Source organism: Microbacterium meiriae (genome assembly GCF_040685015.1).
Lineage (GTDB): Bacteria > Actinomycetota > Actinomycetes > Actinomycetales > Microbacteriaceae > Microbacterium > Microbacterium meiriae.
In genome coordinates this window covers 1,361,486-1,419,156 of the sequence record NZ_JBFBHD010000002.1, presented here as the reverse complement: position 1 = coordinate 1,419,156, position 57,671 = coordinate 1,361,486, and the positions used below count along the sequence as shown (strand labels likewise).

At 71.2% G+C, this 57,671-nt stretch carries 47 protein-coding genes (1 of these 47 cut by a window edge); 30 read left to right on the top strand and 17 right to left on the bottom strand.

Translation table 11 applies throughout. The features are described 5' to 3' along the window. Nucleotides 1-19: 19 nt before the first annotated feature. Genes AB0N68_RS15230 through AB0N68_RS15220 form a run of 3 tightly spaced genes read left to right on the top strand, consistent with a single transcriptional unit; the run spans nt 20 to nt 3,512 of the window. Nucleotides 20-532 carry a DUF3817 domain-containing protein gene (locus AB0N68_RS15230; RefSeq protein ID WP_060922041.1) on the top strand — a complete coding sequence of 171 codons (513 nt, stop codon included), beginning with the start codon at nt 20-22 and terminating at the stop codon, nt 530-532. Continuing rightward, nucleotides 529-2,115: a glutamine-hydrolyzing GMP synthase gene (gene guaA / locus AB0N68_RS15225; protein WP_136052711.1), complete on the top strand. Its 1,587-nt coding sequence runs from the start codon at nt 529-531 to the stop codon at nt 2,113-2,115. The genes AB0N68_RS15230 and guaA overlap by 4 nt, the downstream gene beginning before the upstream one ends. 8 nt (nt 2,116-2,123) lie before the next feature. Continuing rightward, nucleotides 2,124-3,512 (top strand): glycosyltransferase, encoded by a 1,389-nt coding sequence (locus AB0N68_RS15220; RefSeq protein WP_280566749.1) that lies wholly within the window; start codon nt 2,124-2,126, stop codon nt 3,510-3,512. 56 nt (nt 3,513-3,568) lie between these two features. Here the strand turns inward: AB0N68_RS15220 and AB0N68_RS15215 are convergent, their stop codons facing one another. Next, on the bottom strand, nt 3,569-5,665 hold the full coding sequence (locus tag AB0N68_RS15215) for a glycoside hydrolase family 10-like protein (protein WP_363333031.1): 2,097 nt from the start codon (nt 5,663-5,665) through the stop codon (nt 3,569-3,571). 183 nt (nt 5,666-5,848) lie between these two features. On the opposite strand from AB0N68_RS15215, the gene AB0N68_RS15210 reads away from it, so the two are divergent. After that, nucleotides 5,849-6,277 (top strand): YciI family protein, encoded by a 429-nt coding sequence (locus AB0N68_RS15210; RefSeq protein ID WP_268777181.1) that lies wholly within the window; start codon nt 5,849-5,851, stop codon nt 6,275-6,277. A gap of 13 nt (nt 6,278-6,290) precedes the next feature. Beyond that, complete coding sequence (locus AB0N68_RS15205; protein WP_280571724.1) at nt 6,291-7,586, top strand: RNA polymerase sigma factor; 1,296 nt, start codon at nt 6,291-6,293, stop codon at nt 7,584-7,586. 97 nt (nt 7,587-7,683) lie between these two features. On the opposite strand, the gene AB0N68_RS15200 is transcribed toward AB0N68_RS15205, so the two are convergent. Continuing rightward, nucleotides 7,684-7,956 carry a GlsB/YeaQ/YmgE family stress response membrane protein gene (locus AB0N68_RS15200; RefSeq protein ID WP_187663444.1) on the bottom strand — a complete coding sequence of 91 codons (273 nt, stop codon included), beginning with the start codon at nt 7,954-7,956 and terminating at the stop codon, nt 7,684-7,686. 159 nt (nt 7,957-8,115) lie between these two features. Continuing rightward, the gene (locus AB0N68_RS15195; protein WP_187663445.1) at nt 8,116-9,036 is read right to left on the bottom strand and encodes a Bax inhibitor-1/YccA family protein; all 921 of its coding nucleotides are present in this window, start codon (nt 9,034-9,036) and stop codon (nt 8,116-8,118) included. A 91-nt stretch (nt 9,037-9,127) separates the two neighbouring features. On the opposite strand from AB0N68_RS15195, the gene AB0N68_RS15190 reads away from it, so the two are divergent. Continuing rightward, nucleotides 9,128-10,114 (top strand): glycerophosphodiester phosphodiesterase family protein, encoded by a 987-nt coding sequence (locus AB0N68_RS15190; protein WP_280568204.1) that lies wholly within the window; start codon nt 9,128-9,130, stop codon nt 10,112-10,114. Between the two features lie 9 nt (nt 10,115-10,123). Here AB0N68_RS15190 and AB0N68_RS15185 read toward each other — a convergent pair whose 3' ends face one another. Further along, nucleotides 10,124-10,522 (bottom strand): YccF domain-containing protein, encoded by a 399-nt coding sequence (locus tag AB0N68_RS15185; protein WP_060922036.1) that lies wholly within the window; start codon nt 10,520-10,522, stop codon nt 10,124-10,126. Nucleotides 10,523-10,611: 89 nt separating this feature from the next. Here AB0N68_RS15185 and AB0N68_RS15180 point away from each other — a divergent pair, with 89 nt between their 5' ends. The 6 genes from AB0N68_RS15180 to ligD all read left to right on the top strand — a co-directional run bounded on the left by AB0N68_RS15180 (nt 10,612) and on the right by ligD (nt 20,726). Then, nucleotides 10,612-11,598 (top strand): ABC transporter ATP-binding protein, encoded by a 987-nt coding sequence (locus AB0N68_RS15180; protein WP_280568200.1) that lies wholly within the window; start codon nt 10,612-10,614, stop codon nt 11,596-11,598. After that, entirely contained in the window at nt 11,595-12,611 is a 1,017-nt protein-coding gene (locus AB0N68_RS15175) for an ABC transporter permease (RefSeq protein ID WP_280568197.1), read from the top strand. Before AB0N68_RS15180 ends, AB0N68_RS15175 begins: the two co-directional genes overlap by 4 nt. A 133-nt stretch (nt 12,612-12,744) precedes the next feature. Further along, complete coding sequence (locus AB0N68_RS15170; protein ID WP_280568194.1) at nt 12,745-15,870, top strand: lamin tail domain-containing protein; 3,126 nt, start codon at nt 12,745-12,747, stop codon at nt 15,868-15,870. Between the two features lie 84 nt (nt 15,871-15,954). Continuing rightward, nucleotides 15,955-18,408 (top strand): ATP-dependent helicase, encoded by a 2,454-nt coding sequence (locus tag AB0N68_RS15165; RefSeq protein ID WP_280568191.1) that lies wholly within the window; start codon nt 15,955-15,957, stop codon nt 18,406-18,408. Between the two features lie 44 nt (nt 18,409-18,452). Next, a complete protein-coding gene (locus AB0N68_RS15160) occupies nt 18,453-19,589 on the top strand; it encodes an SseB family protein (RefSeq protein WP_280568188.1) in 1,137 nt (378 codons plus the stop codon). Nucleotides 19,590-19,655: 66 nt separating this feature from the next. Next, a complete protein-coding gene (gene ligD / locus AB0N68_RS15155; RefSeq protein ID WP_280568186.1) occupies nt 19,656-20,726 on the top strand; it encodes a non-homologous end-joining DNA ligase in 1,071 nt (356 codons plus the stop codon). 6 nt (nt 20,727-20,732) lie between these two features. Here the strand turns inward: ligD and AB0N68_RS15150 are convergent, their stop codons facing one another. Both AB0N68_RS15150 and AB0N68_RS15145 read right to left on the bottom strand, forming a co-directional pair. Further along, complete coding sequence (locus tag AB0N68_RS15150) at nt 20,733-21,776, bottom strand: ATP-dependent DNA ligase (RefSeq protein WP_187663453.1); 1,044 nt, start codon at nt 21,774-21,776, stop codon at nt 20,733-20,735. Nucleotides 21,777-21,819: 43 nt separating this feature from the next. Continuing rightward, nucleotides 21,820-23,271 (bottom strand): phytoene desaturase family protein, encoded by a 1,452-nt coding sequence (locus tag AB0N68_RS15145; protein ID WP_280568182.1) that lies wholly within the window; start codon nt 23,269-23,271, stop codon nt 21,820-21,822. Nucleotides 23,272-23,336: 65 nt separating this feature from the next. Between AB0N68_RS15145 and AB0N68_RS15140 the strand changes: the two genes are divergently transcribed. Together AB0N68_RS15140 and AB0N68_RS15135 are read left to right on the top strand one after the other, a co-directional pair. After that, nucleotides 23,337-23,819 (top strand): hypothetical protein, encoded by a 483-nt coding sequence (locus AB0N68_RS15140; protein WP_280568179.1) that lies wholly within the window; start codon nt 23,337-23,339, stop codon nt 23,817-23,819. Continuing rightward, on the top strand, nt 23,819-24,370 hold the full coding sequence (locus AB0N68_RS15135; protein WP_280568176.1) for a GNAT family N-acetyltransferase: 552 nt from the start codon (nt 23,819-23,821) through the stop codon (nt 24,368-24,370). The genes AB0N68_RS15140 and AB0N68_RS15135 overlap by 1 nt, the downstream gene beginning before the upstream one ends. On the opposite strand, the gene AB0N68_RS15130 is transcribed toward AB0N68_RS15135, so the two are convergent. The 3 genes from AB0N68_RS15130 to AB0N68_RS15120 all read right to left on the bottom strand — a co-directional run bounded on the left by AB0N68_RS15130 (nt 24,367) and on the right by AB0N68_RS15120 (nt 26,744). Continuing rightward, entirely contained in the window at nt 24,367-25,602 is a 1,236-nt protein-coding gene (locus AB0N68_RS15130) for an acyl-CoA dehydrogenase family protein (protein ID WP_187663457.1), read from the bottom strand. The two genes, AB0N68_RS15135 and AB0N68_RS15130, sit on opposite strands and share 4 nt — an antisense overlap. Nucleotides 25,603-25,668: 66 nt before the next feature. Further along, nucleotides 25,669-26,334 (bottom strand): TetR/AcrR family transcriptional regulator, encoded by a 666-nt coding sequence (locus AB0N68_RS15125; protein WP_259954271.1) that lies wholly within the window; start codon nt 26,332-26,334, stop codon nt 25,669-25,671. A 125-nt stretch (nt 26,335-26,459) separates the two neighbouring features. Next, on the bottom strand, nt 26,460-26,744 hold the full coding sequence (locus AB0N68_RS15120; RefSeq protein WP_280568171.1) for a hypothetical protein: 285 nt from the start codon (nt 26,742-26,744) through the stop codon (nt 26,460-26,462). 174 nt (nt 26,745-26,918) lie between these two features. Between AB0N68_RS15120 and sucC the strand changes: the two genes are divergently transcribed. Next, nucleotides 26,919-28,085, top strand: a complete 1,167-nt coding sequence (gene sucC, locus AB0N68_RS15115; protein WP_025103777.1) for an ADP-forming succinate--CoA ligase subunit beta — start codon at nt 26,919-26,921, stop codon at nt 28,083-28,085. Nucleotides 28,086-28,113: 28 nt separating this feature from the next. Beyond that, entirely contained in the window at nt 28,114-29,016 is a 903-nt protein-coding gene (gene sucD, locus AB0N68_RS15110; RefSeq protein WP_025103778.1) for a succinate--CoA ligase subunit alpha, read from the top strand. A gap of 130 nt (nt 29,017-29,146) precedes the next feature. Here sucD and AB0N68_RS15105 read toward each other — a convergent pair whose 3' ends face one another. Continuing rightward, nucleotides 29,147-30,622 carry an NCS2 family permease gene (locus AB0N68_RS15105; RefSeq protein ID WP_187663461.1) on the bottom strand — a complete coding sequence of 492 codons (1,476 nt, stop codon included), beginning with the start codon at nt 30,620-30,622 and terminating at the stop codon, nt 29,147-29,149. Between the two features lie 91 nt (nt 30,623-30,713). Between AB0N68_RS15105 and AB0N68_RS15100 the strand changes: the two genes are divergently transcribed. From AB0N68_RS15100 to AB0N68_RS15065, 8 genes are all read left to right on the top strand, one after another. Beyond that, a complete protein-coding gene (locus AB0N68_RS15100) occupies nt 30,714-32,000 on the top strand; it encodes a cell division protein PerM (protein ID WP_280568165.1) in 1,287 nt (428 codons plus the stop codon). 61 nt (nt 32,001-32,061) lie between these two features. Then, complete coding sequence (gene purN / locus AB0N68_RS15095) at nt 32,062-32,649, top strand: phosphoribosylglycinamide formyltransferase (protein ID WP_136052729.1); 588 nt, start codon at nt 32,062-32,064, stop codon at nt 32,647-32,649. A 30-nt stretch (nt 32,650-32,679) separates the two neighbouring features. After that, nucleotides 32,680-34,287, top strand: a complete 1,608-nt coding sequence (gene purH, locus AB0N68_RS15090) for a bifunctional phosphoribosylaminoimidazolecarboxamide formyltransferase/IMP cyclohydrolase (RefSeq protein ID WP_259954278.1) — start codon at nt 32,680-32,682, stop codon at nt 34,285-34,287. 144 nt (nt 34,288-34,431) lie between these two features. After that, entirely contained in the window at nt 34,432-35,949 is a 1,518-nt protein-coding gene (locus AB0N68_RS15085; protein WP_313366422.1) for a DNA-3-methyladenine glycosylase 2 family protein, read from the top strand. Then, a complete protein-coding gene (locus tag AB0N68_RS15080; protein WP_280568156.1) occupies nt 35,946-36,443 on the top strand; it encodes a methylated-DNA--[protein]-cysteine S-methyltransferase in 498 nt (165 codons plus the stop codon). The genes AB0N68_RS15085 and AB0N68_RS15080 overlap by 4 nt, the downstream gene beginning before the upstream one ends. Before the next feature lie 305 nt (nt 36,444-36,748). Continuing rightward, a complete protein-coding gene (locus AB0N68_RS15075) occupies nt 36,749-38,695 on the top strand; it encodes an ABC transporter ATP-binding protein (RefSeq protein WP_259954281.1) in 1,947 nt (648 codons plus the stop codon). After that, a complete protein-coding gene (locus AB0N68_RS15070) occupies nt 38,692-40,503 on the top strand; it encodes an ABC transporter ATP-binding protein (protein WP_280568150.1) in 1,812 nt (603 codons plus the stop codon). The genes AB0N68_RS15075 and AB0N68_RS15070 overlap by 4 nt, the downstream gene beginning before the upstream one ends. A 91-nt stretch (nt 40,504-40,594) precedes the next feature. Continuing rightward, nucleotides 40,595-41,416 (top strand): hypothetical protein, encoded by an 822-nt coding sequence (locus AB0N68_RS15065; RefSeq protein ID WP_313366423.1) that lies wholly within the window; start codon nt 40,595-40,597, stop codon nt 41,414-41,416. An 85-nt stretch (nt 41,417-41,501) separates the two neighbouring features. On the opposite strand, the gene AB0N68_RS15060 is transcribed toward AB0N68_RS15065, so the two are convergent. Next, nucleotides 41,502-41,960, bottom strand: a complete 459-nt coding sequence (locus AB0N68_RS15060; protein ID WP_101847088.1) for a GNAT family N-acetyltransferase — start codon at nt 41,958-41,960, stop codon at nt 41,502-41,504. 164 nt (nt 41,961-42,124) lie between these two features. On the opposite strand from AB0N68_RS15060, the gene AB0N68_RS15055 reads away from it, so the two are divergent. Then, on the top strand, nt 42,125-44,344 hold the full coding sequence (locus AB0N68_RS15055; RefSeq protein ID WP_280569693.1) for an NADP-dependent isocitrate dehydrogenase: 2,220 nt from the start codon (nt 42,125-42,127) through the stop codon (nt 44,342-44,344). A gap of 167 nt (nt 44,345-44,511) precedes the next feature. Here AB0N68_RS15055 and AB0N68_RS15050 read toward each other — a convergent pair whose 3' ends face one another. Together AB0N68_RS15050 and AB0N68_RS15045 are read right to left on the bottom strand one after the other, a co-directional pair. Next, on the bottom strand, nt 44,512-45,999 hold the full coding sequence (locus AB0N68_RS15050; RefSeq protein ID WP_280569691.1) for a L,D-transpeptidase family protein: 1,488 nt from the start codon (nt 45,997-45,999) through the stop codon (nt 44,512-44,514). 115 nt (nt 46,000-46,114) lie between these two features. After that, a complete protein-coding gene (locus AB0N68_RS15045) occupies nt 46,115-46,519 on the bottom strand; it encodes a RidA family protein (protein WP_187663468.1) in 405 nt (134 codons plus the stop codon). Nucleotides 46,520-46,544: 25 nt separating this feature from the next. On the opposite strand from AB0N68_RS15045, the gene AB0N68_RS15040 reads away from it, so the two are divergent. The 5 genes from AB0N68_RS15040 (at nt 46,545) to nagB (ending at nt 54,061) form a co-directional block, all read left to right on the top strand. Then, nucleotides 46,545-47,762, top strand: coding sequence for a type III PLP-dependent enzyme domain-containing protein (locus tag AB0N68_RS15040; protein WP_280569687.1), 1,218 nt, complete (start codon nt 46,545-46,547; stop codon nt 47,760-47,762). Further along, on the top strand, nt 47,753-51,025 hold the full coding sequence (locus AB0N68_RS15035; protein ID WP_280569684.1) for a family 20 glycosylhydrolase: 3,273 nt from the start codon (nt 47,753-47,755) through the stop codon (nt 51,023-51,025). The genes AB0N68_RS15040 and AB0N68_RS15035 overlap by 10 nt, the downstream gene beginning before the upstream one ends. A gap of 79 nt (nt 51,026-51,104) precedes the next feature. Beyond that, complete coding sequence (locus AB0N68_RS15030) at nt 51,105-52,292, top strand: ROK family transcriptional regulator (protein ID WP_187663471.1); 1,188 nt, start codon at nt 51,105-51,107, stop codon at nt 52,290-52,292. A 31-nt stretch (nt 52,293-52,323) separates the two neighbouring features. Beyond that, on the top strand, nt 52,324-53,289 hold the full coding sequence (locus tag AB0N68_RS15025) for an ROK family protein (protein ID WP_187663472.1): 966 nt from the start codon (nt 52,324-52,326) through the stop codon (nt 53,287-53,289). Then, nucleotides 53,282-54,061: a glucosamine-6-phosphate deaminase gene (nagB, locus tag AB0N68_RS15020; RefSeq protein WP_187663473.1), complete on the top strand. Its 780-nt coding sequence runs from the start codon at nt 53,282-53,284 to the stop codon at nt 54,059-54,061. The genes AB0N68_RS15025 and nagB overlap by 8 nt, the downstream gene beginning before the upstream one ends. A gap of 10 nt (nt 54,062-54,071) precedes the next feature. Here nagB and AB0N68_RS15015 read toward each other — a convergent pair whose 3' ends face one another. The 4 genes in view from AB0N68_RS15015 to AB0N68_RS15000 are tightly spaced (at most 10 nt apart) and all read right to left on the bottom strand, a layout consistent with a single transcriptional unit that may run on beyond the window. Continuing rightward, nucleotides 54,072-54,479 (bottom strand): NUDIX hydrolase, encoded by a 408-nt coding sequence (locus AB0N68_RS15015; RefSeq protein WP_187663474.1) that lies wholly within the window; start codon nt 54,477-54,479, stop codon nt 54,072-54,074. After that, nucleotides 54,472-55,836, bottom strand: coding sequence for an FAD-binding oxidoreductase (locus AB0N68_RS15010; RefSeq protein ID WP_280569678.1), 1,365 nt, complete (start codon nt 55,834-55,836; stop codon nt 54,472-54,474). Before AB0N68_RS15010 ends, AB0N68_RS15015 begins: the two co-directional genes overlap by 8 nt. A gap of 10 nt (nt 55,837-55,846) precedes the next feature. Continuing rightward, nucleotides 55,847-56,218: a YrdB family protein gene (locus AB0N68_RS15005; RefSeq protein WP_187663476.1), complete on the bottom strand. Its 372-nt coding sequence runs from the start codon at nt 56,216-56,218 to the stop codon at nt 55,847-55,849. 9 nt (nt 56,219-56,227) lie between these two features. Further along, a protein-coding gene (locus AB0N68_RS15000) for a sigma-70 family RNA polymerase sigma factor (protein ID WP_280571744.1) crosses the window boundary here: on the bottom strand, nt 56,228-57,671 show its 3' portion. It continues 584 nt past the right edge of the window; the window shows 1,444 of its 2,028 coding nt (coding positions 585-2,028); its start codon lies off the right edge, out of view; the stop codon is at nt 56,228-56,230.

The following is a 57,671-nucleotide window of genomic DNA, read 5'->3' as shown; positions in this document are numbered from 1 at the left end:
CGCCGACTAGACTGGGGGCATGCCCGAACCGAAAGTCGCCAGCTTTCCGGCGATCCGCGGTGCGCTGAAGTTCTACCAGATCGCGTCGATCATCACGGGAGTCATGCTGCTCCTGCTGCTCGCCGAGATGGTGCTGAAGTACACGCCGATCCACCTCGAGCTCTTCGCCGGAGGGTCGGGCGGCCCGCTCTGGTTCGCCGGCGTCATCGCCGGACCGGACTGCCAGTGGTGGTCGCTGTTCGCGCCGTGGACGAACTCCTGCGAGATGACCTCCCTCGGGGACGGCTTCAACATCTCGCTGTTCATCCTCGTCGCCCACGGCTGGTTCTACGTCGTCTACCTCTTCGCGTGCTTCCGCATGTGGAGTCTGATGCGCTGGCGGTTCCCGCGGTTCATCCTGCTCGCGCTCGGCGGCGTCGTGCCGCTGCTGTCGTTCTTCATGGAGGCGGTCGTCGCCCGTGAAGTCAAGACCTATCTCGCCACCAGGGAGGCCGCCGAGGCCTCCGCGATCGCCCCGGAAGGTGTCCGTTGACCGAACAGTCCGAGACCCAGCAGCGCCCCGCGCTCGTCGTCGACTTCGGCGCCCAGTACGCGCAACTCATCGCCCGCCGCGTGCGCGAGGCCGGGGTCTACAGCGAGATCGTGCCGCACACCGCCACCGCGGAGGAGATCGCCGCGAAGAACCCCGTCGCCATCATCCTCTCCGGTGGTCCGTCCTCGGTGTACGAGGAGGGTGCACCGAAGCTCGACCCGTCGGTCTTCGACCTCGGCGTCCCCACGCTCGGCATCTGCTACGGCTTCCAGTACATGGCGCAGACCCTCGGCGGCGAGGTCGCGCACACCGGCCTCCGCGAGTACGGCGCGACCGATGCCGTCATCTCCGGTGACGGGGGCACGCTGCTCAGCGGGCAGCCGACCGAGCAGAACGTGTGGATGAGTCACGGCGACCAGGTCGCGAAGGCCCCGGAGGGCTTCGAGGTGCTCGCGACGACGGAGGCCACGAAGGTCGCCGCCTTCGCGAACGAGGAGCGCGGTTTCTACGGCGTGCAGTGGCACCCCGAGGTCAAGCACTCCGACCACGGTCAGCGTGTGCTCGAGAACTTCCTTCACAAGGGTGCCGGTCTGGCATCCGACTGGAACCCCGACAACGTGATCGCCGAGCAGGTCGAGCGCATCCGCGAGCAGGTCGGCGACGCCCGGGTCATCTCGGCGCTGTCCGGCGGCGTGGACTCCGCCGTGTCGACCGCCCTCGTGCACAAGGCCATCGGCGACCAGCTCACCGCGGTCTTCGTCGACCACGGCCTCCTCCGCAAGGGCGAGCGCGAGCAGGTCGAGAAGGACTACGTCGAGTCCACCGGCGTGCGGCTCATCACGGTCGACGCCGCCGAGACCTTCCTCGGTCACCTCCAGGGCGTGACCGACCCGGAGGAGAAGCGCAAGATCATCGGGCGCGAGTTCATCCGGGCGTTCGAGAAGGTGCAGCTCGACCTCGTCGAGGAGGCGAAGGCCGACGGCGGCGCCCCGGTGAAGTTCCTCGTGCAGGGCACGCTCTACCCGGACGTCGTGGAGTCGGGTGGCGGTGCGGGCACCGCCAACATCAAGTCGCACCACAACGTGGGCGGGCTGCCGGACGACCTCGACTTCGAGCTCATCGAGCCGCTGCGGGCCCTCTTCAAGGACGAGGTCCGCGCGATCGGTCGCGAGCTCGGCATCCCCGAGGCGATCGTCGGCCGCCAGCCGTTTCCGGGGCCCGGCCTCGGCATCCGGATCATCGGTGAGGTCACCGCTGACCGTCTCGAGATTCTGCGTGAGGCCGACGCCATCGCCCGCGAGGAGCTGACCAAGGCCGGCCTTGATCAGGAGATCTGGCAGTGCCCCGTCGTGCTCCTCGCCGATGTGCGCTCGGTGGGCGTGCAGGGGGACGGCCGCACCTACGGGCACCCGATCGTGCTGCGTCCGGTCTCCAGCGAGGACGCGATGACGGCAGACTGGACGCGCCTGCCGTACGACGTGCTGTCGAAGATCTCGAACCGGATCACGAACGGCGTCCGTGACGTCAACCGCGTCGTGCTCGACGTCACGTCGAAGCCGCCGGGGACGATCGAGTGGGAGTAGGGGGCACGATGCCCCCGGTCTCGGCGCCCGCCCTCCCGGACGCCGAGTACCTGGTGCTGTCCAGCCGCCTGATCCCGGGGCTGGACGGCGGGTACACGATCGCCACGCTCGCGCGCGCCCGGCTGTTGGCCGCCGCAGGGGCGGGGGAGGGCGCGGGTCCGCAGTTGCTGACCTTCGACCCGGGGACGGCGGCCGAGCACGCCGAGCACCGTCGCGTGTTCACCGAGCGCGGCGCGCTCACCGCCCGCGATCGCCTGCGGAACCTCTTCGACGAGGCGGTCGCGCCGGAGGGCGGAGCCGCCTCCTGGCTGCGAGACGCGGCCGACGCTGCGGTGGCGGCCGACCCCGACGTGGAGTACCGGGTGCTCGCGGACCCCGAGGGGCGCCCCTTCGCGGCGCTCCCGGTGATCCCGGGCAACCCCGACTGGCACCTGACGGATGAACCGGTGCTGGTGTACGACGGCGCCGGCGTGGTCGTCGGTGCGCTGCACGGTTTCCGCGGACTCTACGGTGCCTGGCTCGGGCACGTCACCGCGGCGGTGGGGGACCGTCCGATCGTCGTGATCTGCGAGTCCCGCCAGCTCGGTGAGCTGATCGCCGATTGGGTCGACCCGCGCGTCCGCATCCTGCACCCCATCCACACCATGCACGTGGAGGCGCCCTACACGCCCGACGCGACCCTCAACACGCTCTGGACTCGCTGGTTCCGGCTGGCCGACCGCTTCGACGCCGTCATCTGGCCGACGGCCACGCAGCGGGACGACGTCGTGGCGCGGTTCGGTGAGGCCGCCAACCATGTCGTGGTGCCGAACCCCATCGCGCCGGTCGAGCGCCGTGACGACCTGCGCGAGGAGGGCCTCGTGGTCGTGCTGGGGCGGCTCGCGGCCGGCAAGCGCATCGACCATTCCATCCGTGCCTTCATCGAGGCGGACGTGCCGGGCTCCCGGATGGAGATCTGGGGCACGGGAGCAGAGCAGGAGCGGCTGGCGGCACTGATCGCCGAGCTCGACGCCGCGGACCGCGTGCGTCTCTGCGGCTACACCGCGGATCCGGCCACCGTGCTCGATAGGGCATCCGTGCTCGTCACCTCCACGGCGTTCGAAGGGCAGCCGCTGGGCATCGTCGAGGCCCTCCTGCACGGCACGCCCGTGGTGTCCTACGACGTGCGGTACGGCATCCGCGATGTTCTCGGTGCGGGCGGCGGGGTCCTCGTCCCCTCGGGCGACGTGAAGGCGCTGGGGGAGGCGCTCCGGGAGCTGCTGACCGACCAGGACCGTCTGGCGGCGCTGCGTGCCGAGGCGCCGGCCGTCGCGGCGGCGTGGAGTCCCGAGCGCTCGATGGAGGCGCTGGCCACGACCATCGCCGCCGTCGTGCAGGCTCCGTCCCGGCGCCGCTGAACGCGACCGTCGCGACCGCCGGGAGGTCGCGAGCGGTCCCCCGGCGGTCGATGGCGTCATCGCGTGCGGCGCCCGTGTGCGGCCACGACCGTGGTGACGGCGCCGGCGGCCAGTAGCAGGCCGCCCAGGACCAGAGCGACGATGGGGGCGTCGCCACCCGTCGCCGCGAGATCACCGCGCTCGCCACGCGTGGCCCCGCCCCCGGGTGCCGTGACGCCGTCCTCACCCGCAGCGCCCGGGTTCGACGGGCTGCCGGGGTCCGTCGGTCCGGTCGGATCCGTCGGAGTCCCCGGGTCGGTCGGGTCCACCGGCTCGTCCACGGCGACAGCCACCGGCGCACTCTCGACGGCGGCGGCATCCAGCGCGGTCACCACCCAGGTCTCCGTCGCAGCGCGCGCGGCGGTGGGGGCATCGTCGGCGGGGAGGGGGAAGCGGAACGACGCCGCGCCGCCTGCCCAGACCGTGTCCACCAGCGCGCCCGGCGTGGCGACGATCTGCGCTGGATCACCGGTTCCGCGATAGATCGCATACTGGCGGGCCTCCTGCGCGTCCCCGGCTTGCCAGCGGAGCTCGCCGTCGATGACCTCGGGGGCCGCCGGGGTGGCCACCTGTCCGTCCGAGAGCCAGGGCTTGGCCGGAACGAGCGTGGGGTGGGCGAAGGCCTCGCCCTCGAGGAGCTCGATCGCGGTGTTCTTGGCCTGGTGCTTGGGCTGCTGATCAGCGGGGAGAGAGCTCAGATCGCTGGCCTTCATGTCGTTGTAGCTGAACAGGACGCTGCCCTCGATGCCGTCGAGCGTCTGGTTGTACCGGATCTGGTTCGGCACCTCCTCCGGGTTCATCCAGGCCTGCTCCCAGCCGCCGTTGTTGACGTGCTTGTAGAGCGCATGCCCCACGTAGACCTGGGTGCGACTGCCCGCTGCGACGTCGCTCCACCACTGCGCGAGCTCCCCGTAGGGGGCGGCGGCCTGATCGAAGCTCCAGTAGATCTGCGGCACGATGTAGTCGATCAGCTCGTTCTGCACCCACCCGCGGGTGTCGGCGAAGACCGCCTGGCTGTACGTCTGCGACGAGCTGGTCGGCGTGTGGGATCCGGCCGGGTCCAGCGCCTCGTGCTCCCAGATCCCGAACGGGCTGATGCCGAGCTGCACGGCGGTGCCGCGGGCCGCGTTGCCGGCAGCGATCGCGTCGTCGACGAGGGTGATGAGACCCGTGATGTTGTCGCGCCGCCACGCCTCGATGCCGTCCACGGTGTCGGGGTAGCCCGCCGTGAGGCCGAACTCCTCGAAGGTCGCGCGGTCCTCGCCCTGCGCGCCGAAGAACACGTTCTGGCCGTCGACGGTGATCCGGTACGGGTAGAAGTAGTCGTCGAAGTGGATGGCGTCGACGTCGTAGTTCTCCGTGATCTCGGCGACGGTGGCCGCGACGTACGCGGGGACCTCGGGCTGGCCCGGGTCCAGGAACAGCTTCTCCTCGAACGACAGCACCCAGTCGGGGTGCTGCACAGCGAAGTTGTCGTCGGCGAGGATGCCGGCGTCGTTGAGCGCCGCGATGTACTGCGGGATCGAGAGCGCCTTCACCTCGTCCGCGGTGAGCCCGAGTGCGGTGAGGATCGCGGGAGACGTCATCTTGGTGTTGGTCACACGGTAGGGGTTCAGCCAGGCGTGGAACTCCATGCCGCGCGCGTGCGTGGCCTCCACCATGCGCTGCAGCGGGTCGTACCCGGGATCGGCGCCCTGGGTGCCGGTGAGGAACTCGGACCACGGGTTGAGCGCCGACGGGTAGTAGGCGTCCAGCAGCGGACGCACCTGGAAGATCACGGCGTTCATGTTCCAGGAGGCGAAGTCGTCGAGCACCGTCGCGTAGCGGGCGTCGAAGTCCGCCGCATCCGTGGGCTTGCCGAAGTTCAGGTTGCCGATCGTGCCGACCCAGGCGCTGGAGAAGCGGCGGTTCTCCGGCGTCAGCGTCGTGGGGATGGCGACCTGCTCTCCGGATCCCGGATAGGTGTACACGGGCTCCGTGCTGTAGCCATAGGCGCCGGAGGTGTCCTTGACGTACCGGGTCAACGGCTCCTCGTCGGGGGCCGCTCCGGCGGTGGTGGGGAGCGCCAGCAGGAGCAGGGCGGCAGCGGCGGTGGCCGCGAGGCGTCTCTTCATCGAGTCTCGTCCGATCTGGAAAACAATTTCCATTGAAAGGGTGTGAACTGAAACTCTATGCCTTCAGTGCGTCCTCGAGAAGTCAACGAAAGAAGTTCCACCCCGATGTCGATCTCCGCTGTTCCCGTTCGACGTCTGTGATGAGAGGGTCGAGGAACGGCCCTTCGGAACAAGGAGAACATCATGAAGTTCATGCTCATCATGCGCGCGACCGACGACGCGGTGGCGGCCTATCAGGAGATGCCCTTCGAGCAGGTCATCGAGGCCATGGGCCGATACAACGAGTCGATGATGAAGGCGGGCGTCCTCGTCGCCGGCGAGGGCCTGACCGACGCGGCGGAGGGCTTCGTCGTCGACTTCAGCGCCGAGAAGCCGCTCCTCACGGACGGCCCCTACGGGGAGACGAAGGAGCTCTTCAACGGCTTCTGGATCATCGAGGTCTCTTCGCGCGAGGAGGCCGCGGAGTGGGCGAGCCGGGCGCCGCTGGGGCCGGGGTCGTTCCTCGAGGTGCGCCGGGTGACCGGCCCCGAGGACTTCCCCGCCGACAACGAGTGGATCGAGAAGGAGGCGGGCTGGCGGGAGGAGCAGGCTCGCCGTACCGAGCAGGCGTGAGGCCGCTCCGCTGATGGACGGCTCCTCTGACCCGGGGACCGCCTCGGCCGCCTCTGCGCAGGAGGCGGCCGAGCGGGCTGTCGCAGCGGTGTGGCGCATCGAGTCCGCGCGCATCGTCGGCACGCTGACGCGGATGGTCGGCGACTTCGGCCTGGCGGAGGATCTGGCGCAGGAGGCCCTGGTCGCCGCGCTGCGGCAATGGCCCGTCGAAGGGGTCCCGCGCAACGCCGCGGCGTGGCTCACGGCCGTGGCGAAGCGGAAGGCGGTGGACGGGTGGCGCCGCCGCGAGCGGCTGGACGATCGTCTCGCTCTGATCGCGCACGAGCTCGAACAGGAGCAGGCGCAGGTGCCGGACCTGCCGTGGGATCCGGACGCGGTGGACGACGACGTGCTGCGCCTCCTCTTCATCGCGTGCCACCCGGTGCTCTCGCGGGAGGCGCAGGTCGCCCTGACGTTGCGGGTCGTCGGCGGTCTGTCGACCGGGGAGATCGCCCGCGCCTTCCTCATCCCCACAGCCACGGTGCAGCAGCGGATCGTGCGCGCGAAGAAGACGCTGGCGGCCGCGCACGCGCCGTTCGAGGTGCCACCGCGGGACGAGCATCCGGCGCGGCTCGGTGCGGTCCTCGGGGTGCTCTACCTCATCTTCAACGAGGCGCACGCAGCCAGCAGCGGTCCGGAGTGGATGCGGCCGGAGCTGAGCGACGAGGCCATCCGGCTCGCCAGGGTGCTCGCCGCGCTGCAGCCTCGGGAGCCGGAGGTGCACGGTCTGCTCGCGCTCCTGGAGCTCACGGCCGCCCGCTTCCCGGCGCGTACCGACCGGAACGGGGACCCGGTGCTGCTCGCCGATCAGGACCGCGGACGCTGGGACCGCAGCCGGATCGCGCGGGGGAGAGCGGCTCTGGCGACGGCGGACGGACTCGGCCGCGGTCGCGGGGCGTACGGTCTGCAGGCAGCCATCGCCGAGTGCCATGCCGTCGCGCCGTCCGTGGAGGAGACGGACTGGGATCGCATCGTCGTGCTCTACGAGGCGCTGGGCCGGCTCACCCCGTCTCCGGTGGTGGAGCTGAACCGCGCGGCCGCCGTGGCCATGGCGACCGGGCCCGCCTCCGCCCTGCGGCTGCTCGATGAGCTGAGCGCGTCCGGGGTGCTGCGCGGATACCATCTCCTCCCGGCCACGCGCGGCGAGCTGCTGCGTCGGCTCGGCAGGGAGAGTGAGGCGCGCAGCGAGTTCGCGGTGGCCGCAGGGCTGGCCGGCAACGACCGCGAACGCCGACTCCTGGAGCGCAAGGCACGTGGAGCCGAGGGCTGACCGGCAGCGGCACGAAAAAGACCCGCCCCTCACGGATGCTCTCGCAGCCGTGAGGGACGGGCGTGGGTGACGCGGAGCGCGTCGAGTGGGGTCTGCGTCAGTCGTTGACCCGCTGGCTGCGGCCCGCGATGAGGCCGTAGATCAGCAGCACGATGATCGAACCGCCGATGGCCAGGAGCCAGGTGCCGAGGTCCCAGAACTCCGTGAGCGGACGGTTGAGGATCAGGCTGCCGAGCCAGCCGCCGAGCAGGGCGCCGACGACGCCGAGCAGCAGGGTGATGAACCATCCGCCGCCCTGCTTGCCGGGCAGGATCAGCTTCGCGATGGCTCCGGCGATGAGGCCGAGAAGAAGAAAGCCGAGAAAACTCATGGTCAGCTCCTTGGGTCAGGAGCCCCGGGGTGCCGGGGCTTCGTGCTATCCACTGTGGCGGGTCGCCGGACCGCGTGCCAACCCCTTGCGCGCACCGTCCCGGATATGGCAAAGGCCCGCCTCCGCAGGGAGACGGGCCTTTCGTGGTGCCGTATCGCGTCAGTTGTTGCCGCGGGCGATCGCGATGATCCGCAGGATCTCGACGTAGAGCCAGACGACCGTGACCATGATGCCGAAGCCGCCGAGCCAGCCGTACTTGCGGGGAGCGCCGTTGCGCACGCCCTGCTGGATCTGGTCGAAGTCGAGCACCAGCGAGTAGGCCGCCATGATCACGACGAGGACGCCGATGATGAGGCCGAGCGGGATGCCCATGATCTCGGCGCTGAACAGACCGAACGCGTTGTCGTTGATCCCGGTCCACATGAGGACGAGGTTCAGGAGCGAGAAGACCAGGTAGCCGATCATCGCGATCATGAAGATCTTGGTCGCCTTCTTCGAGGCGCGGATCTTGCCGCTCGCGAAGAGGGCGAGGGTCACGCCGACGACCGAGACGGTCGCGAGCGTCGCCTGGAAGACGATGCCGGGCCAGCGGACCTCGAAGAACGCCGAGATGCCGCCGATGAAGAGGCCCTCGAAGGCCGCGTAGGCGAAGATCAGCGCGGGGCGGACCTTCTTGCGCGAGGTGAAGGTGATGACCATCGCCAGCACGAAGCCGCCGAGCGCCCCGAGGGCCCAGGGCAGCACGTTGACGGCGGCGGGGTTGTACGGGTCGTACCGCGGCACGTCGAGGCCGCCGAGCGTCAGCACCCAGCCGACGGCGGCGGTGACGAGGAGGATGCCGAACAGGCCGGCGGTCTTCCACACGGTGTCCTCGACGGACATCCGGTCGGTCTCGAGGGCGCCGGCCGCGGGGGCGGCGTACATGCCCTCGAGCTGCGCGTTGGCGGCGGCATCCATCGCACCGTGCTGGAGCGACGCGGCCTGTGCGCCCTGCGCACCCTGGGGGGCACCCGGGTAGGTCGCGACGTTGCGCGGGTCCTGCTGCTGGAAAGCAGGATTGTTGAAGGCGAAGTTGCTCATCAGGTGGGCCTCACTCCAAAGGGGGGTCGTAGGTCGCTTTCCTCCACGATACCCGGGCGGCGACACTCCCGGGGTGCCTTACGCTGTGAGCGTGCCCAGCAAATCCCCGCTCGTCATCGGGCATCGCGGCGCTCCCGGCTACCGCCCCGAGCACACCCGCTCGTCCTACGAGCTCGCCCTCGCGATGGGGGTCGACGCCGTCGAGCCGGATGTGGTCGCCACCAAGGACGGCGTCCTTGTCGTGCGGCACGAGAACGAGATCTCCGGCACCACCGACGTCGCCGATCACCCGGAGTTCGCCGACCGCCGGACGACGAGGCGCGTGGACGGCGCCGCGCTGACCGGCTGGTTCACCGAGGACTTCACCTGGGAGGAACTGTCCACGCTGCGGTGCCGGGAGCGGCTGCCGAAGATCCGGTCGTCCAGCGCCTCCTTCGACGGCGCGGAGCCGATCCTGCGTCTGCGCGACGTGCTCGACCTGGTGCGGGCGGCCGCGGCCGCTCAGGGGCGGGAGATCGGCGTCGTGCTCGAGGTCAAACACGCCACCCACTTCGCGAGCATCGGGCTCGACCTCGCGCCCCTCATCGCGCAGGAGCTGCGGGATGCGCGGTGGGCGGCGGGGGAGCTGCCGCTCATCGTGGAGAGCTTCGAATCGACCGTGCTCCGACAGCTCCGTGCCGAGGGCGTCGCCGCGAGCTTCGTCTACCTCATCGAGGCGGCGGGACAGCCGTACGATCTCCTCGTCGCGGAGGGAGCAACCGCCCTGAGTTACCCGGAGACGGTGGTGCCCGAGAACCTCGACCGTCTGGTCGGGCGGGTCGACGGGATCAGCGTCGACAAGAAGATGCTCCTCGTGCCGGGGACGACGCTGGTGGCCGACGCCCATGCCCGCGGTCTGACCGTCTTCACCTGGACCTGTCGGCCGGAGAACACCTTCCTCGCGGCGCCGCACCGCGGACCGGGAGGCAAGAGCGCGTTCGGGGACTACGAGGCCGAGTGGGCCGTGATCGCGCGGCAGGGCGTGGACGGCGTCTTCGTCGACCACCCCGACCTCGGCGTCGCCGTCTTCCGCGCCTGACCCACGGCGCTAGAGCGTGCGGTCGAACGCGCCCTGACGGGTGGAGACGATCTCCTTGCCGAGTGGCATGAGCGAGACCGGGACCATCTTGAAGTCGGCGATGCCCATCGGGATGCCGATGATGGTGATGCACAGCGCCAGTCCCGACACGATGTGACCGAGCGCGAGCCACCATCCCGCGAGGATGACCCAGAGCACGTTCCCGAGGAACGAACCCACGCCGGCCGTCGGCTTGCTGACGACCTCGCGGCCGAAGGGCCAGATGGCGTAGGCGGCGATGCGGAACGACGCGATGGCCCACGGGATCGTGATGATCGGGATGCACAGCAGCAGGCCGGCCAGCACGTAGCCGAGGAAGAGCGCCCAGCCCGCGAGGATGACCCAGATGATGTTGAGGATCGTGCGCATACTGCGATTGTGTCACCCGCGGGGCGGCGCGGCTGGGCATCAGCCCGGAGGTCCCCGGCGCTCGCGCCCGGCGATGCCAGACTGACCGCATGACCGGAATAGTGGTGGACGACGTCAGTAGAGCGTTCGGGGACGTGCAGGCCGTGCGAGCGGCCACGCTGCGCGCAGAGGCGGGAAGGGTGACGGGCCTGGTGGGCCCGAATGGGGCGGGCAAGACGACCCTGCTCCTGATGCTCGCCTCGCTGCTCGCCCCCGACAGCGGCTCGATCCGCATCGGCGGCATCGACCCCGAGGCCGATCCGCTCGCCGCCCGCCGGGTGCTGGGGTGGATGCCGGACGCGCTCGGCGCCTGGCCCTCGCTCACGGCCCGCGAGACGATCGTGACCACCGCTCGGCTCTACGGGATCGATCGCCCGGACGCGGAACGGCGGGCGCAGCACCTCCTCGGCCTGGTCGGTCTCGGGGAGCTCGCGGATTCGGCGGCGAAGGTGCTCTCCCGCGGGCAGAAGCAGAAGCTCGGCCTCGCCCGTGCCCTGGTCCACGACCCGCAGGTGCTGCTCCTCGACGAGCCGGCGTCGGGTCTCGACCCCGAGGCCCGCGTACAGCTGCGGGTGCTGCTGCGCCGCTTCGCGGCCGAAGGACGCACGGTCCTCATCTCCAGCCACGTGCTGTCCGAGCTGGAAGAGGTCGTCGACGACGCCGTCTTCCTCGTCGGCGGGGCCGTCGTGGATGCCGCTCCGGCGCAGAGCGCGGTCCGCGCCTGGCGGGTGCGGCTCGCCGGCGCGACCCCCGCACGCCTGACCGCGGACACCTGGCAGGTCGCGTCGACTCTCGGGCTCGCTCCCGAGTCCCTCGTCGTGGACCGCGGCGCCGTCCTCGTCGGCTTCCCCGGGGAAGACGCCGCCGCCCAGTCGCTGCGTCACCTCGTGGAGGCGGGGCTGCCGGTCGCGGAGTTCGCGCCCGCGCAGAGCGACCTGGAGCACACCTTCCTCGCGCTCCGGAACCCGCAGCCGCCCGCGGCGACGACCCCACCCCCGCCGCCTGCGGCACCCCACGGAACGGAGGCGGGAGCATGAGCCTCGCGAACATCGGCGTCATCGCGCGCCTGGAACTGACCCAGCGGCTGCGGAGCGTCGGCTGGTACGTGCTCCTCGGCGTCTTCGCGCTGGTGCTCCTCGGCGTCACCGGCCTGTCGTTCGCCGTGTACTCCTGGGGGGAGGACGTCGGGGCCGGCGTGTCGTCCATCGTCGTCAACGTGGTCCTGCTGCTCGTCGTGCTCGTCTCGCCGACGCTCAGCGGCAACGCCATCAACGGCGACCGGGAGGCGGCCACGCTCGCGCCGATCCAGGTCACCGCGGCGTCGACCGGCGACATCATGCTGGGAAAGCTCCTCGCGGCGATCGCGACGGGGGGCGCGTTCCTGCTGGTGGCCGTTCCGTTCCTCGCGGCGTCGCTGCTGGCGGGTGGAACCGATCCGATCGTGCTGTTCGTGGCGCTGCTCGTCCTCGCCGCCGAGATCATCATCGTCGCCGCGATCGGCGTGGGGCTGAGCGGCCTCATCGCCCGACCGCTGTTCTCCGTCGCGTCCACCTACCTCGTGGTGTCGGCGCTCGTCATCGGCACGATCATCGTCTTCGCACTCGGCGGCCTGGCCGTGCGCAGCGAGGCGACCACCTACAGCCGCCCCTACGACAGCAACGGCAACGTGGACTGCGAGAGCTGGGACAGCTACACGTACGAGGCGCCGCGGTTCGACCTCGTGTGGTGGGCGCTCGCCGCCAACCCGTTCGTCGTGCTCGCCGACGCGACCCCCACCGAGTTCAACACGAGCGGGTACCCGGTCGATCTGTACGGGCAGATCAAGTTCGGTGTCCGCAGCGCGCAGCTCTCGCCGCTGGAGCAGCGATGGGACGACTGCGATCCGGAGAGCGGTTCCCAGACGGCTGAGCAGGTGATCGACGAGACCGTGCCCAGCTGGTTCGTGGGGCTCGGGGTGCAGGTCGTGCTCGCCGGGGCGCTGTTCGCGGGAGCGTGGGCACGGACGCGGACGCCGGCGCGACGGCTGCCGCCCGGTACGCGCATCGCCTGACCGGCAGGGCCGAGGAAGACGCCACCGACCGTTCACCGGCCGTCCACCGACGGGTCGACGGACGGCCATGCGGCAGCGGTGGTCTGGACGGGTACCCGTCTGCGCTCAGTCGAGCCATCTTCCAGGAGCCCCCATGCCCCGACTGCACTCCGTGGCGGCAGTCACGGCGGCGTGCGCGCTGAGCGCCGCCGCCCTGATCGCCGCCCCCGTCGCCGCCTCCGGTGCCATCCCTCCCGGCGAGCCCGCGCCGACCGCCGAAGCAGGGCTCGTCCTCAACGAGATCGTCTACGACGACGCGGCGACCGGGCTCGCCGACCAGATCGAGATCTACAACGCGGGCTCGGCGAGCGTCGACCTGACCGGCTGGCGGGTCTCGGACGAGAAGCGCGACAGCTTCGGCGCGGCACCGGCCGGGACGGTGCTCGCGCCGGGCGCGTTCCTCGTCCTGGTGAAGGACGTGGACTTCGCCTTCGGGCTGGGCAAGGGGGACGAGGTCGTCCTCCACGACCCGGAGGGGGTCGAGGTCGATTCCTACGCCTACGCGAACACCGCGCCGCTGGCGGTCTGGGCGCGCTGCCCCGACGGGACGGGCGACTGGGCGCATGCCACGGCGGCGACACCGGGCGCGCCCAACGACTGCCAGGTCGCGTCGGTCGCGGGCTCGATCCGCATCAACGAGGTCGACTCGCAGCCGGCCGACTGGGTCGAGTTCCACAACCCGGGGACGGAGGCGCTCGATGTCTCCGGGTACGAGATCCGCGACAACTCCGATGACCACCGGTGGCGCTTCCTGCCGGGCACCACGATCGAACCAGAAGCGTTTCTCGTCGTCGATGAGGGCACGATCGGGCTCGTCGACGGCGTGGAGGCGGCGTTCCGCGACCCGATCGGCATCGGCAGCGCCGACCGCATCCGCCTCTTCGACACCGCGGGCACGCTCGTCGACGATACGCAGCCCTGGGAGGGACACGCCGCCATCGACGGGGACTTCGCCGCCGCCACGCTCGCGCGCTGCCCGGACGGTACCGGCGCTTTCGTGCTCGCGCACGCGACCCCGGGAGCGGTGAACTCCTGCGTCCTCCCTGATGTCGCGATCAACGAGATCGAGTCCAACGGGGACGCGACCGACTGGGTCGAGGTCGTGAACACCGGCAGCACCACGGTCGACCTGTCCGGCTGGACCGTCATGGACGGCGATCCGGTCGGACACGCCTCGGAGACGACGCCGCTGCCGGCGGGGACGCTGCTGCCTCCGGGCGGATACCGGGTCTTCGATCAGCCCGCCGACTTCGTCTTCGGGCTGGGCAACGGCGACACCGTGACGCTGCGGGACGCGAACGGACTCATGATCGACGAGCACGTCTACTCCGCGCACGCCGACGGCGTCTGGGCACGCTGCGCCGACGGGACGGGCGCGTTCGTCGACGCGCCGGCAGCGACGAAGGGCCAGCGCAACGCCTGCGGGAACCCGGTGCGGATCAACGAGGTCGAGTCGGACGGCGGCGCGCCGGACGACTGGATCGAGCTCGTCAACCCGACCGGCGCCTCGCTCGAGATCGGTGGCGTCGTCGTGAAGGACGACGACGACGCCCACGCCTACACCGTTCCCGTCGGCACGACGATCCCAGCCGGAGGCTTCTTCGTCATCGAGCGTTCGGCCCTCGGCTTCGGGCTGGGCGCGGGCGACGCCGTCCGCCTCTTCGACGGTGAGCTGCTCATCGACGAGACCGCCTGGGGCGAGGGCCACGCGGCGACCTCCTGGGGCCGCTGCCCTGACACCACGGGAGCCTTCGCGGCGACCGCGACGCCGACGAAGGGCGCGCCGAACGTGTGCGCGGGCGAGGTCACCGTCGGCACCTGGCCGGGGTCGGCCGAAGTGCGGGTGCTCGACGACGTGCCGACGTTCCTCGAGGACAGCTCCGGCCTCGACGTGCAGGAGACCGCGGACGGGGCATTCCTCTGGGCCGTGGATAACGGCGAGGGGCGCATCTGGAAGCTCGAGGCCCACGCGGACGGCTCGGTGGAGAAGGCCGCGGGCTGGGACGAGGGCAAGCGTGTGCGCTTCGCCAAGGACGCCGGGAACCCGGGCGCCGCAGGGCCGGACACCGAAGGCATCACGGTCGACGGGAGGGGCCTGGTCTACGTGGCGTCCGAGCGCGACAACAGCGCCAAGGGTGTGAACCAGAACGTGCTGCTGCAGGTCGATCCGGACGCGGCGGCCGGCGATCTCGTGGCGCAGCGGGAATGGGATCTCACGGCGATGCTCCCGGCGGTCGGCGCGAACCTCGGCATCGAGGCCGTGCAGTGGGTGCCGGACAGTGCGCTGAACGGAAAGCTCTTCGACGACACCACCGGGACCGCCTACGACCCGGCCGTGCATCCGGGACACGGCGACGGCCTCTTCTTCGTCGCGGTGGAGGACAACGGGCACGTCTACGCCTTCGCGCTCGCCGCGGACGGCACGGCCACGCTCGTCTCCGAGATCTCCCCCGGGCTCACCGGTGTCATGGCGCTCGACTGGGATGCCGTCCGCGGCACCCTGTGGGCGGTGTGCGACGACGGCTGCCAGGGCCGCTCCGCCGAGCTCACCTTGAACGGGACCGCCCGGCCCGGGATCGCTCACTACGCGCGGCCCGCCGGCATGCCCGACATCAACAACGAGGGCTTCGCGACGGCTCCCGCGTCGCTCGCGGTCGACGGACAGCGTCCGGTGTGGTGGTTCGCCGATGGCTTCGCCTCGGAGGCGCTGCGCACCGGCACGCTGCCGGGCGGCACAGGCGCCGAGAACCCCGGTGGGGAGAACCCCGGCGGCGAGAACCCTGGTGGCGAGAACCCTGGTGCGGAGAACCCGCCGCTTCCCGGCACGGAGCTCGTGGACGGCAACCGCCACGGCGTCACCGTCGATCCGGCGGTGGCCGCACCGGGGCAGCGGGTCACCGTCACGGTCGGCGCGGATGCCGCGGGAGCGCGGGCGGAGGTCTGGATGTACTCCGTCCCGGTCCGCCTGGCTGCGGGGACGCTTTCGGCGACGGGTGCCCTCACGGTCACCGTTCCGGTGGACGCGCCGCTGGGCGCGCACCGCATCGCGGTCTACGCGGCGGATGGGACGCTCCTCGGCTGGGCTGACCTGCGCGTCACCGCCGCGGGCGAGGGGCTGGCCGCGACCGGAGCGGACCTGCCGGTGGCCGCCACCGCGCTCGCGTTGATGCTCCTCACGACCGGGGTCCTCGCGCTGCGCCGTCGGAAGCGCACCGCCTGACCGGGGGAGGGGTGCGGGCGGTCGCCTGTATCCCTCCCCGACGCGGACCGCGATGTCGGTGCCGCCGCCTAGACTCGAGAGGTCATGACCGAAGCCCCTCTCATCGTCCCCGGATCCGTCGGCCCGCAGTCCTCCGGCGCCCCCGCGCAGGACGACCTCCTCGCCGGCCTCAACCCCCAGCAGCTCGAGGCCGTCACCTATCGCGGGCCCGCGCTGCTCATCGTCGCCGGCGCCGGATCGGGCAAGACGAGCGTGCTCACGCGCCGCATCGCCTCGCTCCTGCGCAGCCGGGAGGCGTGGCCGAGCCAGATCCTCGCCATCACCTTCACCAACAAGGCCGCCGGCGAGATGCGCGAGCGCGTCGAAGGGCTCATCGGTGCCGCCGCGCGCGGCATGTGGATCTCCACGTTCCACTCCGCGTGCGTCCGGATCCTCCGCCGCGAGGCGCAGCAGTTCGGGTTCACGAAGAACTTCACCATCTACGATTCCGGCGACTCCCGCGCCCTCCTCAAGCGCCTGGTCAAGGAGCACGAGGCCGACGCCTACGGCCTCACCCCGGCGGCGGTCCAGGGGCGCATCTCCAAGCTCAAGAACGAGCTCTCCGACGCCGAGGCCTATGCCCGCCAGGCCAACATGAGCGACCCGGCCGAACGCGTCTTCGTCGAGGTCTTCGCCGACTACCAGCGGCAGCTCCAGAAGGCCAACGCCTTCGACTTCGACGACCTCATCGGCCAGACGGTCTACCTGTTCCGGGCGTTCCCCCAGGTCGCCGACACCTACCGCCGCCGGTTCCGCCACATCCTCGTCGACGAGTACCAGGACACCAACCACGCGCAGTACGCGCTCATCCACGAGCTCACCCGTCCGGTGTCCGGCGTCGGCGCGACACCGGAGCCGTATGCCGCCAACGGCATGATGATCTTCGAGCCCGACCCCGAGCCGGCACCGGGCGCCGGTGAGGCCGGGGCGTCGCTGACGGTGGTCGGCGACTCGGATCAGTCGATCTACGCCTTCCGCGGCGCGGACATCCGCAACATCAGCGAGTTCGAGCGCGACTTCCCGGGGGCGAAGGTCGTCCTCCTCGAGCAGAACTACCGCTCGACGCAGAACATCCTCTCCGCCGCGAACGCCGTCATCGGCAACAACTTCGACCGCAAGGACAAGAAGCTCTGGAGCGACCGCGGCGAGGGCGACAGGATCATCGGCTTCACCGGCTACTCGCAGCACGACGAGGCCCAGTTCGTCGCCGACGAGATCGAGGCCCTGCACCGCAAGGGCATGCCGTACTCGGAGATGGCTGTCTTCTACCGCACGAACTCGCAGTCCCGCGCGCTGGAGGAGATCTTCATCCGCTCGGCCGTGCCGTACAAGATCATGGGCGGCACCAAGTTCTACGAGCGCGCCGAGATCAAGGACGCCCTGGCCTACCTCGTGGCGGTCGCCAATCCCGCCGATGAGATGGCCGTGCGCCGCATCCTCAACAAGCCGCGGCGCGGCATCGGCGACGTCACAGAGACCGCCATCGCCCGTTTCGCCGAGGAGCACGGCATCTCCTTCCGCGATGCCCTGTCGCTGCCGGGGCAGCTCGGTGTGGGCCCGAAGATCCAGGCCGCCATCGCCCAGCTCGATGCGGTTCTCGCCGAGGCGACGGCGATCATGCTCCCGCCGACGGGGGAGGTGCCGCCGCCCACCTCCGTGGCCGACGGGCTCAGCCTCCTGCTGTCCAAGAGCGGGTACCTCGACGCCCTGCGCGCCAGCCGCGACCCGCAGGACGAGGCCCGCGTGGAGAACCTCGACGAGTTCGTGGCCGTGACCCGCGACTTCGCGCGCAACAACCCCGAGGGCACCATCACCGACTTCCTCACCGAGGTCGCGCTGGTCTCCGATGCGGACGACCTCGACGACGAGTCCGGGTCGGTCTCGCTCATGACGATGCACACCGCCAAGGGCCTGGAGTACGACGCGGTCTTCGTCACCGGCGTCGAGGAGGACCTCATCCCGCACCGCATCTCGGCGGGAGAGCCCGGCGGACCGCAGGAGGAGCGACGCCTGTTCTACGTGGGCATCACCCGCGCCCGCAAGCGCCTGCACCTGTCCCTGGCGATGACCCGCGCGCAGTTCGGCGAGGTGACGGTCGCGATGCCCAGCCGGTTCCTGCAGGAGATCCCGGCCTCCCTCATCGACTGGCGGCAGTCCCCGGGCGACGTCAACTCCCGCGGGGGCATGCAGTCCAGGGCGCTGAACGCCCGCCGCTCCGGGGGCTCCGGCGACCGCTTCGGCGTCAAGGCCCTGCCCCGCGACTCCCTCAAGCCGCTCTCGACGGCGATGGACAAGATCCCCAACCGTGTCACCGCCAAGATGCGCGACAACGGCGACCTCGAACTCGCCGCCGGAGACCGCATCCGGCACGACGACTTCGGTGAGGGCCGGGTCGACGCCGTCACCGGTGAGGGGGCCAAGCGCATCGCCCACGTCCGGTTCGACACGGCGGGGCAGAAGAAGCTGCTCATCAAGGTCGCACCGATCCAGAAGCTCTGACGTCGCGGCGAAGGGGGCGGGGAGACACGGTTAGGCTGGCTCCCATGGCCCTCTTCTCCCGCCGCAAGAAGTCCGGCGACGACGCCGTCGCTCCCGCCCCCTCCGCCGCTCCGGCAGCCGACACCGAGGAGGACGCGAGCATGGCGACCGAGGAGTCGGAGGCGTCGACGGCCGAGGCATCGCCCGCCGTCGGCATCTCCGTCCAGGCGTTCCGCGGTGTCGGCGCCGAAGCCGGACCCGAGGTCGCCCTTCCGGATCCGGATGCCGCGACAGCACCGGCGCCCGCTGCCGCAGCGACACCGCCGCGCCCGGCGGAGGAGCCCGCGGCGCCGGCTGCCGAGCGGAAGCTCCCGCTCGCTCCGGCGCTCCCGCCCGAGCAGACCGAGACCGTGGCGGGCATGAAGGACAACGTCCTCCTGCGCGAGTCCCTGGCGCAGATCGAGGCGGGCGCCTCCAACGAGCAGCTCCTCGGAGTGCTCCGCCAGGCTCTGCAGAGCCACCTCTACATCCGCGTGAGCGGTGATGCCCGCGCGCAGATCAGCGAGGGCAAGCCGCTGGCCGTCGCCGTGGTCCGTGACGGAGAGCGGCAGTTCATGCTGGCATTCAGCTCGGCGGCCGCCGTCCGCGACTCCGTCCAGCTCGAAGCAGACCCGTCCGCCACGTCCGCGGTCGCCCAGCCGACGACCTCGGTCATGCAGCAGGTCGTCTCCGGCGACTTCGCGGGTCTCATCATCGACAACGCGTCCGCGCCGCATCGTGTGGTGTTCCCCACCGAGCTCCTGCAGAAGACGCTCGAGCAGGCCGACGTCGACATGACCGTGAAGTCGCTGCTCGCCGCTCCGCGGGAGCAGGACTCGCCCGCCAAGGTGGGCGAGGCCCTCGCCACGACGCGCATGTGGGTGGCCGTGAACGACGGATCCGGCACCGGTCAGGTCGGCATCGCCGAGGCTCAGACAGCCGACGGGCGGCGCTTCCTCCAACTCTTCTCGCACCCGCTGGAGGTCATCGCGCTGGGCCGCGGCGACCGCCCGCTGCCCTTCGAGCCTGACCAGCTCGCGAAGGTGCTGACGAGCCACTCCGAGATGGCCGGCGTCATCATCGACTCCGCAGGACCCTCGATGGTGGTGGAGCGCGACGCCCTCGCCCCGGTGCTCGTGCGCGCGGTGCGGATCGAGGACTGACGGCACGCGTACACCGGGGGCCTGCCGGGGGTTCCGTGCGTCGTGACCGCCCCCTAGGGTCGGAGCATGGCCTCTGAACGCGTGACCCTGACCGTCGCCGACACCGACGGAGAGCGTGAGGTCGCGCTCTCCAGCCCGAATCGGATCGTCTGGCCCGACCTCGGCATCACCAAGGCGGAACTCGCCGAGTACGTGCAGCTCGTGTCTGTGCCGTTCCTCTCGGCGAACGGCAACCGCCCGGTGTCCCTGGAGCGCTTCCGCGACGGCGTCGGCGCTGCCGGCAGTCCGCGTCCAGAGGGGTTCTTCTCGAAGAACCCGCCGAAGGGCACTCCGGACTTCGTCGACGCCGTCACGGTCACCTACAACAGCGGCCGCCGCCATCCCCAGATCGTCCTGAACCGCACGAGCGCGATCGTGTGGGCGGTGCAGATGAACACCATCGTCTTCCACCCGTGGGCATCGCTGGCGACCGACTCCGACAACCCGGTCGAGCTGCGGATCGACCTCGATCCCCAGCCGGGCACCGGGTTCGCCGAGGCCGTCCCCGCCGCCCACGCTCTGCGGGAGGTGTTGCGGGAGGCCGGGCTGGAGGCGTTCGCGAAGACGAGCGGCAACCGCGGCCTGCACGTCTTCGCCCCGATCGAGCCGACCCACGAGTTCCTCGACGTGCGGCACGCCGTGATCGCCGCCGGCCGGGAGCTCGAACGCCGGATGCCGGATCGCGTCACGACGAACTGGTGGAAGGAAGAGCGGGGCGAGCGCCTCTTCGTCGACTTCAACCAGGCCAACCGCGACCGCACGATGGCCGGCGCCTACAGTCCGCGCGCCCTCCCCGGTGCGACCGTCGCGACGCCTGTGCACTGGGACGAGCTCGACGATCTCGACCCCAGGACGTTCACCGTCCGGAGCGTCCCGCAGCGGCTCGAAGACGTCGGCGACCCCTGGGCCGACATGCAGGCGAAGCCCGGGCGCATCGACACGCTGCTGGAGTGGTGGGAGCGCGACACGGCGGACGGGCTCGGGGAGTTGCCCTTCCCACCGGAGTTCCCGAAGATGCCGGGAGAGCCGCCGCGCGTGCAGCCGAGCAAGAAGAACGCCGCGAACTGGGATGCCGACGGCAACCCCGTCGACGACTGAGCGCGCTCAGCTCAGGACGTCGGCGAGGTCGTAGCCGTCGACGGTGTCGAGCTGGTCGTACGTGCAGGAGCGGGCGTCCCGGTCCGGCCTCCATCGCTCGAACTGCACGGTGTGGCGGAAGCGCGCGCCCTCGAGCTGGTCGTACCGCACCTCCAGCACCCGCTCGGGGCGCAGGCGAACGAACGACACGTCCTTCGATCCGCTGAACCGCGACCGCTCACCCTCACCCGTCACGGCGGCGCCGTCCTCGTCGCGCTCGACCAGCGGCGCGAGCTCCTCCACGAGCTGCTTCCGCTTCGCGTCACTCCACGCCGCGACGCCGCCGACCTGGCGCAGGGTCCCGTCGGCGTCGTAGAGCCCGACGAGCAGCGAGCCGACCCCGGTGCCGGACTTGTGGATGCGGTAGCCGAGGGCGACGACGTCGGCGGTCCGCGCATGCTTGATCTTGAACAGGGTGCGCTTCCCCGGCGCGTAAGGCTGGGCCAGCGGCTTCGCCACGACGCCGTCGAGCCCCGCGCCCTCGAACTCCTCGAGCCAGCGGACGGCCGCGTCCCGATCGCGGGTGGTCCTGGTCAGGTGCAGCGGGTGCTCCACGGACTCCATGAGCGTCTCCAGCCGGGCCCGGCGCGTCTCGAACGACTGGGCCCGCAGGTCGTCCTCCCCGGAGGCGAGCAGATCGAAGGCGATGAACATGGCCGGGGTCTCCGTGGCGAGCTTCGCGACCCGGGAGGCCGCCGGGTGGATGCGCTGACTGAGGGCCTCCCAGTCCAGACGCTGCGCGCCGTGCGGACCCGTGGCCACGACGATCTCGCCGTCGAGCAGGCAGGGCACGGGCAGCAGCTGCGGGATCGCGTCGACGAGCTCCGGGAAGTAGCGCGTCAGGGGCTTCGCGCCGCGGGACCCGATCTCGACCTTCTCGCCGTCCCAGGCGATGAGCCCGCGGAACCCGTCCCACTTCGGCTCGTAGAGCAGGCCGCCCGGCGTCTTGTCGGGGTCGGGAACGGCCGCGACGGCTTTGGCGAGCATGGGGGCCGGGATCTCGTAGCGCATGCACCCATCCTGGACCGGGCGGCGAGCGGGGGAAAGGGCCGGGTCAGCCGAACAGGTCGTCGAGCTCCGCGGGCGTGCCGGCGTCGCGGAGCACGGTGTGTGCCGCGTGCCATCCCGCCATGCCGTTGACCGCGGGGCCGGGCGGAGTCGAGGCCGACGCGAGGTACACGCCGCGCATCGGCGTCCGCCACGGGGTGGGGGAGAGGACGGGGCGGCGCAGGGCCTGACGCATGTCGAAGACGCCGCCGGAGATGTCGCCGCCGATCTCGGCCGGGTTGATCGCCTCGCGCGAGGATGCCGGCACCGCGTGGTGGGCGAGGATCCGGTCGCGGAATCCCGGCGCGAAGCGCTCGACCTGTGCGGTGATGAGTTCGGTCGGGTCGAGGTCGGAGCCGTTCGGCACGTGGATGTACGCCCAGAGCACGGCCTTGCCGTCGGGCGCCCTGGTCGGGTCGAAGAGCGAGGGCTGGACCGCCAGCACGTACGGACGCTCGGACACGTGGCCGACCGCGACCGCGTTCTCGCTGTTCCACACCTCCTCCCTCGTCCCGGCGACGTGCACGGTCGGGGCGCTCCGCACGTGCTCGTTCGCCCACGGGACGGGTCCATCGAGCGCGAAATCGACCTTCGCCGCCGCGGCGCCGTAGCGGTAGCCGCGGAGGGCGCGGGCGTACGAGGCCGGGATGTCAGGGTGGGTGAGTGCGAGCCGGGGAGAGGTGTTGAGCAGCAGCACGTCACCGCGGTCGGGGTCGCCCGCGTCCAGGTCCGCGAGGTCGGTGACGCGGGCGCCCGTCTCGATCGTGCCGCCATGGGCCTCGAGATCGGCGATGAGGGCGTCCGCGATCACCTGCGAGCCGCCGCGGGGGTACGGCCAGCCGCCGGCGTGGGCGAGCCCGGCCAGCAGCAGACCCGCCGCGGCGCCGGCGAGCGTGGGCTGCGGGGAGTTCGCGTGCGCGACCACTCCGGCCATGAGCGCGGCCGCTTCCTCCGTGCGGAAGGCGGCCCGCGCGAGGGGCGTGCCCTGGTCGAGCATGCGGATGGCGTAGCGGACGGCGGTGATCGGGTCCTGCGGGAGGCGGAGGAGCTGGTTACCGGTGAAGTCCGTGACGCCGTCGATGTGCGTGCTGAGGGGGCGGAGCCGGCGCAGCCAGGCGTCCCCGTCGATGCCGAGGTCGGCGGCGGTGCGCTCGATGTCGCGCCACGCGATGGCGGCACGACCGTCGTCCAGCGGATGGGCGAAGGAGATCTCGGGGCGGATCCACTCGATCCGCTCGTCGAGCCCGAACGCCTGGAAGAAGGGCGAGGCGACGGCTGCGGGGTGGACGGCCGAGCAGACGTCGTGACGGAAGCCGGGGAGGGTGGCCTCCGGAGTGCGCAGGCCCCCTCCGACCGTGTCCGCAGCCTCGAGCACGCGTACCCGGTAGCCGGCGCGGGCGAGGGAGACGGCGGCGGCGAGGCCGTTCGGGCCGGATCCGATGATCGTCGCGAGTGCCATGCGGCCAGTCTCGCACGCGAGTCCGCGGTCGGCGGAGGGGGTTGCGCCGTGCGATCCTGGAAGGGATGAATGAAGTCCAGGGCCCGACCCCCGCCGGCACCTCCCGTCCGTACCGCTCGCTTCCCGAGGCGCTCCGCGCGCACCGCATCGATCCGGTGAACCATGCGTTCATCACCGAGATCGTCGATTCCGCGGGGGTGACCTCTCTGATCGACCGCGGTCGCTACATCGAGGCGATCCGGCGCGAGGGCGCGGCGCTGCACATCGGCCGCACGTACACCAACGGATTCACGGAGGACGAGGTCATCACCGTCGGCTCGACCCGCCTGCGGCTGCAGCCCAGCGAGGGGCGCGCGCCGTACTTCTACGTCACGCACCCGAGCGAGTTCGCCCCGCAGGCCCCCGTCAAGGCCAAGCGTTCCACGACGCCGCGCACCCCGTCGGCGCCGCGCACGCCCGCGGCGCCGAAGCCCGTCGAGCGCGACTACGGCGTGTGCGACGTCTGCTTCATGGTGAAGACCCCCGCCGGCGGCTGCGGCTGCGACTGATGCCCGCGGCCTCCGCGTCGCACGGCGGCGTCTCCGTCCGCGAGGCGGAGTGGCCACAGGATGCGGCCTTCGTCGGTACGGCGATTTCGACGTACCTCCGTCAGACGGAGCAGGAGAAGCACGACGTCCTGGGTGATCCGGAGGAACCCGAGGGCGAACTCCCCGAGCGGTACCGGCCGGAGGTCCGTGACCCTGCGACCGCGTACGCCGATGGTCGGGTGCTCGTGGCGGAGATCGACGGGGCCCCGGCCGGCGTGGTGATCGCCCTGCCGTATGCCGGTCACACCGAGGTCAAGCGGCTCTGGGCTGACCCCGCCGTGCGCGGCCGAGGCGTCGGTTCCGCGCTGCTCGACGCCGTCCTGGCGGAGGCCGAGGGTGCGGTGCGGCTGTCGGTGTGGGAGTGGCGCGACGCCGCGATCCGGCTCTACACGTCCCGCGGCTTCCGCCCCGTCGACCCCTGGGACGATCGCGACCACCTCCTCTGCTTCGAATCGCTCACTTCGCTGCATCCGGCCGCCGAACCCAGCGAAGTGAGCGATTCGAAGGGCTAGGCGAAGGCGCTCATCCCGGTGATGTCGCGACCGAGAAGGAGGGCCTGCACGGACTCGGTGCCCTCGTAGGTGTGGATGGCCTCGATGTCGGCCATGTGCTGCATGACGCCGTTCTCCAGGAGGATGCCGTTGCCTCCCAGGAGGTCACGCGCCGTCGCCGCGATCCGCCGGGCCGCCCGGGTGTTGTGGAACTTGGCGAGCGAGGCCTGGGTCGGACGCAGCGCTCCTGCCTGCTCGAGGTCTGCCATCCGGCGGCAGTAGAGCTGCATCGCCGTCAGGTCCTCCAGCATGTGCGTCAGCCGCTCCTGCACCATCTGGAACTTCGCGAGCGGCTTGCCGAACTGCACACGCTCCTTCGCGTAGGCCAGAGCCGCCTCGTAGCAGGCCGTCGCGTGGCCCAGCGCCGACCAGGCGACTCCGGACCGGGTGGCGTAGAGCACGGTCGAGGCGTCCTTGAAGCTCCTGGTCCCCGGCAGCACCGCGTCCAGCGGTACCCGCACGTCGTCCAGGCGGATGTGCGCCTGGTGGATCGCGCGGAGTGAGGCCTTCCCGCGGATCACAGTGCCGGTGTACCCGGGGGCGTCCTGCTCGACGAGGAAGCACCGCACCGCCCCGTGCTCGGCAGCGGACTCGTCGTCGACCCGTGCCCAGACGAAGGCGATGCCGCCCGAGGCGCCGTTGCCGATCCACTTCTTGGCGCCGCGGAGCACCCAGGAGTCGCCGTCGCGGCGGGCCACGGTCTCCAGCGAGACGGAGTCCGAGCCGTGGTCGGGCTCGGTCAGCGCGAAGGATCCGAGTACCGAGCCGTCGGCGAGTGCCGTGAGCCAGCGGTCCTGCTGGGCGGGCGAGCCGAACAGGGCGAGCGTCCGCAGCGCGAGGCCGCCCTGCACGGCGAGGATCGTGCCGAGGGAGCCGTCTCCCCGCGAGATCTCCATGTTGACCAGGCCGGCGGCGAGCGGGGAGAGCCGGGTGAGCGCGGGATGGTCGACGCCGTCGACGACGAGGTCCATCTCGCCCATCCGGCGGGCGGCGTCGAGCGGGTACTCGGCGCGGTCCCAGGCCTCGGCCATCTGCGGGGCGACCTCGTCGACGTACGCCTTCGCGCGGTCCCAGGCTTCCCGGTCGACGGCGGGGATGTCGGCGAAGACGGCGTAGTAGTCGCTGTCCTGCCGTCCGGTGATGTCGTAGGACGAGACGCGCTCGCCGGGGACGGGGGAGGCTTCCGTGCTCATGATGCTCCTTCGTGACACCAGGTATCGTACTCCTCGATACTCGGTATCACGACCTCTCCGGCGGGCTCAGTCGAGCTCGGAGCGCAGCCTCCGCGTGACCTCGGCGACGGGCATCGAACGCGGGAAGACCGCCACCACCATGTCGTCCGGAGCCCCCGCCGCGGTGTCCTCGCCGACGCCGTACCGTCGACGCGCATCCGCGAGCGCGGACTGGAGGGTGGACAGCGGCACCTTCTTGCGTCCGCGCAGGAGCTGTCGCAGCACGTGGTTGTGCACCGCCGTCACGAGCGCCGCGAAGCCCACCGCGTCCAGCGGATCCACTCCCGGCAGGGCGCTGCGCAGGTACTCGTCGAACAGCCGCTCGTAGCGGAACACGGTGATGATCTCGCGTTCACGGAGCACCGGCACCTCCCGCACGATCTGGTAGCGCCGTCGCGCGAGCTCCGGGTCGTTCGCGAAGTGCGTGAACACGGACTCCGATGCCGCGCAGACCGCGCCCCACGGATCGTCGTGCCCCTCGTCGAGGAACTCCCGGAGCTGCTCCAGCAGGACCTCGTGATCGGCGAAGACCACGTCCTCCTTGCCGCCGAACTGCCGGAAGAAGGTCGACCGGGAGACGCCGGCGGCCTTGGCGATCTGCTCCACGGACGTCTGGTCGAACCCCTGGGCGCTGAAGAGTTCGAGCGCGGCGGCGACGACGCCCCCGGTGCGCAGCTCTGCGGATTCCTGCATGGCGAAATCCTAGACCGCCGTGGGGCTCACGCCCGAGCGTCCCCGCGGGAGCGCACCGCTGACGCAGTTCCAGGACCCGCGTTTCCGTGAGGGCGCGCGACCGTCCATGCTGATCCTGGCTGTGGTCACGAGGCGTCCGGGGTCCGCCGACTCGCGCGCGAGTCCGATGCCCGATACCGCCGAGCGATCCGTATGAAGAGGTCCAGGGCCTCGGCTTCCGAGCGGAAGCGGAGCGGCGCATGGAAGCGCTCACCGCGCTCGTCGGCCTCCCAGACGATCCACTCCTCGCCTTCGCGCTCGATCCAGGCGGACGACTGAGGTCGGCCTGTACGGCCGAACCAGTTCGCGGTCGCGGTGAGCTTCTCGTCGCGGATGATGCGCTGCGCCTGGGCGCCGGTGAGGTCGCTCACGTCGTCTCCTCCGTCTTGCTCCGACGCCGAGAATCGTACCGGAGGCGTCGGCGGGTCGGGGAGGGCGTCGGGGCGTCGGAGCGCTCAGCCTGCGGTAGTAGGCTGGGGGACTGGTCGATGTCTCGACATCGAGAGAATCACCAGACCAGACCGCAGCCCAGTGAAGGAAGCACAGTGGATCTGTACGAGTACCAGGCACGAGACGTTTTCGAGAAGTACGGAGTGCCGGTCCTCGCCGGCATCGTCGCGGACACCCCCGAGGAGGTGAAGGCGGCTGCCGAGAAGATCGGCGGTGTCGTGGTCGTCAAGGCCCAGGTCAAGACCGGAGGCCGCGGCAAGGCCGGCGGCGTCAAGGTCGCCAAGACCCCCGATGAGGCGTACGAAGCCGCGAAGGCCATCCTCGGGCTCGACATCAAGGGCCACGTCGTCAAGCGCGTCATGGTCGCGCAGGGTGCGCGCATCGCCGAGGAGTTCTACTTCTCCGTGCTGCTCGACCGCGCCAACCGCTCCTACCTCTCCCTGTGCTCCGTCGAGGGCGGCATGGAGATCGAGCAGCTCGCCGTCGAGAAGCCCGAGGCCCTCGCCCGCGTCGAGGTCAACCCGCTGACCGGCATCGACAAGGAGAAGGCGGTCGAGATCGCTCGCGCCGCGAACTTCCCGGAGGACCTCGTCGAGAAGGTCTCCGATGTGTTCGTGAAGCTGTACGACGTCTACAAGGGTGAGGACGCGACGCTCGTCGAGGTCAACCCGCTCGTCCGCACCGAGGACGGCGACATCATCGCGCTCGACGGCAAGGTCACGCTCGACGACAACGCCTCCGAGATCCGCCACCCCGAGCACGAGGCGCTCGAGGACAAGGACGCCGCCGACCCGCTCGAGGCCAAGGCCAAGGCGTCCGGCCTCAACTACGTCAAGCTCGACGGCGAGGTCGGCATCATCGGCAACGGCGCGGGTCTGGTCATGTCGACGCTCGACGTGGTCGCCTACGCCGGAGAGAACCACAACGGCGTGAAGCCCGCCAACTTCCTCGACATCGGCGGCGGCGCCTCGGCCGAGGTCATGGCCGCCGGTCTCGACGTCATCCTCGGCGACCCGCAGGTCAAGAGCGTGTTCGTCAACGTGTTCGGCGGCATCACGGCGTGCGACGCCGTCGCCAACGGCATCAAGGGTGCCCTGGAGACGCTGGGCGACACGGCCTCCAAGCCGCTCGTCGTCCGCCTGGACGGCAACCGCGTGGACGAGGGTCGTGCGATCCTCGCCGACTACGCGCACCCGCTCGTGACCCTGGCCGCGACGATGGACGAGGGCGCCGACAAGGCCGCCGAGCTCGCCAACGCCTGACGCTTCGACAGGATTTAAGGAACAGAACATGTCGATCTACCTCAACAAGGACTCCAAGGTCATCGTCCAGGGCATCACCGGCGGCGAGGGCACCAAGCACACCGCGCTGATGCTCAAGGCCGGCACCCAGGTCGTCGGCGGCGTCAACGCCCGCAAGGCCGGCACCACCGTCTCGCACACCGACAAGGACGGCAACGCCGTCGAGCTCCCCGTCTTCGGCTCGGTCGCCGAGGCCATGAAGGAGACCGGCGCCGACGTGTCGATCGCCTTCGTCCCCGGCGCCTTCACGAAGGACGCGATGATCGAGGCCATCGACGCCGAGATCCCGCTGCTCGTCGTCATCACCGAGGGCGTGCCCGTCGGCGACTCGGCCGAGGCCTGGGCCTACGCGCAGAGCAAGGGCAACAAGACCCGCATCATCGGGCCGAACTGCCCCGGCATCATCACCCCCGGTGAGGCGCTCGTCGGCATCACGCCCGCGAACATCACCGGCAAGGGCCCGATCGGCCTCGTGTCGAAGTCGGGCACCCTGACCTACCAGATGATGTTCGAGCTGCGCGACCTGGGCTTCTCGACCGCCATCGGCATCGGCGGCGACCCGGTCATCGGCACCACGCACATCGACGCGCTCGCCGCGTTCGAGGCCGACCCCGAGACCAAGGCCATCGTCATGATCGGCGAGATCGGCGGCGACGCCGAGGAGCGTGCGGCCGAGTACATCAAGGCGAACGTCACCAAGCCGGTCGTCGGCTACGTCGCGGGCTTCACGGCTCCCGAGGGCAAGACCATGGGTCACGCCGGTGCGATCGTCTCCGGCTCGGCCGGTACTGCGCAGGCGAAGAAGGAGGCCCTCGAGGCCGCCGGCGTCAAGGTCGGCAAGACGCCGTCCGAGACCGCCGCTCTCATGCGCGAGATCATCGAGTCGCTCTGACCTGAGCTACGCTTGACCTGAAGGCCCCGGGCTCCACCCCGGGGCCTTCGTCATACCCTCACCCTTTTGAATCGCGCACATGGCCCCATTCCGTGTCGGAATGGGGCCATGTGCGCGACGTGAAACGGGGCTAGATCCCGACGCCGAAGAGGGCCTCGATGGGACCGCGGGCGAAGAAGATCAGGAAGCCGGCGCCGACCACCCACAGCAGCGGGCTGATGGTCTTGGCCTTGCCGGAGAAGGCATGGATGAGCACCCAGCTCACGAAGCCCGCCCCGATGCCGTTGGCGATCGAGTAGGTCAGCGGCATGACGGAGACCGTGAGGAACACCGGCAGCAGCACCCGGAAGTCGCCGAAGTCGATGTGACGGATCTGCGCCATCATCATGGCACCCACGATGATGAGCGCCGCGGCGGCGATCTCCGTCGGGACGATGGAGGTCAGCGGGGTCAGGAACATCGCGATGAGGAAGACGATGCCCGTCACGACGTTCGCGAGTCCCGTCCTGGCACCCTCGCCGATACCCGCGCCGGACTCGATGAAGACCGTGCTGGAGGACGACGAGGTCGCACCACCGGCGATCGCCCCGACACCCTCGACCACGAGTGCCGACTTGATGCGCGGGAAGTCGCCGTTGTCGTCGGCCAGGTTGGCCTCCTTGGCCAGGCCCGTCATCGTGCCCATGGCGTCGAAGAAGTTCGTGAAGAGGAGCGTGAACACGATCATCACGAGGGCGACGAGGCTGACCTTGCCGAGGTCGAACGAGAAGTCGACGGCGCCGATGAGGCTCAGGTCGGGGACGCTGACGGGGGAGCCGTTCAGTGCCGGGACGGTGAGTCCCCAGCCGCCGGGATTCACGACATTGCCCTCATCATCGACGCCGCGGGCGCCGATGTGCCAGATGGCCTCGACGATGACCGCGAGCACGGTGCCGCCGATGAGGCCGATGAGCATGCCGCCCTTGATGCGGAGCGCGACGAGGATGCCCGTGAGGAGCAGGGTGATCACGAACAGCAGGCTCGGCACGGTCGCGACCGACCCGTTGACACCGAGGCCGACGGGCGGCGACGAGGCGCCGGTCGCCGTGACGAAGCCCGAGTTCACGAAGCCGATGAAGGCGATGAACAGGCCGATGCCGACCGTGATCGCGATCTTCAGCTGGAAGGGCACGGCGTCGAAGATCGCCTTCCGCAGCCCGGTGGCGGCGAGGAGCACGATCACGACACCGTTGATCATCACGAGCGCCATCGCCTCGGGCCAGGTGACCTGGCCGACGACGGAGAACGCGACGAAGGCGTTGATGCCGAGTCCGGCGGCGAAGCCGAACGGCAGGCGGGTGACGACACCGAAGAGGATCGTCATGACGCCGGCGGTCAGGGCCGTCGCGGCACCGACGGCGTTGAAGTCGAGCATGTCGCCGGCGACGTCCGGCTTTCCGGACAGGATGATCGGGTTCAGGATCACGATGTAGGCCATCGTGACGAACGTCACGAGGCCTCCACGGATCTCGGTGCCGATCGTCGATCCGCGCTTGCTGATCTCGAAGAAGCGGTCCAGGGTACCGGTGGGTTCGGTGGACGCCGGGGCGGGTGGGGCAGTAGTCATCGGGAAACCTCCGGAGAAACGCTACCGTGTCGTCCGCCTCGCGCGCGCCCACGGGGGCCGGACGGGAAGTCGTCGTAGTCTCGAAGGCGCTATGCAACGCCTCCTCGTCGCGCTCCTCGCCGCCCTCGACGCCGCCATCGCGGCCGCCGTCGGGCTGGCCGTGCTGCTGGCGCCGTTGACGCTCCTGTGGACGCTCGCGTTCGGTGTCGCCGCGGACTGGGGGGCGCTGTGGCCGCTCACCGGAACGCTGTGGGAGTTCGGGCACGGTGTCCCTCTGGAGATCACGATCCCGGACGCCCTGCTCGTCACCCTGGCGATCCCGGCCGACGCCGCGCGCTTCGCCGTCTCGGTCACGCCGCTGGCGTTCCTGCTGCTCACCCTGCTCTTCGCGGCGCGCTCCGGCGCCCGGGCCGCACGGTCCGGCGCGTGGGTGCTGGGATCCCTGTCGGGGACGGTCGTCTTCGCCGTGATCTCGACGGTCGTCGCCCTCACATCCGCGCTGGGTGCCGCGCGCGTCCCGCTGGCTCTCGCGATCCTCTTGCCCCCCGCCGTCTACCTCGTGGGCGCCGTGTGCGGTGCCGTCCGCGTGGCGTGGGAGGACGGCGACGGCGGTGTGCTCGACCGCATCCACGACGTTCTGGACGCCAGGGAGGACTGGGCGCCCGTACCGTCCGCGGTCGTGCGCGGGGCGGCGTTCGCGCTCGTCGGTGTGCTGGGGGCTGCCGCGTTGGCCGTCGCCCTGTCGGTCCTGACCCGTGGGGGCGAGGTCGTCGCGCTGTTCCAGGCGGCGCGGGTCGATGCCCTCGGGGCGACCGTGCTGACCCTCGGGCAGCTGGCCTACCTTCCGACACTCGTGGTGTGGGCGGCCTCCTGGCTCGCCGGCCCCGGGTTCGCCGTCGGCGCGGGCACCGCGGTGTCGCCGGCGGGGACGCAGCTCGGCGTCGTCCCCGGCATCCCCGCCTTCGGTCTGCTGCCGGAGAACACCTCGATGTGGATGCTCATCGTCATCCTGATCCCGGTGGCCGCCGGGGCGTTCGCCGGGTGGGCCGTGCGCTCGCGCCTCGTCTGGGAGGGGACACCGCTCGGGCTCCTGCAGCGGTCGGTGATCGCGGTCGGGATCGCCGCAGTCTCGGCCGGTGTGGCCGCGCTCACCGCCGCCTTCGCGAACGGCTCGATGGGCCCGGGGCGACTCGAGGTCGTGGGACCGGCGGTGCTGCCGTTCGCGTTGTCGCTGGGAGCGGAGGTGCTCGTCGGCGCGGCGATCCTCCTGCTGTCCCCGCGCAACCGCGACGAGCTCGCGGAAGAGCGCACGGACCGCTGGATCGAGGAGATGTCCACGCTCGGCTCCGAGGGCCACGCCGACGACGACCGTCGCTAGGCGTCCCTAGCGCTCTGCGGACCGGGTCGGAGCGGCGCCGGCACGCCGGTAGACTGGGCGCGTGCTCACGGTCGCCGTACTCATCTCGGGCGCCGGCTCGAACCTTCGCGCCCTCCTCGAGGCCGCTCGTCACCCCGATTTCCCGGCGCGTGTCGTCGTGGTCGGGGCGGACCGCGAAGCCGACGGGCTGGCCCACGCCGAGGAGTTCGGCATCCCCAGCTTCACCGTGCCGTGGCACGAGCACGAGAGCCGCGAGGCGTGGGGCGAGGAGCTGGGTCGTCAGCTCGCCGTCTGGACGCCGGACCTCGTGGTGCTCAGCGGCCTCATGCGCCTGCTGCCGTCCTCGCTCGTCGCCGCCTACGCGCCCCGGATCATCAACACCCATCCCGCGTACCTCCCGGAGTTCCCCGGAGCCCACGGCGTCCGCGACGCCCTCGCCGCCGGGGTCCGCGAGACCGGCGCGAGCGTGATCGTCGTGGACGACGGCGTCGACACCGGCCCCATCCTCGCCCAGGAGCGCGTGCCGATCAGGGCCGACGACACCGAGCACACGCTGCACGAGCGCATCAAGCCGGTCGAGCGCCGGCTCCTCATCGACGTCGTCCGGCGCATCGCGACCGGCGACCTCTCCCTGACCTCCGCCCCCTGACCCCCGACGCCCCGCACGAAGGAGCCCATCATGGCCGGCCCCCGCCACGACCCCACGCTCTACCGCGATCGCGACACGGTGCCGATCCGGCGCGCCCTCGTCTCGGTCAGCGACAAGACCGACCTGCTCGTGCTCGCCGCCGCGCTCGCGGAGGCGGGCGTCGAGATCGTCTCGACGGGCTCCACGGCGTCCACCATCCGCGACGCCGGCTTCGAGGTGACGGACGTGGCCGCAGTCACGGGTGTCGCCGAGATGCTCGACGGCCGCGTCAAGACCCTGCACCCGAAGGTGCACGGCGGCCTGCTCGCCGACCTGCGCCTGGAGGACCACGAGCGTCAGCTCGCCGACCTCGACATCGCGCCGTTCGAGCTCGTCGTGGTCAACCTCTATCCGTTCGTGGAGACCGTGGCCTCCGGTGCTGAGGGCGACGACGTGGTGGAGCAGATCGACATCGGCGGCCCCGCCATGGTGCGCGCGGCCGCGAAGAACCACGCCAACGTCGCGATCGTCGTGTCGCCGCAGTCCTACCCCGCGATCGTCGCGGCCGTGGAGCAGGGGGGCACCTCGCTCGCCCAGCGCCGGGAGCTCGCGGCGCGGGCCTTCGCGCACACCGCGGCCTACGATACGGCCGTCGCGCAGTGGTTCGCCGAGGGGACCCTCAACGAGCCGGGCGACCTTCCGGCTCATCTGACGATCCAGGCCGAGCGGCTCGCGACGCTCCGCTACGGCGAGAACTCCCACCAGCGCGGCGCCATCTACACCCGCGCCGGGGGCCACGGCATCGCCCAGGCCACGCAGCTGCAGGGCAAGGAGATGTCGTACAACAACTACGTCGACGCCGACGCCGCCCTGCGCGCCGCCTACGACATGGTCAAGCCCGCCGTCGCCATCATCAAGCACGCGAACCCCTGCGGGATCGCCACCACCGCCCCGAACGCCCTCGACCCGATCGCCAGCGCGCACCTCCGTGCCCACGAGTGCGACCCCGTGTCGGCGTACGGCGGGGTGATCGCCGCGAACGGCACCGTGACGCTGAAGATGGCCGAGAACCTGAAGGACATCTTCACCGAGGTCATCGTGGCGCCGTCGTTCGAGCCCGCGGCCCTCGAGGTCTTCAAGGCGAAGAAGAACCTGCGCCTGCTGCAGCTCCCCGAGGACTGGCAGCAGGAGCGCATGGACGTGCGGCTCGTGTCCGGCGGTCTCCTGCTCCAGGACGCAGACCGCTTCCCGGACGACATCGTCTCGGTCGCGAAGAACTGGGAGCTCGTGTCGGGGGAGCGTCCGAGTGACGAGGAGATGGAGAACCTGATCTTCGCGTGGAAGGCCTGCCGGGCCGTGAAGTCGAACGCGATCGTCCTGGCGAAGGACAATGCGACGGTCGGCGTCGGCATGGGCCAGGTCAACCGGGTCGACTCGTGCCGCCTCGCGGTGGAGCGGGCGGGAGATCGTGCCGCCGGATCGGTCGCGTCGTCCGATGCGTTCTTCCCCTTCGCGGACGGTGCCCAGGTGCTCATCGACGCGGGTGTCACGGCGATCGTGCAGCCCGGTGGGTCCGTCCGTGACGAGGAGGTCGTGGATGCCGCGCGCAAGGCCGGCGTCACGATGTTCTTCACGGGGGAGCGTCACTTCTTCCACTGACCGAGACCCCGGTCTTCCGTCGAGACCCCGGTGTGCGCACGTCTGCACCCCGGGGTCTCGGCGCGTCGGCGGGGTTTCGGGGAAGAAACCGCGATGTCCGATTTCCGCCAGCCGTAGCCCTGCGGGGGTGAGAGAGTGGAGGACATGAGCCTCCCCGTGACCGCGTTCGACGAGCGTTACCGGGCCATCAGCGCCCGGGACACCCGCTTCGACGGCCAGTTCGTCACCGCCGTGCGCTCGACCGGGATCTACTGCCGTCCGAGCTGCCCCGCCCGCACCCCCAAGCCGCAGAACGTGACCTTCTATCCGACCAGTGCCGCGGCGCACGAGGCGGGCTACCGCGCATGCAAACGCTGCCTGCCGGAGGCCGCCCCCGGGTCGCCCGCGTGGGACGTCCGCGGAGACACCGCCGCTCGCGCCATGCGGCTGATCGCGTCCGGCGTGGTCGAGCGCGAGGGCGTGCCAGGGCTCGCCGCGCGCCTCGGCTACTCGAGCCGTCACCTCACGCGGCTGCTGACGACCGAGCTCGGCGCCGGACCTCTGGCACTGGCGAGAGCGCATCGCGCCCACACCGCCCGCATGCTGCTCGTGGGGACGGACATGCCCATCGCCGACGTCGCCTTCGCCGCCGGCTTCCACAGCATCCGCCAGTGCAACGACACGATCCGCGAGGTGTTCGGCCTCACGCCCGGAGAGCTGCGCGCCCGCCGCCGCACGCCGTCCGCGTCCGTGCCGGGAACGATCGACCTGGTCCTGCCGTACCGGGGTCCCCTGGATGCGGCCGGGATCTTCGCGTGGATGGCGGCGCGGGCGGTGACCGGGGTCGAGGAGGCCACGGCCACGGCGTTCTCCCGACACCTCCGGATGCCCGGAGGCCCTGCGTGGTTCGAGGTGCGTCAGGAGGAGACGGAGCGGCTGCACCTCCGGGCTCGGGTCGCGCAGCTCGGCGACCTCGCGCCGCTGGTGGCGACCGCGCGTCGGATCTTCGACCTCGACGCCGACCCCCTGGCGATCGACGAGGCCCTGGCGGCGCACCCGCCTCTCGCTCCCCTCATCGCGCGCACCCCCGGTATCCGCGTGCCCGGAGCGGCCGATCCGCACGAGATGCTCATCCGCGCGATGATCGGGCAGCAGATCACGGTCGTCGCCGCCCGCACCGCGCTCACCGCCCTCACCGACGCGCTGGGGGAGCGGACCCCCGAGGGGCTGCTGTTCCCGACGATGTCGGCCATCGCGGCCCACGGCGCCGAGGTGCTGCGGGGGCCCGCCGCCCGCATCCGCGCCGTCACCGGAGCCGCCGCCGCCCTCGCGGACGGGAGCCTGACCCTCACGGTCGGCGACGACGGCCCCACGCAGCGCGCGGCCCTGCTGGCGATGCCCGGCATCGGTCCCTGGACCGCCGACTACGTGCGGATGCGGGTGCTCGGCGATCCGGACGTGCTGCTGCCCGGTGACGTCGCCCTCCGCGCCGGTGCCGCGGCTGCCGGTCTCCCGGCCGAACCGAAGACCCTCACCGCCTGGGCGGAGCGCACCGCGCCGTGGCGGAGCTACCTCAGCGCGCACCTGTGGCGTGCCGCCCCGATCCGTCCCGCCGGACCGCGGAGCAAGACCGCCACCCGGCCCGCCCGCGGCCACGAATCCGACACCGAGGAGACCTCATGACCGCACTCATCCAGACCCTCGACACCGCCGACGGTCCTTTCACGATCCTCGCCGACGAGCGCCAGCGGGTGCTCGTGTCCGGGTGGACCGACGACGTCGAGGCGATCCTCGGACGCCTGCCGTCCCGAAGCCGTCCCGACGCTGTGCGGGAGGCCGAGACGGACGCGGCGGGTGCCGTCCGCGCGTACTATGCCGGCGACGTCACGGCGATCGACGCGATCCCGGTCGCGCAGACCGGCACCGCCCTGCAGCTCGCCGGATGGGCGGCGCTCCGCGGCATCGCCCCGGGGGAACCCCTGACGTACACGGGCTTCGCGGCCCGGCTCGGCAATCCGCGTGCGGTGCGGGCCGCCGCGTCGATCTGCGCCCGCAACGCCCCGGCCCTGTTCGTGCCCTGTCACCGGGTGCTCCGCACGGACGGCTCTCTCGGCGGCTTCGCCTGGGGCCTGCCCGTGAAGGAGAGGCTCCTGGCGCGCGAACGCACCGCGCGCTGACCTCCCGGTTCGAAGGGCCCGCTCCCCGGAGAGCGGGCTCTTCGTCGTCTCGGGAATTCCTCTTGCGCTCAGCTGGTTCACAGGAATAGGCTGATGGGCTGTCGCGCCAACCGGACGACCTCGCCGAGCCCTGAGGAGGACACCATGACCACGATCGCCACCGCGCGGATCGCCACCCTCGGCTCGACCCCGGCGCGCCCGCTCTCCTAGAGCCCCCGCCCTCTTCTGCACCGGATGCCGGGCTCCGTGAGCCCGCTCTCGCATCCGTCCTTTCACTCTTCTCACCCTCGACTCCTCTGAGAGACATGTCTTCCACGTCTTCCGCGCAGAAACCGTCCCCCTCGTCCTCCCTCTCCACGCCCGCCGCGCTGTGGCGGCTCAAGCCGTTCGTGAAGCCGGTCATCTGGCGTCTCGCCGGTGGTGCCGCCAGCGCGCTCGCGGCCGCGCTCATCGCGCTGATGATCCCCATCGTGCTCGAACAGATCATCGGCGGGCCGGTGCAGTCCGGAGCGCTCGACGCGATCGTCTGGGGCGCGCTCGCCGTGTTCGCGCTCGGCCTCGGCGAGGCGCTCATGGTCTGGCTCCGCCGGCAGTTCGTGTTGTTCCCGGCCACGCAGGTCGAGTACCGCATGCGCACCGAGCTGTACTCGCGACTGCAGACCCTCCCGGTCGCCTTCCACGACCGGTGGCAGTCCGGCCAGCTGCTCAGCCGCATGATGCAGGACATCGGCCTGATCCGCCGGTGGCTCGCCTTCGGCCTCGTGCTTCTCGTCGTGAACGTGCTGACGATCCTCATCGGCTCCGTCCTGCTGTTCCGCTGGCACTGGCTGCTGGGCACGATCTTCCTGGTGACGGCGATCCCGCTGTGGATCCGCGGCTACCTGTTCGAGAAGCGCTACGGCGCCCTCACGCGGCGCAGCCAGGACCAGGCCGGCGACCTCGCCACGAGCGTCGAGGAGAGCGTGCACGGCATCCGGGTGCTCAAGGCGTTCGGACGGGGCACGCACGCCCTCCGCCGCTTCAGCCGTCAGGCCGAGACGCTGCGCGAGACCGAGATGAGCAAGGCCCGAGCCATCGCCTCGATCTGGTTCTGGCTCGACCTCATGCCGCAGATCGCCTTCGGCCTGAGCCTGATGTCCGGCATCTGGCTCATCTCGCAGGACGCGATCACCTCGGCGGAGCTCTTCGCCTTCTTCGCGATGGCCGTCGTGCTGCGCTGGCCGATCGAGTCGATCGGCTTCCTCTTCTCGTTCATGCTGGACGCGCGCACGGCGACGGACCGCGTGTTCGACATCTTCTCGGAGACGAACACCATCACCGACCCCGCGAACCCCGTGCACATCGAGAACCCGCGCGGCGAGCTCGCGTTCGAGAACGCGCACTTCCGCTACCAGGACGCGGCCCCCGACGAGCGGGACCTGCTCGACGGCATCGACCTCGTGCTCCGACCGGGGGAGACCATGGCGCTGGTCGGGCTCACCGGCAGCGGCAAGACCACGTTGACGACCCTGCCGACGCGGCTCTACGACGTGACGGGAGGGCGGGTCACGCTCGACGGCGTCGACGTGCGCGACCTCACGCTCGCCGAGCTGCGCGAGCACATCGCGATGGCGTTCGAGGACGCGACGCTCTTCTCCGCCTCGGTCCGCGAGAACGTCCTGCTCGGGCGCGCCGACCTCGACGTGCACAGCCCCGAAGCCGAGCGCGTCCTGCGCGAGGCGCTCGACGTCGCGCAGGCCGCCTTCGTCGACACGCTCCCCGAGGGCGTCGAGACGGTCATCGGCGAAGAGGGACTGAGCCTGTCCGGCGGACAGCGCCAGCGGCTCGCCCTCGCCCGAGCGGTGGCCGCCAAGCCGCGGGTGCTCGTCCTGGACGACCCGCTGTCGGCGCTGGACGTCGACACCGAGGCCCTCGTCGAGGAGGCGCTGCGGCACGTGCTCGCCGACACCACGGCGATGATCGTCGCACACCGTCCGTCCACCGTGGCCCTCGCCGATCGCGTGGCGCTGCTGGAGGACGGCCGGATCACCGCGGTCGGCACGCACACCGAGCTGCTGAAGACGAGCCGGCACTACCGGCACGTCATCTCCAGCTTGGAGGCCGAGGAGGCGGCTCGCACCGGCGCCATCCCGATCATCCGCGACGAGCAGTCGGAGATCCACGACACCGTGCAGGACGGCATCCGCCAGGAGGCCGACGATGAGGCGCCGGGAAGCGCCTCCCGATTCGCAGGAGAGGAGGTGCAGCGATGAGCTCCCTCACCGGAACCCAGGACGAGGACCGCTCCCGCCTCACCACGGAGGAGAGCAGGGCGATCCGCCGTCGCTCGCTGCGGCTGCTCGGCTCGCTCGTGCGCCCGCTCAAGCCGCAGATCGTGCTCGCCGCCACGGTGCTCGTCATCTCGACGGCGCTGCAGGTGGCCGGGCCGATCCTCATCAGCATCGGCCTCGACCGCGCTCTCCCGGCGGTGCTCGACGATGCCGACTGGATGCCCACCTTCGTCGTCGGCGGGATCTATCTGCTCGCCGGCGCTCTGGCCGCCGTGCTCATCGCCTGGTACGTCATCATCGCGGCCAAGCTGACCCAGGCCGTGCTGCTGGACCTGCGCAAGCGCATCTTCCTGCACACCCAGCGTCTGAGCCTGGAGTTCCACGAGTCGTACACGTCCGGGCGGATCATCTCGCGCCAGACGAGCGACCTGGACTCCATCAAGGAACTCCTCGACGGCGGCCTGAACGAGCTCGTCTCCGGCGTGCTCTTCGGTGTCTTCACGTTCATCGCCCTGTGCGTGTGGGACTGGCAGTCCGGTCTGATCCTCGCGATCGGCGGCGTGCCGCTGTTCTTCCTCATGCGCTGGTTCTACTCGCGCTCGCAGCTCGTGTATCGCGAGTCCCGGGTGATCAGCGCGAAGGTGATCGTGCAGTTCGTCGAGACCATGACGGGCATCCGCGCGGTCAAGGCCTTCCGGAAGGAGCCGCGCAACGACGAGGCCTTCCAGGGCGTGGCCGGCGAGTACCGGGACGTGAACCGCCGCTCGATGCTGCTGTTCGGCACGTTCGAGCCGGGGCTCATGGGCGTCGCGGCGCTCGTCCTGGGCGTGGTCGTGCTGTGGGGCGGCATCCGGGTCTCGGAGGGGACACTGACGGTCGGCGTGCTGCTGTCCGCCGTGCTCTACGTGCGCAACTTCTTCGCTCCGATGCAGGAGATCGCGATGTTCCTCAACTCCTACCAGTCCGCCACCGCGGCGCTGGAGAAGGTGTCGGGCGTCCTGGAGGAGGTGCCGACGGTGCCGGACCCCGAGAAGCCGGTGGACCTCTGGGAGTCCCGGGGGCACATCCGCTTCGACGAGGTCACGTTCGCGTACAACGAGGACAAGACGATCCTGCCGAACTTCTCGCTCGACATCCCCGCCGGGCAGACGATCGCGCTGGTCGGGACGACGGGGGCGGGCAAGTCCACGCTGGCCAAGCTCATCTCCCGGTTCTACGACCCGTCCGCGGGGACGGTGACCCTCGATGGCGTCGATCTGCGGTCGCTGCACCCGAAGGACCTCCGCCGCGCGATCGTCATGGTCACGCAGGAGGCGTACCTGTTCAGCGGGACCGTCGCCGACAACATCGCGCTCGGGCGCCCGGATGCGACTCTGGACGAGATCCGCGAGGCGGCGCGGGCGGTGGGCGCCGACGCGTTCATCTCGGCGCTGCCTGACGGGTACGACACCGACGTGAACAAGCGCGGTGGTCGTGTCTCGGCAGGGCAGCGACAGCTCATCTCGTTCGCCCGCGCCTTCCTCGCCGACCCGGCGGTGCTGATCCTCGACGAGGCGACGGCCTCGCTGGACATCCCGTCCGAGCGGCTGATCCAGGACGCGCTGCAGACGCTGCTGGCCGACCGGACGGCGATCATCATCGCGCACCGGCTGTCGACGGTCGCGATCGCTGACCGTGTGCTCGTGATGGAGCACGGCCGGATCATCGAGGACGACACCCCCGCCGCCCTCATCGGCGGCACCGGGAAGTTCGCCCAGCTGCACGCGGCCTGGCAGGAGACGCTCGTCTGACGTCCTGACGCGACAGTGGCCCCGGCATCCGTACGGATGCCGGGGCTTCCTCGTCCGGGCGCGGGTGCGCCGGGATCGGTAGCATCGAGGGATGGACCCCTTCCTCCTCGTCGCGGAGTGGTGGTGGCTCGCGCCGACCGCCGCCGCCGGGGTGACCGCGGGCGCGATCGGCGTCCGTCGGCGCAACACCCGGAGCGGTCGCCGGCTGGAGTACGACGCGGCCCGGCACGACCTCCGCGAGGCCCAGCAGCGCGCGGTGGTGCGACGGACGGCCCTGAAGGTGGCACGGGCCGACCTCGCCCGGGTCTCCGCCGAGCGGGCCGCGCAGCGGGCGAGCGCGGAGCAGGTGTCCGGCGCCCGACGCATGCTCAAGGAGCGTGAGCGCGACGCCAGGGCCGCGGCGGCCGACGTCCGCGCCCGGCGGGTCAGGGTGAACGCCGCTCGCGCCGCGATCCCCGCCGGCTCCGCGCCGCGGCCGCTGGAGCGCCTGTATGCGGAGCACGACGCGGTGACGGCGCGGTGGATGCGGTATGAGACAGACCCCGCGTTGCAGATCACCTATCCCGAGATGACGGACGTGAAGCGTCCGGAGACGGCCGCCTACCTGCGGGCCGCCGGTGCCGCGGTCGAGGCGCGTCGGCAGACGACGGGCCGGGTGACCGCCGCCGAGTACGCGGCGTACCGCGACGCTGTCGCGGAGCTGGAGCGGGCGTTCGAGGCCGCCGAGCACGCGGCGAAGGTCCAGACGGGCGAGGCACCTCCGACCGCGGCCTGGCAGGACGCCGCGCAGGACATGCTGCACCGCTCCGCGGAGGCCATCGACCGCGCGGCAGGTGCTGCCGCCTCAGCGCTCGCCGCGTGGAACAGTCGCCGGGGCAAGGGCACGCCTCCGAACGGCAACGGTCAGCGCTGAGGAGGATCGAGGTCGAGCCGTCCGGCGGGATCCGAGGGCGACGGAGTCTCGATGGGGGAGGGGATTCGAGACCCCGCCGCCGGTCTCAGGAGGGGACGCGGATCTCGGCGATGACCTCGCCGTAGGCCGTCTCCCCGACGGGGGTGAAGCCGACGCGACGGAAGAAGGCCTCCGGGCCGTCCTCGCCCGCTTCGTAAATCACATTGACGTGGTCGACGCCGCGGGTGCGCGCTTCGTCGATGAGGTTCTCGACGGCGAAGCGGCCGATGCCGCGACCCTGGTCGTCCGCGTCGACGTTGATGCGCCACAGCACGGAGCGGAAGTGCTCCTCCGGGGCCTCGTCGTCGAAGTTGGCGCTGACGAAGCCCACGACCTCGTTGCGGTCCAGGATCACCCGCTGCCAGGAGGTCTGCGGGTTGATGACGGTGGCCGCGATGCCGTACGAGACGGGCGCGAGGAACTGCTCCTGTCCGGGCTTGAGCGACAGGTTGTTCACGGCGACGATCGTCGCGGCGGAGAGTTCGACCATGCGCAGTTCGGACATGCCCCCAGGCTAGCCCCTCCGCTCACCGCATTCATCACTCGGGCGGACTTTTCACGGACCGGTCACGTGCCGGACCCCGTCGCCGGGAGCGCCGCTTCGGGGCGAGGGCCGCTCAGGTATCTTGGTATCGAGACAAATAGCCCTCGTGAACGGAGAACCTCCCGGTGACCGACGACGCCATCATCTACACCTACACCGACGAGGCACCGGCGCTGGCCACCGCCTCGTTCCTGCCGATCATCCAGGCCTACACGGGCCAGGCGGGCATCGAATTCGAGACGCGGGACATCTCTCTGGCCGGCCGCATCCTCGCCGCCTTCCCCCAGAAGCTCACCCCGGAGCAGCAGGTCGGCGACGCGCTGGCCGAACTCGGCGGCCTCGCCACGCTCCCCGAGGCGAACATCATCAAGCTGCCGAACATCTCCGCGTCGATCCCGCAGCTCAAGGCCGCCATCGCGGAACTGCAGCAGCAGGGCTACGACGTCCCCGACTTCCCGGACGAGCCCTCGTCGCTGGAGGAGAAGGACGTCCGCGCCCGCTACGACCGCATCAAGGGCTCCGCAGTGAACCCCGTGCTGCGCGAGGGCAACAGCGACCGTCGCGCACCGCTCGCGGTGAAGAACTACGCCAAGAAGCACCCGCACCGCAACAAGCCGTTCGCCGAGGGCTCGAAGACCCGCGTCGCCACCCTCGGCCACGACGACTTCAAGCACAACGAGCGCTCGTGGGTCGCCGCTCACGACGACGTCCTCTCCTTCCGCCACACGGCGAAGGACGGCACCGTCACGGTCCTCAAGGAAGGACTCAAGGTCCTCCCGCGCGAGATCATCGACGCGACGTTCCTCTCCGCGAAGGAGCTGGACGCCTTCCTCGCGGACACCCTCGCGGAGGCCGAGGCCGACGACGTGCTCTACTCGGTGCACCTCAAGGCGACGATGATGAAGGTCAGCGACCCGATCATCTTCGGCCACGTGGTGAAGGCGTTCTTCAAGGATGTCTTCGACCAGTACGGCACGCAGCTCGCCGAGGCCGGACTGAGCGCGAACGACGGCCTCGGCTCCATCCTCGCGGGGCTGGCGAACGTCGCCGGTGGCGACGAGATCGCTGCGGCGTTCGACAAGGCCATCGCCGAGGGGCCGCGCCTGTCGTACGTGAACTCCGACAAGGGGATCACCAACCTGCACGTGCCGAGCGATGTCATCGTCGACGCGTCCATGCCCGCGCTCGTCCGCAACGGCGGGAAGCTCTGGGGCAAGGACGGCGAGGAGGCCGACACGATCGCGGTCATCCCCGACTCGTCCTACGCGAGCGTCTACCAGGCGGTGATCGACGATGTGATCGCGAACGGCCCGCTCGATCCGGCCACCATCGGCACCGTGCCGAACGTGGGTCTCATGGCGCAGGCGGCCGAGGAATACGGCAGCCACGACAAGACGTTCGAGATCGCGGCGGACGGCATCGTCCAGGTGCTCGACAGCGAGGGCACCGTCCTCATCGAGCACGAGGTCGGCAAGGGCGACATCTGGCGCGCGACGCAGACCAAGCACATCCCGGTCATGGACTGGGTCAAGCTCGCCGTCGGCCGTGCCCGTGCGACCGGCGTGCCCGCGGTGTTCTGGCTCGACGCGAACCGCTCGCACGATGCCCAGATCATCGCGAAGGTGCACCAGGGCCTCGCCACGCTCGACACCAAGGGCCTGACGATCACGATCCTCGCGCCGGAGGAGGCGACGCGGTACACGCTGGCGCGCATGCGTCACGGTCTCGACACCATCTCGGTGACGGGCAACGTGCTGCGCGACTACCTCACCGACCTGTTCCCGATCCTCGAGGTCGGCACGAGCGCCAAGATGCTCTCGATCGTGCCGCTGCTCGCCGGCGGCGGACTGTTCGAGACGGGTGCCGGTGGCTCCGCTCCGAAGCACGTGCAGCAGCTGGTCGAGCAGAACTACCTGCGCTGGGACTCTCTGGGCGAGTTCTTCGCGCTGGCCGCCTCGCTCGAGCACTTCGCCGACCGCACGGGCAACGAGAAGGCCCGCGTGCTCGCCGAGACGCTGGACGCCGCGACCGGTACCTTCCTCGAGGAGGACCGCTCGCCGGGCCGCGCGCTCGGCACGATCGACAACCGCGGCAGCCACTTCTACCTGGGGCTGTACTGGGCGCAGGAGCTCGCGAAGCAGACGAAGGACCCGGAGCTCGCCGCGGCCTTCGCCCCGGTCGCCGAGAAGCTCGCAGCGAACGAGGAGGCCATCGTCTCCGAGCTCAACGCGGTGCAGGGCAAGCCCGTGGACATCGGCGGGTACTACCGCCCGGACGAGAAGCTCGTAGCGGCCGTCATGCGCCCGTCCACGACGCTCAACGAGATCGTCGACGCCCTGCGCTGAGACGACGGAAGGGGGCGGATGCTGCGGCATCCGCCCCCTTCTCGCTGTCCGCCCTCCGCCAGGCCCGAGCACGACTGCGGAGCGCGACCGCGACGCCCTGGGAGAGGGGACGCCTCGACGGCGTGTCGTTCCGCGTCTCCGAAGCTGTGCTCGGCACGCGAACCGGATCAGTTGTAGACGGAGACCTCGAGGCCCACGGGGGACCAGTCGTAGACGTACTTGGCGAGGTCGATCGGCAGGTTCACGCAGCCGTGGCTCATCCGGTTGCCGAAGTTGTTGTGCCAGTAGGTGCCGTGGAAGCCGATGTTCGGGGCGAACCACGTGATCCAGGGCACGTCCTCGGTGCAGTACGGCGCACCTTCGTAGCAGCCCATGTCCTGCATCGACGTGTGCGCGAAGACCTTGAAGTTGCCGGTCGGCGTCGGCGTACCGGGCAGGCCCGTCGAGACCGCCCAGGACTGCACGACCTTGTCGTTCTCGAAGAGGTAGGCGCGCTGCGTGCTGAGGTTGATCTCCGCACGGCGGAACAGGTTCGTCGTCTCGAACGGCGTCTCGGTCACGGAGAGCGCGAAGGTGCCGTCGCCCGCGGCGAGCTGCGTCGCGAAGTCGTCGGCGATGCCGTCGGTGTCTCCCAGGGCGCGTCCGGTGGCGCCCTCCTTCTCGGCGCGCAGCACATTCCCCGCGGAGTCGACGATGTTGGTCGCGTTCACGGGCGCGCGGTCCACGGCGGCGGGCAGCGTGTCGACGGTGGTCTGGATCGCCGCCGGATCCGCCTCGATGCGGAGCTGGCCGTCTTCGTCGACCACGGTCAGCCAGGACGCGGCGACCGCGGGGGAGACCGGGACGGTGCGCTCCTTGCCGACGTAGAAGCCGATGGTGGACAGCATGGTGTTGAGGGTGGTGGCGGTCGCCGTCGCGTCGTCGTCGGACACGGCGGGCAGTGCTTCGACAGGGCCGCCCGGGTACTCGAAGGTCGTGCGTCCGTCGCCGACAGCCTCGACGAAAGCAGCGTTCAGATCGGCCACGTCGACACCGGTGCCGGGAACGGACGGAGTGACGGTGTAGGTGCCCTTCGCGGCGTCGAAGACCACGGCGGCGTCGACCGGGTCGACGAAGCTCCCGGGGACGGCCGCCCGGAGCGCGGCGGATGCGGTCTCCTGGTCGAGGACGATGTCCGCGGGCACGGGGTCGCCCATCCAGGCGCCGAGATTCCACATCGGATGCGCCGAGAACGCGGCATCGGCGAGGGCCGTGGCGTCGGCGGTCGCCCCCAGGTCGGCGCCGGTGAGCACGGCGTCGTCGCCGTCGCCCGTGAGGGTGACCTCGGTCTGGGCGAGGTGCGAGCTGATCGTCTCGGCGGCGGCACCGGGAGTCATCCAGCCCACCGGGATGCCCGCGACGGTGGTGCCGGGGGCGATGAGGATCATCGAGGCGGCGCCGGCGCCGAGCGCGACCACGCCGAGGCCGAGACCGATCCACAGGCCGAGGCGGCGCTTCTTCGGGGCCGGCTCGACGGGAGCCCAGGCCAGGGGCTGCTCGCCGGTCTGCGGCGGGACCGTGTCGGTCGCCGCCTCCGGCGTCAGGACGCTCGTCGGGGTCGCATCGTCGGGCTGTGCCCCCGTCGCAGTGCCCGGCGTGGAAATCAGATCGGTCACGAACTACACCCCCCGCAGTCTCGACGTGTCCTGTCGTCCATGGTACGGGATGGCTGGTAACGGGGAGGCAACGGTCCTGATAAGGTGCCTCCCCGTTCGCCAGGGGTGTCGGGGGTCAGTCGATGACGGCGAGCCCGTCGATCTCGACGAGCATCTCCTCGCGGGGAAGACCGGTGAAGACGGTGGTGCGCGAGGGCAGCACGCCGCTGGTCGTGTGGGCCTCGACGAACGCGCCGTAGGCCTCGTTCATGATCGGGAAGTCCTCGCGCGTGGTGAGGTACACGCGCAGCATCACGACATCGTCGAACGTGGCGCCGGAGGCCTCCACGATGGCCTTGACGTTCTCGAGCGTGCGGGTGGTCTGCGCCGCGACGTCGCCCGGGTACAGGTACTCGTTGGTCTGCGGGTCGACGGGGCCCTGGCCGGAGACCTGGACGATCGGGCCCTTGCGGACGCCCTGGGAGAACGTGTGCGCGGGAGCGGGGGCGGCGTCGGTGGAAACTCGTGTCTTCGCGGTCATGCCGCCAGCCTAGTAGCCTTGTTAGATGCCTCTACAAATTCCGGATCCCGTCCTCGGCGCCTGGGCGAAGGGGTTCCCGGCGCACGCCGCGGGGCTGCGTCTGTCGGAGGTCGCCGGTGCGGGGCTGCGCCTCTCGGACCTCGGCACGCCGGTGCTCACGGTGCATGCCGACGCGATCGCGCACAACGAGGACACGGTGTTCGGCTGGGCCGCGCGCGAGGGCGTCCGCCTCGCCCCGCACGGCAAGACCACCATGGCGCCCGCGCTGTGGCAGCGCTTGCTGGACGCCGGGGCCTGGGGGATCTCCGTGGCGACGCCGTGGCAGGCCCGCGTCGCCGTCGACGCCGGTGTCCCGACGGTGCTCATCGCCAACGGGGTGACCGACGGTGCTGCGGCCCGTGAGCTCGGGGCGCTGCTCGCGGCCGACGAAGGCCTGCGGATCCTGTGCGGGGCGGACTCCCTCGCCGGCGTGGCGATCCTCGCCGACGCCCTCGCGGACGCCCCGCGTCCGCTGGACGTGCTCGTGGAGCTCGGCGGTGCGCAGGGGCGCACGGGTGCGCGGACCGTGGCGGAGGGCGAGCGCATCGCCGCGGCGATCATGGCCGCCCCCGGTCTCCGCCTCGCCGGAGTGACGGGCTACGAAGGGCCCTTCGGCCCCGATCGCTCCGCGGCGTCAGTCGCCGCGGTGGACGGTTTCCTGGCCACCCTCGTCGAGCTGCATCGCCGACTGGAGTACCCCGACGGTGTCCGCCCCGTGCTCAGCGCGGGCGGCAGCTCCTTCCCCGATCGCGCCGCCGCGGTCCTCGGCGCCGCGGGAGCGGACGCCGAGGTCGTGCTGCGCTCCGGTGCCTTCCAGATCCACGACGACGGCTTCTACTCCCGCATGTCGCCGTTCGGTCCGCTCACGCACACCGCCCCGCTGCGCTCCGCGATGCACGCGTGGTCGCGGGTGGTCTCGCAGCCCGAACCCGGCCTCGCCCTGCTCGACGCCGGGCGGCGGGACGTGCCGTTCGACATCGACCTCCCGGCGCCGCAGTCGGTCGCCGGCACCGTGACGGCCCTGAACGACCAGCACGCCTTCCTCCGACCCGCCGACGGGGCGACCGTCGCGGTCGGCGAGGTCGTACGCCTCGGCCTCTCGCACCCGTGCACCGCGTTCGACAAGTGGCGCGTCGTCGCCGTGATCGACGACCCCGACGCCGCGGACCCGCGGGTGATCGGGGCGGTGGCGACATGCTTCTGAGCGCGGAGAAGGCGGCGGCGGGCCTCGTACGCGTCTACCGGCGGGCGACCGTCGTCGACGGCACCGGCGCCCCGCGCTTCGTCGCGGACGTCGCGGTGGAGGGGGCCAGGGTCGTCGCCGTCATCCGCGACGGCGACGGGACGACGCTGGAGCTGCCGGACGACGCGGTCGAGGTCGACGCGTCCGGCCTCGTCCTGGCGCCCGGTTTCATCGACATGCACGCGCACAGCGACCTCGCGGTGCTCCAGGGCGCCGCGCACGACGCCAAGATCCGTCAGGGGGTCACGACAGAGGTGCTCGGCCAGGACGGCCTGGGCTACGCGCCGCTGGACGAGGCGACCGCCGCCGTCATCCCCGCCCAGATCGCGGGCTGGAACGGGCGGCCGGCGGAGGTCCCGTGGCGGTCGATGGACGATTTCCTGGAGGCGATCGACGTCGCCGCGGTGGCCAACGCCGCGGTGCTGGTGCCGCAGGGCAACCTCCGGATGATGGTGGTCGGGCACGATGACCGTCGGGCGACCCCCGCCGAGATCGTGGCGATGGCCGACCTCCTCGGCCAGGCCCTGGATGCCGGGGCCTTCGGCATGTCGAGCGGCCTGACCTACACCCCGGGGATGTACGCCGACGTCGCCGAGCTGGAGGCGCTCTGCCGAGTGGTCGCGGAGCGCGGCGGCTACTGGGCGCCGCACACCCGCAGCTACGGGCGGGCGGCGCTGGATGCGTATCGCGAGGCGATCGAGATCGGCCGCCGTACCGGGTGTCCCGTCCATCTCACGCACGCGACCATGAACTTCGCGCCGAACCGCGGGCGTGCCGCGGAGCTGCTGGCGCTCGTCGACGAGGCGACGGCCGACGGCGTCGACGTGACGCTGGACACCTACCCGTACCTCCCGGGGGCGACCACTCTCGCGGCGCTCCTGCCGAGCAGGCTGGCGGCGACCGGCGACCTGCTGGGCGTCCTGGCCGGCCTGGATGCGGAGGGACGCGAGGCCGTCCGCGTCGAGCTGGAGGAAATCGGCTGCGACGGGTTCCACGGCGAGGTGGCGGACTGGTCGGTGATCCAGATCTCGGGGACAGGCACCCCCGCTCTGGCCGGCCTCGTCGGCCGCACGATCGCCGCCATCGCGGCGGAGACCGGGCAGCGCGCCGTGGACGTCGTGATCGACACGATCCTCGCCGATGCGGGCGCCACCGGCGTGCTCATGCACATCGGCGACGAGGACAACGTCCGCGCCATCATGCGGCACCCGCGGCACTCCGGAGGCAGCGACGGCATCCTCATCGGTGCCCGGCCGCACCCGCGCGGCCGCGGCACATTCCCTCGCTACCTCGGTCACTACGTCAGGGACCTGGGGGTGCTGAGCCTCGAGGAGGCCGTCCGCCATCTCTCCGGCAACCCGGCCGCCCGCCTGGGCCTCGACCGCGGTGACGCGCCGCGCGGTGTGCTCCGCGAGGGCGCCACCGCCGACCTGGTGCTGTTCGACCCGGAGACGATCGCGGCGGGAGCCACGTTCGACCACCCGCACGGTGCGCCGCAGGGTGTGCGCGAGGTTCTCGTCGGCGGTGTGCCGGTCGTCATCGACGGCGACCCCACCGGTGCGGTCGCCGGCCGCGCGCTGCGGATGCCCCCCTCGGCGCCGCGCGCGACGGTGCCGCACGTCGTCGCAGAGATCGACTCCCTGGCTCCGGGCTTCCGATGGACCCCGTCGACGCCGATCGAGGCGGCACCGGAGCTGGCCGCGGCCGTCGCACGACTCGGCGGCGGGGGAGCGGACGACACGCTGCCCGCCATCCGCCTCGTGATCGATCCGGAGCTGGGCGCCGCGGCATCCGCGGCAGGACGCCATGGCCCCGAGGCCTTCCGCGTGACCGCGACGGCCTCGGGGATCGAGATCGCGGGGGCGACGCCGGAGGGGGTCTTCCGCGGCGCGACCACGCTCCGTCAGCTCCGCGACCCGGACCACGACCCCGCTCTCCCCGCGACGATCCCGGCAGGGCGCTGGGAGGGCTCTCCCGCCTACGCCTGGCGTGGAGCGATGCTCGACGTGGCGCGCCACTTCCGCCCTGCGGAAGACGTACGTCGTCTCATCGACCTGCTCGCCGATCACCACCTCAGCATCCTGCACCTGCACCTGACGGACGATCAGGGCTGGCGCTTCGAGGTGCCGGGGTATCCGCGCCTGACCGAGGTCGGTGCGCGGCGCGAGGCCACGCAACGCGGCCACGGCCCTGAGGCCACGGTCGAGCCCGGCGTGCACGAGGGCTTCTACACGACCGCCGAGCTGCGCGACCTCGTGCGGTATGCGGCCGACCGCTTCGTCACTCTCGTGCCAGAGGTGGAGCTGCCGGGACACATCCAGGCCGCGCTCGCCGCGTATCCGGAGCTGGGCAACCTCGACGTCGGGACGCCGCCCACCGGGCCGTGGGAGCGTTTCGGCGTGAACGCGCGCACCCTCGCGCCGACCGAGGAGGCGCTGGCCTTCGGCCGTGCCGCCATCGATGCGCTGTGCGACGTGTTCCCGTCCGCGTGGATCGGGATCGGCGGCGACGAGGTCCCGGTGACCGAATGGGCCGACAGCGCCACGGCCGCCGCGCGGATGCGGGAGCTCGGGCTGGCCGCCGCGCACGACGTCCAGCCCTGGTTCACGGCGCACTTCGTCGCGCACGTCCGCCGCAGGGGACGGACGGCACTCGCCTGGGACGAGGTGCTGGAGGGCGAGGTCCCGGAGGGCGTGCGCATCCTCGCCTGGCGCGGGCCGGTCGCCATGCGCGAGGCACTGCGGCGGGGGATCCCCGTTGTCGGGTGCCCGGATCTCGAGGTGTACCTCGACTACCCGCAGTCCGAATCGGCTGAGGAGCCCATCCGCGTCGGGCCCCCGCTGACCATCGAGCGCGCGTACTCGTTCGAGGTCGTCGACGGCGCGGTCGGCGGGCAGGCGAACATCTGGACGGAGCACCTGCCGAGCAGGGACCGGGTCGACTTCGCGATGTTCCCGCGCCTCGCCGCGATCGCGGAGCGGTTGTGGGACGGGGGAGAGCCCGCGCCCTTCGCGGACTTCGCCCGGCGGCTGCCCACGCATCTGCGGCGCCTCGCCGCGGTGGGCGTGCGGTATCGTCCGCTGGACGGGCCGTCGCCCGAGCAGCGGCGACCGGGGGTTCCCGGCAAACCCATGACCGTCGAGACCCGGGAGGGGATCGTCGCCGGGCTCGTCGAGCGGCTGCTCCGGATGGCGGCCGACGACGAACCACCGCGGTCGGCATGATGTCACGTTTCGGTAACACTGCCCGCGGAATCGCGCGGAACAGTTGCACAAATCCTGTTCGTAAGGTCTACTAACAAACATGTCCGTTTCGGATGATCAGCGCCCCTCGGCGACGACAGACTTCGTCGCCGCGAACGCGCACGCCTTCGGCCCCGCGCGGCATCTCCGCTCGCGCACCAAGGTGCTCCCCGAGCACGCCCGCGGACACAACCGCGCGCTCGTGCTGCAGACGCTGTATCACTCGGGGGCGATGAGTCGCGCTGACCTCTCCCGCGAGACCGGCCTCACACGCGTCACGATCTCGGATCTGGTCGCGGAGTTCATCGCCGACGGCATCGTCGTCGAGATCGGCGTGCGCGAGGCCGTCGGCCCCGGCAAGCCGCCCATCCTCATCGACATCGATCGGGTGGGGCATCAGATCATCGGGCTCGACCTCTCCGGTCCGACCGCCTTCGAGGGTGCCGTCCTCAGCCTGGACGGCGACGTGCTGGAGCGGCGGCAGGTGCCGCGTCCGGAGACGCCGGACGGCGATGCCGCGTATGAGGCTCTCCGCGGCCTCGCGCAGACCCTCGTCGAGATCGCCACGCAGCCGGTGCTCGGCGTCGGCATCGGCACCCCGGGCGTCGTGCGCCCGGACGGCCTCGTCCTCAGCTCGCCCAACCTCGGCTGGACGGACTTCCCGCTGGAGGCGAAGCTCAGCGCCGACCTCGACCTGCCGGTGCTCGCACGGAACGACGCCAATGCCGCGGTCCTCGCCGAGTACACGTTCGGCGAGGCGGAGGCCGACTTCATGCTGATCAAGATCGGTCGAGGCGTGGGTGCTGGGCTGATCACCGGAAGCCAGCCGCTCCTCGGCAGCCGTTTCGCCGCCGGGGAGATCGGTCACGTCGTCGTCGGCACGGACGGCGGCCCTCGCTGCGCCTGCGGCAAGATCGGCTGCCTGGAGGCATGGCTGAGCGTGAGTCGCATGCAGGAGGCGCTCGACGCCGACCCGGCCGCGCGCGAGGAGATCCTCCGCGACTCCGGGACGCGCATGGCGATCGCGATCGCCCCGATCGTCGCCGCCCTGGACCTGTCCGAGGTCGTGCTCTCCGGGCCCGCCGAGCTGCTGGACGGCACGCTCATCGACGCGGCCGTCGAGACGCTGCACGCGCGGACGCTCGAGGGCGTCTTCGAGGACGTCATGGTTCGGCTCACCCGTCAGGACGACATCGTGCTCCGCGGTGCCGCCGTCATGGTCCTCTCCGGGCAGCTGGGGGTGTCGTGACATCCGCGACCATGATCGGGAACGGCATCCGATGATCGTCCCCGCCTCCGCCGACCGCGCCGGTCGGCCCCTTCGCGTGGGCCTGGACGTCGGCGGCACGAAGATCGACGCCGTCGCCGTCGATCCGGCAGGGACGATCCTCGCCCGCCTCCGCCGCCCGACCGGGTGGGGAGAGGACGCCGTCGTCGACAGCATCGTGTCGACCGTCGCCGCCCTTGCCGAGGAGAGCGGACTGCCGCTGTCCGCGGTCGGATCCGCCGGCATCGGCATCCCCGGCCTCGTCGATGCGGAGACCGGCCGCGTGCTGCACGCCGTGAATCTCGGGGTGGAGTCGCTCGACCTCGCGGCGCGCGCCGAGCACGCACTCGGCGTTCCGTTCCGGGTGGAGAACGACGTGAAGGCCGCCGCGCTCGGCGCCGCGGTCCTGAGCGACGTCGCCGGCTCCATGGCCTATCTGAACCTCGGCACCGGCGTCGCCGCCGGCATCGTGGTGGACGGCCGCATCTGGCGCGGCGCACGCGGGACCGCCGGAGAGGTCGGACACCTCTCCGTCGATCCGCGCGGCCGGCTGTGCGGGTGCGGGCAGCGCGGCTGCGTGGAGACCTTCTGCGGCGGTGGGGCGCTGGCCAAGGCGTGGGGACGTCCCGGTGCGCTGCCCGTCAAGGACATCGTCGAGGCGGCCGACGCGGGCGATCCGCACGCCCAGGCCCTGCAGGCGGACCTCTTCTTCGGGGCCGCGGCGGCCGTGCGCGTGCTCGTGCTGTCGGCCGACGTCGAGACCGTGGTCATCGGCGGGGGACTCACCGCTCTCGGCGGCCGGCTGGCGGCGGGGGTCCGTGCCGCCCTGCACGCCGGTGCCGAGGCGTCACCGTTCCTGAAGTCCCTGCGGCTGGATGAGAGAATCGAACTGCTCCCCGCGGGTTCCCCCGCCGCCGCTTTCGGCGCCGCTCTGGTGGGCGCATCCATTTCTGAGAAGGAGATCGTTCCGCATGGCTGAGGTCGTCATCGTCGAGAATGCCGAGGCCGCCGGCGCCCTGGTCGCCACCGAGATCGTCGAGCTCATCGACAGCCGTCGGGACGCCGTCCTGGGGCTCGCGACCGGATCGACGCCGCTGCCGGTCTATCAGGCTCTCCGCAGCCGCCTCGCGGGACGCGACGTGTCGCAGGTGCGCGGCTTCGCGCTCGACGAGTACGTCGGCATCGACCCGTCCCACCCGGAGAGCTACCGCTCCGTGATCACCCGTGAGGTGGTGGAGCCGCTCGGCCTCGACCCGGAGCGCATCCACGTGCCGAACGGCGCGCAGGCCACCATCCAGCACGCCGGTGAGGACTACGACGCGGCCATCGCGGCGGCCGGCGGCGTCGACCTGCAGATCCTCGGCATCGGCACGGACGGCCACATCGGGTTCAACGAGCCCGGGTCCTCTTTCGCGTCCCGGACGCGGGTGAAGACCCTCACCGAGCAGACGCGCGAGGACAACGCCCGTTTCTTCGACTCCATCGACGACGTGCCGATGCATTGCATCACGCAGGGCCTCGGCACCATCCTCGAGGCCCGCCACCTCGTGCTGCTGGCATTCGGCGCCGGCAAGGCGGAGGCGGTGGCCGGCGCGGTCGAGGGGCCGCTCACGGCGCTGCTGCCCGGATCGGCCATCCAGTTGCACCCGCACGCCACCGTCGTCGTCGACGAAGCCGCCGCGTCGAAGCTGCAGCTCGCGGACTACTACCGCTACACGTTCGCGAACAAGCCCTCCTGGCAGGGCATCTGACCCGGACGGGCTAGCGCGCTGCGGCGGGCCAGGCGAGCGGCAGCAGGTGCTCGACGCTCAGCGGGGCCAGCGGAAGCGTCGCGACGTCCGCCGGGGTGATCCAGCGCAGTTCGGCGAGCTCGGCCTGCACCCGGACCCCGTCGGGATCGATCGAGGCCGAGAACGCGTCGGCCACGACGCGGTGCCCCGGCTCGTTGGCGGCCGCCGACACGAAGCGCCCCAGCGGCCGGAGGTCGGTCTCCGCGAGCTCGAGACCGAGCTCCTCGTGCAGCTCCCGGATGAGGGTCTCGGCGGGGGACTCGCCCGCTTCCGGCTTCCCTCCCGGCTGCATGAAGCGCGTCGTGCCGTGCTTGCGGACGACCAGGACGCGGCCCTCCGCATCGACGATCACGGCCGCGCTCACGTGGATGTCAGGCATCGGGGGAGAAGACCTTTCCGGGGTTGAGGATGCCGAGCGGATCGAACACGGCCGCGATGTCGCGCTGAAGGCGCCACTGGTCCTCGCCGAGTTCGTCGGCCAGCCATCGTCTCTTGAGGACGCCGATGCCGTGCTCGCCGGTGAGGGTTCCGCCCAGCCGGATCGCGGCGCGGAAGAGCTCATCGGCCGCCTCCCACACCCGGGCCGGGGTCTCCGGGCCCTCGAAGATGAAGTTCGGATGCAGATTGCCGTCGCCCGCGTGTGCGACCGTCGGGATCACCATGTCGAACTCCCGCTCGATCCGTGCGATCTCGTCGAACATCGCCGGCATGGCGCTCCGCGGCACGGAGACGTCCTCGATGAGGGTGGTCCCGAGCGACGCCATCGCGGCGTGCATGGATCGCCGGACCGCGAGCAGCCGATCGCCCTCGACGGGGTCGTGCGAGACCACGGGGACGCCCTCGTGGGCGCTCAGGATCGCGGCGATGGCCTCCGCCTCCGCGCGGGCGGCGGGGCCGTCGGTCTGGATCGTCAGCTGCGCGGCCCCCGGCGTCGGTGCCGGGAGCCCGAGGAGGGCATGGACGGCGGTGAGACTGGCGGCATCCATGAGCTCCATGATCGCCGGCTGGATTCCCGCAGCGGTCACGGCGGCAGAACCCGCGGCTGCGGCTCGCACGCCGGGGAAGGTCGCGGTCACCGTGCAGGTCTCGCCCGGCACCAGTCTGCGCAGCTTGAGCGTCGCCCCGACGACGACGCCGAGCGTTCCCTCCGATCCCACCACGAGAGCGGTGAGGTCGAGCCCGGTCACGCCCTTCACGCTGCGGTGGCCGAGGTGCAGCAGGCGACCGTCCGCGAGGACGAGGTCGACGCCGAGGACCGCATCCCGCACGACACCGTACTTCGCGCAGAGGAGTCCGCCGGCTCCGGTCGCGATGTTGCCACCCACCGTCGAGATGTCGCGGCTGGCGGGGTCAGGGGCCCACCAGAGGCCGTGCGCGGCCAGGTGCGCGTTGAGGTCGGCGTTGAGGATCCCGGGTTCGACCACGGCGAGGAGGTCGTCCGGTCGCACCTCGAGGACGGCGTCCATCCGGCGGAGGGAGAGGACGATCTCGCCGTCACCCGCATTCGCGGCGCCGGCGAGCCCCGTCCCGGCGCCGCGCACGACGACGGGAGTGCGCGTGGCGGTGGCGATCCGCATCGTCTGCTGCACGTCGTCCACGCTCTCGGCATGGACGACGGCCTGCGGGAGGCCCACCGCGGCATGACCCGACCTGTCGGACCTGGCGTCCTGCCTCGCCTGCTCGCTGACGTCCACGCGCGCCCCGAGGGCGTCGCGGAGCAGCGAGACGACGCTCACGACCGTGCGCTCATGCCAGGGCGCGGCGTCCGCTGAGGACGCCCGCGACGACGGCGACCAGGGCGAAGGCGGTGCCGATCAGGGCCTGCCCCATGGACCACCAGGCGATGGTCACGCCCACGTAGATGAACAGTTCGACGACCGCCCGGAGGAAGGGGTGCACGCGAAGAACCGGCCGCGGCGAGAGGAAGAGCGCCCACAGCAGCAGGGTGACCACGGGGGCGCCGACGCCGATGACGATGCTCCACGGCAGGTCCCAGCTGGCGAACCCCCACAGGGCGAGCGAGGCGATCGCCACGATGAGGACGACGACGCGCACGATGTCGAGGGCCGTGATGGCCGGACGGTCGACGCCGGCGACGGGGGCGGAATCCGGGGTCATGCGTCCAGTCTATTCCGCGACCGGAGCGTCCTCGGTCGGAGCCGGGGCCTCCGTGGCCGGGGCCTCCTCGGCCGGTGCGGCCGGTGCAGCTTCGGCGGCCGGCGCAGCTTCGGGGGCCGGCGCGGGCTCCGCCGGCGCGGGCTCCACGGGTGCGGGAGCTGCCTCGACCTCGTCGGCGGGTGTCGCGCTGTCCTCAGAGACGGCGGGCGCCGGGGCCTCGACCGGAGCGGTCACCGGCTCGGCCTCGCCGATGACGACCGCCGTCTGCTCGACAGGCGCAGCCGCCGCAGCGCGCTCATCGGCGCCCGTCCCCGGGGGCTCCAACGCGTAAAGCGTGGTGTCCGCCGAGGGGCCCGCCTCACCAGACGGGAGGAGGTACCGGAATGTCACCGGTACGAGGCTGGCGAAGAGGAACTGGGCGTGCGAGGGTCGGAGCTCGATGGTGCCTTTGCCGTCCTTGTCTAGCACGACACTGAGGTTCTCCCAATGATCGCAAAGTAGGGCCTGCACGATCACGTTTTCCGACTCAACACAAAGGAGAGCCTGCACGGTAGTTCTCGGTACACCTTCGACCGGCACGAGGTAGTGCCAGTTCAGGTATTCGTCGCGCCAGACCTCGGCGGTGCTCCATGTGGGCGGGTCAGTCGGGATAGCAGGGGCCTCTGAACCGCCGGTGTCGCCAGGAGGCTTCGGCGAACTGTCGGGGTTCTCGGGAGCGACGGGCGGCTGCGTGGCCTCGGGAAGCGCCGCGGGGACATCCGGGACGGCGGGTGCCGTGTCGGGCCCAGCCTCCGAGGAGACGGGCGGCGCCGCCTCCTCCTCGGCAGGAGGTGCAGGCGTCTCGTCGTTCTCCGGCGTCTCGATCACCACGGGCTCGTCGAGGTTCAGCGAGGAGTCCGGGGCGATGTCGGTCGCGATCGACGACGGGTCGGTGTCCGAGGCGCTGGGCAGGGAGGTCGCCGGGTTCGCGCCCGCGAGTCCGGGGACGATGGCCGCTGCGGCGACCACTCCGGCCACCACGAGGGCTGCCGACCCGGCGCCGACGACGGCGCCCATGCCCGTGAAGACTCCGCCCGTGCTCGCGCCCGAGCCGGCGCCGCCGGCCGATCCCGCTCCTGAGCCGGCTGCGCCCGCGCCGGAGGTGGCCGCCGCGGCCTGGCCGATGCCGCCGTCACCGACGAACACCGCGCCCGGGATGGTGGACGACATCCCCGCCACGGCCAGGACCGGCGCACCGCCCTGCAGGGCGGCGAGGTACCCGGAGGCCCCGGTGGCGCCGAGGACGAGCGGGAGCAGGACGAGGGCGAGACGCTTGGAGACGTCCTTGGCCTCGGCGGCGACGATCATGCAGCGGGCACACTCGTCGAGGTGCAGCTCCAGGCGACGGTGGTCGCGGGTCGCGAGGTTGCCGCGCGAGTAGGCGCCGAGGTGCTCGATCGTCCACTGGCACTCG

Coding starts and splice junctions, on each gene's coding strand:
- AB0N68_RS15150 (WP_187663453.1), bottom strand. CDS start 21,776: ATGCGCTACGAGATCCCGGCCCCCATGCTCGCCAAAGCCGTCGCGGCC.
- AB0N68_RS15080 (WP_280568156.1), top strand. CDS start 35,946: ATGACCGCACTCATCCAGACCCTCGACACCGCCGACGGTCCTTTCACG.
- AB0N68_RS15025 (WP_187663472.1), top strand. CDS start 52,324: ATGATCGTCCCCGCCTCCGCCGACCGCGCCGGTCGGCCCCTTCGCGTG.
- AB0N68_RS15160 (WP_280568188.1), top strand. CDS start 18,453: ATGGCCCTCTTCTCCCGCCGCAAGAAGTCCGGCGACGACGCCGTCGCT.
- AB0N68_RS15170 (WP_280568194.1), top strand. CDS start 12,745: ATGCCCCGACTGCACTCCGTGGCGGCAGTCACGGCGGCGTGCGCGCTG.
- AB0N68_RS15205 (WP_280571724.1), top strand. CDS start 6,291: ATGGACGGCTCCTCTGACCCGGGGACCGCCTCGGCCGCCTCTGCGCAG.
- AB0N68_RS15105 (WP_187663461.1), bottom strand. CDS start 30,622: ATGACTACTGCCCCACCCGCCCCGGCGTCCACCGAACCCACCGGTACC.
- AB0N68_RS15075 (WP_259954281.1), top strand. CDS start 36,749: ATGTCTTCCACGTCTTCCGCGCAGAAACCGTCCCCCTCGTCCTCCCTC.
- AB0N68_RS15180 (WP_280568200.1), top strand. CDS start 10,612: ATGACCGGAATAGTGGTGGACGACGTCAGTAGAGCGTTCGGGGACGTG.
- AB0N68_RS15070 (WP_280568150.1), top strand. CDS start 38,692: ATGAGCTCCCTCACCGGAACCCAGGACGAGGACCGCTCCCGCCTCACC.
- AB0N68_RS15100 (WP_280568165.1), top strand. CDS start 30,714: ATGCAACGCCTCCTCGTCGCGCTCCTCGCCGCCCTCGACGCCGCCATC.
- AB0N68_RS15200 (WP_187663444.1), bottom strand. CDS start 7,956: ATGAGTTTTCTCGGCTTTCTTCTTCTCGGCCTCATCGCCGGAGCCATC.
- sucD (WP_025103778.1), top strand. CDS start 28,114: ATGTCGATCTACCTCAACAAGGACTCCAAGGTCATCGTCCAGGGCATC.
- AB0N68_RS15015 (WP_187663474.1), bottom strand. CDS start 54,479: ATGCCTGACATCCACGTGAGCGCGGCCGTGATCGTCGATGCGGAGGGC.
- AB0N68_RS15060 (WP_101847088.1), bottom strand. CDS start 41,960: ATGTCCGAACTGCGCATGGTCGAACTCTCCGCCGCGACGATCGTCGCC.
- AB0N68_RS15030 (WP_187663471.1), top strand. CDS start 51,105: ATGTCCGTTTCGGATGATCAGCGCCCCTCGGCGACGACAGACTTCGTC.
- AB0N68_RS15175 (WP_280568197.1), top strand. CDS start 11,595: ATGAGCCTCGCGAACATCGGCGTCATCGCGCGCCTGGAACTGACCCAG.
- nagB (WP_187663473.1), top strand. CDS start 53,282: ATGGCTGAGGTCGTCATCGTCGAGAATGCCGAGGCCGCCGGCGCCCTG.
- AB0N68_RS15195 (WP_187663445.1), bottom strand. CDS start 9,036: ATGAGCAACTTCGCCTTCAACAATCCTGCTTTCCAGCAGCAGGACCCG.
- AB0N68_RS15035 (WP_280569684.1), top strand. CDS start 47,753: ATGCTTCTGAGCGCGGAGAAGGCGGCGGCGGGCCTCGTACGCGTCTAC.
- AB0N68_RS15040 (WP_280569687.1), top strand. CDS start 46,545: ATGCCTCTACAAATTCCGGATCCCGTCCTCGGCGCCTGGGCGAAGGGG.
- AB0N68_RS15135 (WP_280568176.1), top strand. CDS start 23,819: ATGCCCGCGGCCTCCGCGTCGCACGGCGGCGTCTCCGTCCGCGAGGCG.
- AB0N68_RS15210 (WP_268777181.1), top strand. CDS start 5,849: ATGAAGTTCATGCTCATCATGCGCGCGACCGACGACGCGGTGGCGGCC.
- AB0N68_RS15065 (WP_313366423.1), top strand. CDS start 40,595: ATGGACCCCTTCCTCCTCGTCGCGGAGTGGTGGTGGCTCGCGCCGACC.
- AB0N68_RS15145 (WP_280568182.1), bottom strand. CDS start 23,271: ATGGCACTCGCGACGATCATCGGATCCGGCCCGAACGGCCTCGCCGCC.
- purH (WP_259954278.1), top strand. CDS start 32,680: ATGGCCGGCCCCCGCCACGACCCCACGCTCTACCGCGATCGCGACACG.
- AB0N68_RS15165 (WP_280568191.1), top strand. CDS start 15,955: ATGACCGAAGCCCCTCTCATCGTCCCCGGATCCGTCGGCCCGCAGTCC.
- AB0N68_RS15085 (WP_313366422.1), top strand. CDS start 34,432: ATGAGCCTCCCCGTGACCGCGTTCGACGAGCGTTACCGGGCCATCAGC.
- AB0N68_RS15005 (WP_187663476.1), bottom strand. CDS start 56,218: ATGACCCCGGATTCCGCCCCCGTCGCCGGCGTCGACCGTCCGGCCATC.
- AB0N68_RS15125 (WP_259954271.1), bottom strand. CDS start 26,334: ATGCAGGAATCCGCAGAGCTGCGCACCGGGGGCGTCGTCGCCGCCGCG.
- AB0N68_RS15230 (WP_060922041.1), top strand. CDS start 20: ATGCCCGAACCGAAAGTCGCCAGCTTTCCGGCGATCCGCGGTGCGCTG.
- AB0N68_RS15215 (WP_363333031.1), bottom strand. CDS start 5,665: ATGAAGAGACGCCTCGCGGCCACCGCCGCTGCCGCCCTGCTCCTGCTG.
- AB0N68_RS15045 (WP_187663468.1), bottom strand. CDS start 46,519: ATGACCGCGAAGACACGAGTTTCCACCGACGCCGCCCCCGCTCCCGCG.
- ligD (WP_280568186.1), top strand. CDS start 19,656: ATGGCCTCTGAACGCGTGACCCTGACCGTCGCCGACACCGACGGAGAG.
- AB0N68_RS15220 (WP_280566749.1), top strand. CDS start 2,124: ATGCCCCCGGTCTCGGCGCCCGCCCTCCCGGACGCCGAGTACCTGGTG.
- AB0N68_RS15185 (WP_060922036.1), bottom strand. CDS start 10,522: ATGCGCACGATCCTCAACATCATCTGGGTCATCCTCGCGGGCTGGGCG.
- AB0N68_RS15130 (WP_187663457.1), bottom strand. CDS start 25,602: ATGAGCACGGAAGCCTCCCCCGTCCCCGGCGAGCGCGTCTCGTCCTAC.
- AB0N68_RS15140 (WP_280568179.1), top strand. CDS start 23,337: ATGAATGAAGTCCAGGGCCCGACCCCCGCCGGCACCTCCCGTCCGTAC.